40 protein-coding genes (1 of these 40 running past the window's edge) are annotated in these 43,677 nt (G+C 64.3%); 18 read left to right on the forward strand and 22 right to left on the reverse strand.

The genetic code is table 11. From position 1 onward, the window contains the following. Positions 1-442, forward strand: partial view of an aminotransferase gene (locus AC0L2L_RS13325; RefSeq protein WP_473578959.1) — the 3' portion only. Its footprint begins 977 nt before the window's first position; the window shows 442 of its 1,419 coding nt (coding positions 978-1,419); its start codon lies beyond the left edge, outside the window; its stop codon occupies positions 440-442. Positions 443-653: 211 nt separating this feature from the next. Here AC0L2L_RS13325 and AC0L2L_RS13330 read toward each other — a convergent pair whose 3' ends face one another. Further along, complete coding sequence (locus AC0L2L_RS13330; protein ID WP_473578961.1) at positions 654-1,910, reverse strand: aromatic ring-hydroxylating oxygenase subunit alpha; 1,257 nt, start codon at positions 1,908-1,910, stop codon at positions 654-656. 475 nt (positions 1,911-2,385) lie between these two features. On the opposite strand from AC0L2L_RS13330, the gene AC0L2L_RS13335 reads away from it, so the two are divergent. Beyond that, on the forward strand, positions 2,386-2,796 hold the full coding sequence (locus AC0L2L_RS13335; protein ID WP_473578963.1) for a hypothetical protein: 411 nt from the start codon (positions 2,386-2,388) through the stop codon (positions 2,794-2,796). A 365-nt stretch (positions 2,797-3,161) separates the two neighbouring features. Here the strand turns inward: AC0L2L_RS13335 and AC0L2L_RS13340 are convergent, their stop codons facing one another. After that, complete coding sequence (locus AC0L2L_RS13340; RefSeq protein WP_473578965.1) at positions 3,162-5,264, reverse strand: GAF domain-containing sensor histidine kinase; 2,103 nt, start codon at positions 5,262-5,264, stop codon at positions 3,162-3,164. Positions 5,265-5,396: 132 nt separating this feature from the next. Then, a complete protein-coding gene (locus AC0L2L_RS13345; RefSeq protein ID WP_473578967.1) occupies positions 5,397-6,125 on the reverse strand; it encodes a response regulator in 729 nt (242 codons plus the stop codon). A 93-nt stretch (positions 6,126-6,218) separates the two neighbouring features. Here AC0L2L_RS13345 and AC0L2L_RS13350 point away from each other — a divergent pair, with 93 nt between their 5' ends. Then, the gene (locus tag AC0L2L_RS13350) at positions 6,219-6,905 is read left to right on the forward strand and encodes a winged helix-turn-helix domain-containing protein (RefSeq protein WP_473578969.1); all 687 of its coding nucleotides are present in this window, start codon (positions 6,219-6,221) and stop codon (positions 6,903-6,905) included. 71 nt (positions 6,906-6,976) lie between these two features. Here AC0L2L_RS13350 and AC0L2L_RS13355 read toward each other — a convergent pair whose 3' ends face one another. Further along, positions 6,977-7,141, reverse strand: a complete 165-nt coding sequence (locus AC0L2L_RS13355) for a hypothetical protein (RefSeq protein ID WP_198021659.1) — start codon at positions 7,139-7,141, stop codon at positions 6,977-6,979. Between the two features lie 36 nt (positions 7,142-7,177). Continuing rightward, entirely contained in the window at positions 7,178-7,453 is a 276-nt protein-coding gene (locus AC0L2L_RS13360) for a hypothetical protein (RefSeq protein ID WP_473578971.1), read from the reverse strand. A gap of 386 nt (positions 7,454-7,839) precedes the next feature. Here AC0L2L_RS13360 and AC0L2L_RS13365 point away from each other — a divergent pair, with 386 nt between their 5' ends. Then, complete coding sequence (locus tag AC0L2L_RS13365; protein WP_473578973.1) at positions 7,840-8,289, forward strand: L,D-transpeptidase; 450 nt, start codon at positions 7,840-7,842, stop codon at positions 8,287-8,289. A gap of 145 nt (positions 8,290-8,434) precedes the next feature. Here the strand turns inward: AC0L2L_RS13365 and AC0L2L_RS13370 are convergent, their stop codons facing one another. Beyond that, on the reverse strand, positions 8,435-11,518 hold the full coding sequence (locus tag AC0L2L_RS13370; protein WP_473578975.1) for an efflux RND transporter permease subunit: 3,084 nt from the start codon (positions 11,516-11,518) through the stop codon (positions 8,435-8,437). Then, a complete protein-coding gene (locus tag AC0L2L_RS13375; protein WP_473578977.1) occupies positions 11,515-12,807 on the reverse strand; it encodes an efflux RND transporter periplasmic adaptor subunit in 1,293 nt (430 codons plus the stop codon). The genes AC0L2L_RS13370 and AC0L2L_RS13375 overlap by 4 nt, the downstream gene beginning before the upstream one ends. Positions 12,808-12,955: 148 nt before the next feature. Here AC0L2L_RS13375 and AC0L2L_RS13380 point away from each other — a divergent pair, with 148 nt between their 5' ends. Together AC0L2L_RS13380 and AC0L2L_RS13385 are read left to right on the forward strand one after the other, a co-directional pair. After that, on the forward strand, positions 12,956-13,504 hold the full coding sequence (locus AC0L2L_RS13380; RefSeq protein WP_473578979.1) for a TetR/AcrR family transcriptional regulator: 549 nt from the start codon (positions 12,956-12,958) through the stop codon (positions 13,502-13,504). A gap of 77 nt (positions 13,505-13,581) precedes the next feature. Beyond that, positions 13,582-15,183, forward strand: coding sequence for an inorganic phosphate transporter (locus AC0L2L_RS13385; protein WP_473578981.1), 1,602 nt, complete (start codon positions 13,582-13,584; stop codon positions 15,181-15,183). A gap of 451 nt (positions 15,184-15,634) precedes the next feature. Here the strand turns inward: AC0L2L_RS13385 and AC0L2L_RS13390 are convergent, their stop codons facing one another. Together AC0L2L_RS13390 and AC0L2L_RS13395 are read right to left on the reverse strand one after the other, a co-directional pair. Beyond that, the gene (locus tag AC0L2L_RS13390; protein WP_473578982.1) at positions 15,635-16,795 is read right to left on the reverse strand and encodes a patatin-like phospholipase family protein; all 1,161 of its coding nucleotides are present in this window, start codon (positions 16,793-16,795) and stop codon (positions 15,635-15,637) included. Then, positions 16,788-17,576, reverse strand: a complete 789-nt coding sequence (locus AC0L2L_RS13395; RefSeq protein WP_473578984.1) for an acetoacetate decarboxylase — start codon at positions 17,574-17,576, stop codon at positions 16,788-16,790. The genes AC0L2L_RS13390 and AC0L2L_RS13395 overlap by 8 nt, the downstream gene beginning before the upstream one ends. A 226-nt stretch (positions 17,577-17,802) precedes the next feature. Between AC0L2L_RS13395 and AC0L2L_RS13400 the strand changes: the two genes are divergently transcribed. The 6 genes from AC0L2L_RS13400 (at position 17,803) to AC0L2L_RS13425 (ending at position 22,917) form a co-directional block, all read left to right on the forward strand. Further along, a complete protein-coding gene (locus AC0L2L_RS13400; RefSeq protein ID WP_473578986.1) occupies positions 17,803-18,591 on the forward strand; it encodes a 3-hydroxybutyrate dehydrogenase in 789 nt (262 codons plus the stop codon). 180 nt (positions 18,592-18,771) lie between these two features. After that, positions 18,772-19,590, forward strand: coding sequence for a chromate resistance protein ChrB domain-containing protein (locus AC0L2L_RS13405; RefSeq protein ID WP_473578987.1), 819 nt, complete (start codon positions 18,772-18,774; stop codon positions 19,588-19,590). Then, positions 19,587-20,975: a chromate efflux transporter gene (gene chrA / locus AC0L2L_RS13410; protein ID WP_473578989.1), complete on the forward strand. Its 1,389-nt coding sequence runs from the start codon at positions 19,587-19,589 to the stop codon at positions 20,973-20,975. The genes AC0L2L_RS13405 and chrA overlap by 4 nt, the downstream gene beginning before the upstream one ends. Positions 20,976-21,226: 251 nt before the next feature. Continuing rightward, on the forward strand, positions 21,227-21,436 hold the full coding sequence (locus AC0L2L_RS13415) for a hypothetical protein (protein ID WP_473578990.1): 210 nt from the start codon (positions 21,227-21,229) through the stop codon (positions 21,434-21,436). A gap of 16 nt (positions 21,437-21,452) precedes the next feature. After that, positions 21,453-22,025: a sigma-70 family RNA polymerase sigma factor gene (locus AC0L2L_RS13420; RefSeq protein ID WP_473578992.1), complete on the forward strand. Its 573-nt coding sequence runs from the start codon at positions 21,453-21,455 to the stop codon at positions 22,023-22,025. Then, on the forward strand, positions 22,012-22,917 hold the full coding sequence (locus AC0L2L_RS13425; protein ID WP_473578994.1) for an anti-sigma factor family protein: 906 nt from the start codon (positions 22,012-22,014) through the stop codon (positions 22,915-22,917). Before AC0L2L_RS13420 ends, AC0L2L_RS13425 begins: the two co-directional genes overlap by 14 nt. A 1-nt stretch (position 22,918) precedes the next feature. Here AC0L2L_RS13425 and AC0L2L_RS13430 read toward each other — a convergent pair whose 3' ends face one another. Together AC0L2L_RS13430 and AC0L2L_RS13435 are read right to left on the reverse strand one after the other, a co-directional pair. Continuing rightward, entirely contained in the window at positions 22,919-24,022 is a 1,104-nt protein-coding gene (locus AC0L2L_RS13430) for an ROK family transcriptional regulator (protein WP_245273491.1), read from the reverse strand. A gap of 41 nt (positions 24,023-24,063) precedes the next feature. Beyond that, positions 24,064-24,714 (reverse strand): SGNH/GDSL hydrolase family protein, encoded by a 651-nt coding sequence (locus tag AC0L2L_RS13435; protein WP_473578997.1) that lies wholly within the window; start codon positions 24,712-24,714, stop codon positions 24,064-24,066. 444 nt (positions 24,715-25,158) lie between these two features. On the opposite strand from AC0L2L_RS13435, the gene AC0L2L_RS13440 reads away from it, so the two are divergent. The 5 genes from AC0L2L_RS13440 (at position 25,159) to AC0L2L_RS13460 (ending at position 30,424) form a co-directional block, all read left to right on the forward strand. Continuing rightward, positions 25,159-26,184: a substrate-binding domain-containing protein gene (locus AC0L2L_RS13440; protein ID WP_473579210.1), complete on the forward strand. Its 1,026-nt coding sequence runs from the start codon at positions 25,159-25,161 to the stop codon at positions 26,182-26,184. Between the two features lie 72 nt (positions 26,185-26,256). After that, positions 26,257-27,783 carry a sugar ABC transporter ATP-binding protein gene (locus tag AC0L2L_RS13445; protein ID WP_473578998.1) on the forward strand — a complete coding sequence of 509 codons (1,527 nt, stop codon included), beginning with the start codon at positions 26,257-26,259 and terminating at the stop codon, positions 27,781-27,783. After that, the gene (locus tag AC0L2L_RS13450; protein ID WP_473578999.1) at positions 27,770-28,732 is read left to right on the forward strand and encodes an ABC transporter permease; all 963 of its coding nucleotides are present in this window, start codon (positions 27,770-27,772) and stop codon (positions 28,730-28,732) included. Before AC0L2L_RS13445 ends, AC0L2L_RS13450 begins: the two co-directional genes overlap by 14 nt. 27 nt (positions 28,733-28,759) lie before the next feature. Then, positions 28,760-29,686: an ABC transporter permease gene (locus AC0L2L_RS13455; protein WP_473579211.1), complete on the forward strand. Its 927-nt coding sequence runs from the start codon at positions 28,760-28,762 to the stop codon at positions 29,684-29,686. Positions 29,687-29,743: 57 nt separating this feature from the next. After that, positions 29,744-30,424 carry an SGNH/GDSL hydrolase family protein gene (locus tag AC0L2L_RS13460; protein ID WP_473579001.1) on the forward strand — a complete coding sequence of 227 codons (681 nt, stop codon included), beginning with the start codon at positions 29,744-29,746 and terminating at the stop codon, positions 30,422-30,424. Positions 30,425-30,579: 155 nt separating this feature from the next. Here the strand turns inward: AC0L2L_RS13460 and dhaL are convergent, their stop codons facing one another. From dhaL to oiaX, 6 genes are all read right to left on the reverse strand, one after another. After that, a complete protein-coding gene (gene dhaL / locus AC0L2L_RS13465; protein ID WP_473579003.1) occupies positions 30,580-31,191 on the reverse strand; it encodes a dihydroxyacetone kinase subunit DhaL in 612 nt (203 codons plus the stop codon). A gap of 5 nt (positions 31,192-31,196) precedes the next feature. Then, complete coding sequence (locus AC0L2L_RS13470; RefSeq protein ID WP_473579004.1) at positions 31,197-32,204, reverse strand: dihydroxyacetone kinase subunit DhaK; 1,008 nt, start codon at positions 32,202-32,204, stop codon at positions 31,197-31,199. Positions 32,205-32,316: 112 nt separating this feature from the next. Further along, entirely contained in the window at positions 32,317-32,772 is a 456-nt protein-coding gene (derI, locus tag AC0L2L_RS13475; protein WP_473579006.1) for a D-erythrulose-4-phosphate isomerase, read from the reverse strand. Between the two features lie 10 nt (positions 32,773-32,782). Next, on the reverse strand, positions 32,783-33,550 hold the full coding sequence (locus tag AC0L2L_RS13480) for a triose-phosphate isomerase (RefSeq protein ID WP_473579008.1): 768 nt from the start codon (positions 33,548-33,550) through the stop codon (positions 32,783-32,785). Positions 33,551-33,599: 49 nt separating this feature from the next. After that, on the reverse strand, positions 33,600-34,931 hold the full coding sequence (locus AC0L2L_RS13485) for a four-carbon acid sugar kinase family protein (protein ID WP_473579010.1): 1,332 nt from the start codon (positions 34,929-34,931) through the stop codon (positions 33,600-33,602). Positions 34,932-34,933: 2 nt separating this feature from the next. Further along, the gene (gene oiaX, locus AC0L2L_RS13490) at positions 34,934-36,184 is read right to left on the reverse strand and encodes a 3-oxo-isoapionate-4-phosphate decarboxylase OiaX (protein WP_473579012.1); all 1,251 of its coding nucleotides are present in this window, start codon (positions 36,182-36,184) and stop codon (positions 34,934-34,936) included. 185 nt (positions 36,185-36,369) lie between these two features. Between oiaX and AC0L2L_RS13495 the strand changes: the two genes are divergently transcribed. Next, the gene (locus tag AC0L2L_RS13495; RefSeq protein ID WP_473579014.1) at positions 36,370-37,083 is read left to right on the forward strand and encodes a transcriptional regulator NanR; all 714 of its coding nucleotides are present in this window, start codon (positions 36,370-36,372) and stop codon (positions 37,081-37,083) included. A 209-nt stretch (positions 37,084-37,292) separates the two neighbouring features. Here the strand turns inward: AC0L2L_RS13495 and apnL are convergent, their stop codons facing one another. Genes apnL through AC0L2L_RS13520 form a run of 5 tightly spaced genes read right to left on the reverse strand, consistent with a single transcriptional unit; the run spans position 37,293 to position 43,498 of the window. Further along, positions 37,293-39,197 carry a D-apionate lactonase gene (apnL, locus tag AC0L2L_RS13500; protein WP_473579015.1) on the reverse strand — a complete coding sequence of 635 codons (1,905 nt, stop codon included), beginning with the start codon at positions 39,195-39,197 and terminating at the stop codon, positions 37,293-37,295. Continuing rightward, on the reverse strand, positions 39,194-40,228 hold the full coding sequence (locus AC0L2L_RS13505; RefSeq protein WP_473579017.1) for a Gfo/Idh/MocA family protein: 1,035 nt from the start codon (positions 40,226-40,228) through the stop codon (positions 39,194-39,196). Before AC0L2L_RS13505 ends, apnL begins: the two co-directional genes overlap by 4 nt. A 2-nt stretch (positions 40,229-40,230) precedes the next feature. Continuing rightward, positions 40,231-41,295 (reverse strand): ABC transporter permease, encoded by a 1,065-nt coding sequence (locus tag AC0L2L_RS13510; RefSeq protein WP_473579019.1) that lies wholly within the window; start codon positions 41,293-41,295, stop codon positions 40,231-40,233. Beyond that, positions 41,292-42,839, reverse strand: coding sequence for a sugar ABC transporter ATP-binding protein (locus AC0L2L_RS13515; RefSeq protein WP_473579021.1), 1,548 nt, complete (start codon positions 42,837-42,839; stop codon positions 41,292-41,294). Before AC0L2L_RS13515 ends, AC0L2L_RS13510 begins: the two co-directional genes overlap by 4 nt. After that, positions 42,836-43,498, reverse strand: coding sequence for a DUF2291 family protein (locus tag AC0L2L_RS13520; RefSeq protein ID WP_473579212.1), 663 nt, complete (start codon positions 43,496-43,498; stop codon positions 42,836-42,838). The genes AC0L2L_RS13515 and AC0L2L_RS13520 overlap by 4 nt, the downstream gene beginning before the upstream one ends. Positions 43,499-43,677: the final 179 nt, after the last annotated feature.

Genomic DNA, 43,677 nt, shown 5'->3' on the forward strand with positions numbered 1-43,677 from the left:
CGACGCCTTGTTCGGTCATGGCCTCACCTACACCAGCCATCCGATCGGCTGCGCGGTGGCGCTGAAGAACCTCGACCTCTTGGAAGAGGGCGTGCTCCAGCACACGCGCGAGATCGCGCCCTATTTCCAGGCGCGGCTGAAGACGTTGGAAGAGCTGCCGCTGGTCGGCGAGGTGCGCGGCGCCGGCCTGATGGCTTGCGTCGAATGCGTCGCCGACCGCGACAGCAAGGATCCACTGCAGCTCGACAAGGATGTCGGAAAACGCATCGACGCGCATTGCCACGAGCTTGGCCTTTTGGTGCGGCCGCTGATCAACATGTGCGTGATGTCGCCGCCGCTGATCATCTCACGCGAGCAGGTCGACGATATGGTGGCGATCCTGCGCGAGGGGATTTCGCGGACCATGGATGATTTGAGGAAAGAAGGGGTCTGGCGCGGGTGACGGCCTTTCCTTCTCCCCGTTTCACGGGGAGAAGGTGCCCAACGGGCGGATGAGGGGCGGCGCTGACATTGGCTGTTGGCCGTGCATGAGGGAACTCATCCGTTTAGGCGATAACCTCACCGGTCTGCGCTACGCCGGCTACAACATTCCATTCAGAAGATAGTCTTCTGAGGTTGACGGCAAGCCAATCGCGAGGCGCTGGCGCCGCCCCTCATCCGCCCTTCGGGCACCTTCTCCCCGTAGAACGGGGAGAAGGAAAGAAGGCTTGCCCCCTCGACCTCAGCGCGTCGTTCAGCCCCCACATGTCCTTTTCCTCCGGCGCCGTTTCGAGGTTCAGCACCGGAACCTGCTTGCGCAGGTGGTCGTGGTGGGTGCGCACGCCATATTCGAGGTCGGAGAGGTAGAAACCCTCGAAGGCTTCCGACAGCATGGACTCGTTTGACCACACCGAAAGCTGCACGTCCTCGTTCATTGTGTCGCGGTCGATGCGGTAGGCGAGGTAGCGCGCCGCCGCCTGTTCACGTGTCTCGTCCTTGTAGCGGTAGATGGCGCCGCGCAGCAGCGTCTCGCCGGTCGACAGCGGGAACTCCTGATAGAACTGCACGGATTCCGGCATGATCGACAGCGCGTTGTTGGGGAAGATGCCGTAGTAGATCCAGGCCTTGCGCAGATGCTCCGGCAGGTGTGAGGCATCGGGAGCCAGCTTGAGGTATTCGCGCACGCTCCAGCGCCGGCCCGCGTGCGGATTGTAGGTGGCGAAGGACCGCGACACGCCCTTGATGAAGGGTTCGTCGAAATAGGTCGCGCCATAGAGGTCCTGCAGCGCCGGATGCGCCATGGCGACGTGGTAGCCTTCATTGTCGACGTCGCGCACCGACTTCCAGTTGACCGGCGACTTTTGCGTCCAGATGCCCCAGGACGGCACCATGTCGGCTACATTGTAATGCGCCATTTCGGCCTCGATCGGCTTCAGGAGCTCAGCCACCGAAGGCTGCGGGCCTCCCTTGCGGAAGCGGATGAAGATGAAGCCCATCCAGATTTCGAGGTCGAGCGGCATCAGGCCGAATTCGGTCTTGTCGAGCTCGGGGAAGGAGCGCGGACGGGCCGCACCGCGCAGCGTGCCGTCTAGATTGTAGACCCAGCCATGGAACGGGCAGACCAGCGCGTTCTTGCAATTGCCCTGGCTATCGGCGACGACGCGGCTGCCGCGGTGGCGGCACATGTTGTTGAAGGCGCGCACGACGCGGTCCTTGCCGCGCACGATCAGCGCGCGTTCGCCGATCACGTCCATGGTCAGATAGTCGCCAGGGTCAGGCACGTCGGAGACGTGGCCGGCGATCTGCCAATGATTGCGGAAGACGTATTCCTTCTCGATCTCGAGAAGGGCGTTGGAATGATAACTCCACCCCGGCAAACCCCGCCGGTCCCAATCGTTGGGGATCGCCACGTCACGGAGGTGCGGGTTCATGGGGCAGGCTCTTCTTTTTGTTGAATACTCATTCAATATAAGCATATTTTTCATTGAAATGCAATGGCTTGCGGAAATATGAAAATTTCATGGCTGCAAGCCGAAGCCAGCCCGAGCCGGAAAAATCCCGGAAAATCCGAGCCTTAATCGAGGAAGCGGAACAGCAATTCCGAGCGCCGATAGCTATCGAGGACGGCATGTTTCGGTGGCACGCGGCGTGCGGCAGACAGAGGCGACGCGCTGGATTCAAGCGTTGCTGTGTGAGGCTGTTTACAGTCAGCCGGCCGCGACGGGTGCATATGTCCGCCGACCGGCTTCGGCGGAAGTCGAATGTTGCGGCAGGGTGAGCATGCCGGGTAGCCGGTGCCTGTTTCAAATCCTGTTACACAGGCAGTCGCCGCCAATCATCCGGCTGTTACCTGGTGCGATTAAGTTCGTTTCATACCAAAAAGAAAGATAACGAAGGGGACAACCGATGTTTGCGAAAGTTCGCGCTGCCGATACCAACCGCCGCCTGGACGGACCGGAGCGTAATGACCGCCGGCCGAAGCTTGCGCTGCGCCAGCGCGCCAGCGATCATCCGATGGCGATGTTCATGCTGATCGGCGCTTGCGCCTTCGTCGGCATGCTGGCTGCGCCCGCCTCCGGCCCGGCTTTCGCATCGATCAATCCGCCGGCCAATGTCATCGAGGGTGCGCAGACCACGCTCAAGACCGCCCGCCTGCCGGAACCCTTGATCGACTTTGCCTGCAAGGGCCAGAACTGGGGCGCCGAGAGCGTCGACTGCCTGCGCGCAATCGCCGAGCAGTCCGGCCAGCACAGGGAGCGTGCGGTGCGCATGATCGCCAACGCGGCGCCTCCCACCAACACGCCGAACGTTTTTTAAGAGATTATCACGACCTCCCCTGAGCGCACCCTCCAGCGCTCGAGTCAGGCTCCCGCCGCATGGTCGGTCGGGAGCCTCTTTTTTCGGGGTCTATCCATATTCAGGTAAGGCCGGCCTGCAAATGCGGGCTTCCTGCGCTTCCGGCCTTCGCCGGCCGAAGCACTCATGGTGGCGTGGCGGTTAAATCAGGGCTACGGCCCGCGTAGGCCGGTGCTCGCGTACTTCAAGTACGCTCCGCTCCGGTTCTCGGAACCCGCCATTTTCGACTCGGCCTGACCTGAATCTGAATGGACCCTGTGCTGGCGCCAGTTCAAAGCTCGCCGGCGCCTTTTTGCGATCTCGTTCTGGCCCCAGACCAGTCGCGCTCAGATGTGGGCGCCGTTGTCGGCGGCGGCTTCGTCGGCAATCGTTGCGAGGACGCCGCGGACATCGAGCGTCGAGAACGGCTTTTCCAGGATCTGCGGCCGCTGTTGCGGCGGCAGCGCCTCGATCTCCGCCTTGGCGCCGATCAGATCGCCGGTGACCAGCACGAAGCGCTGCGCCAGTCCCGGCCGTTCCGCCAGCAGTTCGCGGTAGATCGCCATGCCGCTGATGCCCGGCATGCGCAGGTCGGAAAAGACGATGTCGGGCGGCATATAGCCGTTCAACACGTCGCCAGCCGATGTCCAGCCTGCCACGACGCGCGACTTCAGACCCATCAGTTCCAGAATGTCGGACAACGAGGCGGCGACGTCCGGCTCGTCGTCGATCACCAGCGCGTGGCGCAGCCCGCTCGACCGCGCCGGACCTTCGCCGGGCGTGGCGCCCTTGCCCTCGATCGCCGGCAGTTGCACGACGAAGCGCGCGCCGTGCGGCTCTGCCTCCTCGAACCATATGTTGCCCTTGTGGCGCTCGACGATCGATTTCGAGATCGACAGGCCGATGCCGGTGCCGACGCCGACCGGCTTGGTGGTGAAATAGGATTCGAAGATGCGCGAGCGGATCGTCTCGGGAATGCCCGGGCCGTTGTCCTCGACGGAGAAGCCCGGATCGCCGCGTTCGCCGCGGAACGTCCGTACCTTGATGCACCGCTCGCCGGCGATGCCGGCCAGCGCGTGCTGGCTGTTGATGAGGAAGTTCGCCGCGACCTGCGTGACGTGGTCGGCGTCGGCCATGGCAAGCAGCGGTCCGGTGGCGAAATCGGTGTCGATGATGATGCCGCTGGAACGCGCGCCATAGGCGGTGACTTCGAGCGCCGCCCGCACCACCTGGTTGAGGTCCGTCTCGGCCTGCTCGGTCGGGTGCAGCCGCACCATCGACAGGAAGCTCTTGACGATGCGGCCGCAGCGCTCGGCGGCGGCGCGCACCTTCTCGGCGCGCACCTTGGTCTGCGGGTCGCTGGCGAATTCGTGCAGCAGCGTCGACTGCGCCACCACCACCGCCAGCGGGTTGTTGAGCTCGTGCGAGACGCCGGCCAGCAGCGAGCCCATCGCAGCCATCTTCTCGTTCTGGTGCAGCTTCTCGCGCTGGCGGTTGATTTCTTCCTCGGCCTGCAGCTTTTCGCGCAGGTCGCGGATCGAGCCGAAGATCAGGCGGCGGTCGGCAACGCGCATCTCCGTTGCGGTCAGTTCGATCGGGAAAATCTCGCCGGCAGCGTTCTGGGTAACGGTCTCCAGCCGCTGGCCGACCATCGGCGCGCCGCGGCCGGCCATGTAGTCGGCGCCTGACGCATAGCCCTTGCGGTAGTAGACCGGAACGATGGTATCGAGCAGGTCCTTGCCAAGGATGGCGCTGCGCTGGAAGCCGAACATCTTCTCGGCGGCTGGATTGAATTCGATGATCGAGCCCGACTCGTCGATGACGATGATGGCGTCGAGCGAGGCCTGCAGCATGGTGCGGCGGATCACTTCGCTGGCATGCGCCTCGGACGGCGAGCGCTCGATGGCGTCGCCGATGGCCAAAGCGATGATGTGCAGCGTCGCTTCTTCCTCATCCGTCCATTCGCGTTCGGCGACGCAGTCATTGACGGCGAGCGTGCCCCAAAGGTGGCCATGCGCGAAAACCGAGACCGACAGAAACGACTTGATGTTCTGTTTCTCGAAATCGGCTCTCAGGAAGCCGTCGAGGTTACGTGTGTGGCCGGAGAAGATCTTGCCCTGCCGCTCGTCCTCCTGCAGCCGCTCCAGCAGCGAGTCCGAGTTGATGATCGACTGCATGATCACGGTGGGGGAGGCGAGTTCGCCGCCGAAATCCGGATTGATCCAGTAGGCGGCGACGGATTGGGCAAAGCCTTCGCCCGGCAGTTCGCGCAAGCGGAAGAGAATGCCGCGCTGGCATTCCATTTTGCGGCACATCGTTTCCAGTATGCCGTCCATCTCGCGCTGCCAGTCGCCCGCCTCGCGCAGGCGGCGCACGACATGGACGGCCGCCATCGCGGCGCCACCCGGACGCGAGCCATGCATATCGGGACGTGCTGCATCAGCAGTCATGGTCGGCTGTCTCTCGAAACCCGCTTAGGCGCGTCGCGTCGAAAAGGATCGAGCGGCACGCTTAAGCCTGTGTTTGTGATGCATGTTGCCCAAAACCGCTGCGCACTTTTGCGCAACATGCACTGGGCGGGTTCAATTGCTGTCGCCGCCCGGCAGCGAGAAGATATAGCCTTCGCCACGCACTGTGCGCAGGAATTTTGGATTGGCGGGGTCGGCCTCGATCTTCTTGCGCAATCGCATGATGCGAATGTCGACCGCGCGCGATGATTCCGGATCCTCGACGAAGCCGATGGCTTCCGAAATCGCCGACCGTGTCAGAAGCCGGTTGGCGCGGGTGAGGAAAACCTCGAGCACGTCGAACTCGCTCTTGGCCATCTCGATGACCGCGCCATTGGCGCCGATGACCAGACGGCCGTCGAAATCGGCCTGGAAGCCGCCGAAATTCATGAAGCGGCGGTTGCCGGTTTCGGCCTTCGCCGTTTGCGGCTCGGCCAGCTGCGGCACGCGACGCAGCACGCTGCGCACCCGTGCCAGCACCTCGCGCAATTCGTATGGCTTGACGATGTAGTCGTCGGCGCCGAGCTCCAGCCCGACGATGCGGTCGAGCGCGGTGCCGGCGGCCGTGGCATAGATGACGCCGATCGGCGTTTTCGAGCGCAGCCAGCGGCCCAGCGACAGTCCGTCCTCGCCGGGCATGGCGATGTCGAGGATGGCGAGGTGGAAGGACTGAGCCTCGAACAGCGCGCGCGCTGCCGCGGCGTTCTCGGCCGTGACGACGTCATAGCCGTTGGCGCCAAGATACTCGGCAACGGCTTCCCTCAGATCCGGTTCGTCCTCAACGACGATGATTCGTGCCTTCACGACGCGCTCGCTCCCGCTTTCAGTGGAAAGTAGATTGGGTATAAACATGATGTCCAGCACTCATCTCGAGTTGTCTGTGGCGGGGTGGAAAAAATGGCCGCACGATCCGTCATTGCGCTTGTGTCCGTCGCCGAGGCGGTGGCGGGCGATCTCGCCAATCATCTCGACCGGCGCGGGCACGACGTGCGCCAGGCGCGCCAGCCATGGGAAGCGGAGACGCTGCTTTCGTCCGGAGATATCGATGTCGTGATCATCGGCGACGACGTCAGCCAAGCGGAAGGTCGGGAGTTGCTCAGGCGTTACGGCGGCGAGGGCGGTCCCGATTTCATCCTGATCTGCCGGCCGCGCGATCTCGTCGACAAGGTTCTGGCGCTCGAGCTTGGCGCCGCCGATGTGATCGAAAGCCCGCTCAACGTGCGCGAGCTTGCCGCGCGCATCGGTGGCCTGCTGACCAGGCGCGGCAGGGTCGGCGGGGAATTGATCGTGCTCGAGAACGCCACCGTCGACCTGCGGTCGGCCATGGTCATGCATCGCTCCGGCGCGGAAGACCAGCTTTCCCCGGGTCAGGTGGCGCTGCTCAAGCTTTTTCTGGCGAGCCCGCGCAAGGTGCTGACGCGCGACGACATCATCGCTGCCGCACCGGCCGAGAATGCCGACGCTTTCGACCGTTCGATCGACTCGCGCATCGTGCGGCTGCGCCGCAAGCTCGACACCGAGACCATCATCACCATCAGGGGCGCCGGCTACCGGTTCGATCCGCCGGTCTCGCGCAACGAATGAGCTCGAGTCAGCGAGCCGTTTGAGCATCGGGCTCCCCAAAGCGGCGGTCATTTGGCTCCGACGCCTGGCGCTCAGCGCACCACGATGACCGAGGGGCCGGATGACAGGTCGGCGCTGGCGGTTATCTCCGCCTGGGCGTGCTCCCTGAGCAGTACCGTCGCAAGCGCGGCAAAGCCCAGCAAGCCTTGCGCGTAAAGAAGTGCGGAAAGCACAGAGGCAGCAAATTTCGTCTTCATCTCTTTAAATCCCCAAATCTCGAAATCGTTGGTGCTTCAGGAAACTCCCGAAGCGCCCGCGCCGCCGACGGAGCCCCCCGCTGCGGCGCGGGCCTTCGGTCCTCTCGGCAGCAAGCAGCCGGAGGGGCCGCGTGTCCTCATCAGCCGAAGGCCAACCCGCCAGAGGGCCTTCAGCCGGTGGACGCGCAGGCTGGAAACGATCCAGACCGTGGCGATGAACAGAGCCATGTGCAGCGTCGAAACCTCGCCGGAACTCATCGTCGCCTGTGCCGTCACCGAGGTGCCGGCCACTGAGCCGGCGCCGCCGAGCACGATCGCCGCGACACTGATCCTGGGAAACCTGGGAGCGGAGTTTCGATTTTCGTTTGCAGATGTCTGTTCCCGTTACGTCAACCTGACGCCGGCCTGTATCCAGATCATGCCGCCGGAGAGGCGGTTTGTTGCAGATCGGTTTCGAAATTGGCTGTCAGACCGTCATATAAGGGTCAAATACACTTTCGTTTGCGCTGCAGCATGCCCCGCTAGTTGCAAATTGAGTGGCTGTCTCTGCCAGTTTTGGGACCTCCGGCGTTAACTTTTGGAAACAGATTCGAAACAGAAACGAGCATTAAGCGAAATTCAACTGAAACAGGCGCCCTCGATAAGGCGATCCATCGAATGAAGCCGGCTCGACCGGCAAAAAACAGAGAGGGATCGTCATGCATATTTCCGCCAAGCTCATCCATGTCGCCGCCGCGGCGTTCACCGGTGCAGCGCTGCTCTTCGGCGCCGGCAGCGCCGCTCACGCCAATCAGATCGTCGCCAAGGTTTCGCTGTCGCAGCAGATCATGGAGGTCACGGTCGACGGCCGCCCGACCTACACGTGGAAGGTGTCGACCGGTGACAGGATGCACATCACGCCGACCGGCTCGTTCAAGCCGACCCGCATGCATGAGATGTGGTATTCGAAGAAATACGACAATGCGCCGATGCCGCATTCGGTGTTCTTCAGCGGCGGCTACGCCGTTCACGCCACCTATGCCATCGGCCGTCTCGGCCGTCCCGCCTCGCATGGCTGCGTGCGGCTGCATCCGGATGCAGCGGCCGATTTCTATCAGCTGGTCGAGGTCTTCGGCCCCGCCAACACCAGCATCGTCATTGTCAAGTAACAGGCTGGGTCAAGTAACAGAACGGGTCAAGTAGCAGGCGGATTGCCGCCTTCGGAATAGCTCTGGCGCCGAAGCTGTGGGGCGACCGCCAAAAAAAGAGGCCGGGATTTTCCGGCCTCTTTTGTCTTTTTGCTTCGTCGCCTTGTCAGCTCGGCAGCGCCGGCATCAGGTTCGGATCGGGCTTTTCGGCAAGATGCGGCAGGTCCTTGCTGGCGATGAAGGTGTAGAACATCGGCACGACGAAGAGCGTGAACATGGTGCCGACCAGGATGCCGGTGAAGATGACCAGGCCCATCGAGTAGCGCGCGGCAGCGCCCGCGCCGCTGGAGACGATCAGCGGCAAGACGCCGAGCGCCATGGCCGCCGTGGTCATCAGGATCGGCCGCAGGCGCACCTTGGCCGAAGCGATGATGGCGTCGCGCCGCCGCATGCCATGTATTTCACGCTGCTGGTTGGCAAATTCGACCAGCAGGATGCCGTGCTTGGTGATGAGGCCGATCAGCGTGATCAGACCGACCTGGGTGTAGATGTTGAGCGTTCCCAGGCCGATGTTGAGCGGCACGATCGCGCCGAAGATCGACAGCGGCACCGCCATCATGATGATCAGCGGGTCGCGGAAGCTCTCGAACTGGGCTGCCAGCACCAGATAGATGACGATGACGGCTGCCGCGAAGGCAATCAGGATGGTATTGCCCTGCTCCTTTTCCTGCCGCGACTGGCCGGAATAGTCGATGAAGAAGGTGTCGGGCAGCGTCTCCTTGGCAATATTCTCCAGCGCCTGAAGCCCGTCGCCGGTGGTGACACCCGGCAGCGGCAAGGCTGAGATGGTGGCGGAATTCAGCTGGTTGAACTGTTCGATCGCGGCCGGCGAGGCGTTGGTCGAAATCTTCACCACGGCCGACAGCGGCACCATCTTGCCGTCGACGCTGCGAACGAAATATTCGCCGAGCTTCTCGGGATTGTCGCGGAATTGCTGCGGTACCTGCGGGATGATGTCGTAGCTGTTGGAATCGCGGTCGAACTGCGCCACTTCGGCGCCACCGACAAGCAGCGTCAGCGTATTGCCGATATCGGCAATCGGCAGGTTCAGCGCCGCCGCGCGCTCGCGGTCGATGGTGACGGTCACCTGCGGCGCGTCATAGGACATCGAGTTCTGGACGACGATGAAGCGACCCGAGGCTTGCGCCTTGTTCTTGATCTTTTCCGCCTGCTCGAAGACCTCCGAGGAGCCGCCGGTGGAGCGCACGACCATGGCAATCGGCAGGCCGCCGCCGGAACCGGGCAGCGTCGGCGGCGCGAAGACGAACGCCTCGACGCCCGCCACCTTGGCGAGGCGGCCCTGGATGTCGGCCTGAAGCTGCTTCGAATTGCGCTTGCGCTCGGCCCAGTCCTTGAAGGCGAAGCCGACGAAGGCGCTGTTGGTCGTGCCGCCGAAGGCGACGGCCGAGAACTGCGCCCTGGTTTCGGGAATGTCCCTCACCAGGCCCAGGATCTGGTTGACATAGGACTCGGTGTAGTCCGATGTCGCGTAGCGCGGCCCTGTCACGATCGAGAGCAGGAAGCCCTGGTCTTCTTCCGGCGCCAGTTCGCCCGAAGTCTTGGTGAACATGAAGCCGGTGAGCGCGACCAGCGCGACGACGATGATCAGCGTCACCGGCCGGTTTCTCAAGGAGGCGGTGACGGCCCGCTCGTAGACGCGCTCGACGCGGCCGAAGACGCCGTCGACGATGCGCTGGAATCGGCTGTGCGCGCCTGCCTTCAGGAGGCGGGCCGACATCATCGGCGTGATGGTGACGGCGATCACGCCGGACAGCACAACGGAGCCGGCCAGCGTGACAGCGAATTCGCGAAACAACGCACCGGTCAGGCCACCGGTGAAGGCCAGCGGCGCAAACACGGCGGCTAGCGTGATGGTCATGGCGACGATAGCCGAGAAGATTTCGCGCATGCCGTTGAAGGCCGCCTGCATCGGCGACATGCCCTCTTCTTCCATGTGGCGGTGGATGTTCTCCACCACCACGATGGCGTCGTCGACGACCAGGCCGATTGCCAGCACCATGGCGAGCAGCGACAGGAGGTTGATCGAGTAACCGACCGTAAACAGTATGAAACAAACGCCGATCAGCGACAGCGGGATGGTCACGATCGGCATCATCACCGAACGGAACGAGCCGAGGAACAACAGGATAACCAGGATGACGATGGCAACCGCCTCGCCGATGGTCTTGAACACCTCCTCGATCGAGGCGCTGATCTGGCCGGTCGCATCGTAAACGACCTCGATCGTCATGCCTTTCGGCAGCGTCTCCTGGATCTGCGGCACGAGCTTGGTGACCGCCGCAGCGGTCGTCAACGGATTGGCCGCCGGCGTCGGGAAGATGGCCAGGAAGGTCCCGGGCTTGCCGTTGAAGCTCACCCTGGTGTCGGTGCTCTCCGCACCGAGCTCGACACGCGCGACATCGCGCAGGCGCACCACCTGGCCATCCGTCGAGCGTATCGGGAGCTGGGCGAACGCCTCGGGCGTTTGCAGGGTGGAATGCACGGTGATCGAGGAGACCACATACTCGTTCTGGGTGTTGCCGGGCGCCGACAGGAAGTTCGAGTTGTTGATCGCGGTCAGCACGTCCACGGCCGTGGCGCCGCGGGCGGCGAGCCGGATCGGGTCGATCCAGACGCGCATGGAATATTCCTGAGCGCCGAAGATCTGGACGTCGGCGACACCTTCCACGGTCGAAATGCGAGGCCGTATGACGCGCTCGATATACTCGGTGAGCTGCTCCTTCGTCATGTTCGGATTCTGCATCGAGATGTACATCATCGCGAACTGCTGCCCGGTGCCCTTGACGATCACCGGGTCCTTGGCGGCGTCCGGCAGGGTGCCGCGCACGCCCTGGACCTTGGACAGCACCTCGGTGAGCGCGACGTCCGGATTGGAGCCGAGCTTCATCTGCACCGTCACGGTGCTGGAAGACGGGCGGCTGGACGAGGTCACGTAGTCGATGTTCTCCGTCGAGGCGACGGCGCGCGCGATCGGGGCGGAGATGAAGCCCTGGATCAGGTCGGCGCTGGCGCCAGGATAGGCGGTGGTGATGGTGATCGCGGTCTCGTCAACCTTCGGGTACTGGCGGATCGACAAGTTGAAGATGCCCTGGAAACCCAGGAGCAGGATCATGCAGGCCAGCACCGTCGACAGGACTGGCCGGCGAATGAAGAGGTCGGAAAAGCTCATTGCTGAACCTGCTTGTTCGCCGATTTGCTGGGGTCGATGGTGTTGTCGACGGCAACCGACATGCCGTTGAAGAGCCGGTTCTGGCCGGCCGTTACGACCTGGTCGCCATCCTTGAGGCCTTCGGTGATCTCGATCATGCCGTTGTTGCGGCGGCCGAGCTTGACGAACACCTGCGAGATGACGAGGGCCGGCTGCTGCGCTGCGTCAGCCGGCTTGGCGCCCTCGGCAGCCGCCTTGTCGGCCGGCTTTGCAGCGTTGTCGGCGGGTTTGGAGGCGTCCGCCTGCGGCTTGGCGACATCGCCAGCCGCCTTATCGGCGGCAGCCTTCTGCTCGTCCGGTTTTGCCGGCGCAGCCGCCGCACCCCCAGCAGATTTTGCCGGCTCGACGACGAAAACAAAATCGCCGTAAAGGCTCGTCGTCACCGCCGTCTGCGGCACGGAGATGACATTGTTCTCCTGCGGCAGCTCGACGCGGATCTGGACGAACTGGCCCGGGGTCAGCTTGCCTTCCGGATTGGCGACCTCACCGCGGATCGAAACCAGCCGGCTTGCCGGGTCGATCTTGGGATCGATGCCGCGAATGGAGCCGGTAAAGGACATGTCGGCGAGATTGCCACCAAGCTTGATGGCCTGGCCGATCTTGAGCAGCGGCAGCTGCTGTTCGGGAACGGTGAAGTCGACCCGCATCGTGTCGAGATCCTGGATGGTCACGACCGCATTGCCGGGTGCCAGATACTGGCCGATGTCGATCTTCGGAATACCGACCGTGCCGCCGAAGGGCGCGGACAATTGCTTCTGGTCGAGCACCGCCTGCAACTTGATCACCTGCGCGGCCGAGGCGTCCGCCGCGGCGCGCGCGGCATCAAGCGTGGCGTCGGTTCCGACGCCGCGCCGCTGCAGTTCGATCGCTCGGGCGAGCGCGGCCTGATCCGAAGCGGCCTGCGCCTTCTGCGCCACCAGATCGGCTTTTTCCACGGCATCGTCGAGCTGCACCAACACCGCGTCTGCGGCAACCTTCTGGTTGGCGTGGAAGAGGATGTCCTTGACGATGCCGCTCGTCTCGAGGGTCAGGTCGACGCCGCGCACGGCATTGACGGTGCCGATCGCCTCGATGCCGGGGGTCCACTCCGAAGGCTTGACGGTCACTGTCGAAACCGTCGCGGCCGGCGGCTTCATGGTGGCGAAAAACTGCTTGATGCCGGCATCGCGCATGAAGTTGAAGCCAACGATGCCGACGCACACCAGGGCGAGCAAAAGCAAAAATCCGGCGATGATGAAAAAGCGCTTCACGGAGAGACCCCTCGAGCCGGCAACCGGCAAAACAATCGATGCCGGGACACATATCGACGATAAGTCCCGATTTCAAATGGCGGGCGCCTTACTGTACCGGCTGGACGGTCTTGTCAATTCCGCATAGGCTAATGTACGGGGAGGCGCGATGAGAGTACCCAGGGCAAACTCACGCGAAAAGATACTTGCCGCAGCCGCCGACGTGGCGCGCGAGGCAGGCCCGGGAAGCCTGTCGCTTGAAGCGGTCGCCAGCCGCGCCGGAGTGTCGAAAGGCGGCCTGCTCTACAACTTCCCGACCAAGGCCAAGCTCATGCAGGGGCTTGTCGAAAGCTATCTCCGCGACTTCCACAAGGCATTGGAAACACGCGCGGCCGAGGCCGACCATGAGAGCGTGCTCTCGGCCTACATCAAACTGTCGGCCGACGATTGCGAGCGGCCGAAACCCTCGGCCTCCTGGATGTTCTCGGCGATCGCCGAAGATCCCGACTTCCTGACGCCGATAAAGGCGTTCAAACGCCAGCTGTTCGAACGGCTGAAGGAGGAGACGGACGATCTCGGCTCGCTGCTGGTCTGTTTTCTCGCCATCGAGGGCATGCGCAGCATGAATCTCTTCGATTCAAACGTGCTGTCGCAGGACGAGCGCGAGCTTCTGGTTTCCTCGCTGCTGAAGATAGCCGGTAGATCACCGAACGGTTAAGAGCGTCACACCAGCTTCATCCTAGCGACATAGCGTCCTCCCCGGTTCTTTGCTGCGAATGCAAAAGGAGTGGGACAATGGTGGACGTAGTTTCCAGTGAGGCGGGGATCCCGAGACCGGATCATCCTCTAGCACAATCGGGCGGTGCCAAATGGTTCCTGCCGGCTTTCGGCGTGCTGGTGCTCGTCGGCATCATCTATGTCGGCTATGCGCTCAGCCAGGACCTGGCCATCGCCAAGACGGTGCCCTGGATCCTGCTCGGCATCGCCCTTCTGATTGCGCTGGGCTTCGAGTTCGTCAACGGCTTCCACGACACCGCCAACGCCGTTGCCACCGTCATCTATACACGCTCGCTGCCGGCCGAATTCGCCGTCATGTGGTCGGGCGTCTTCAACTTCCTCGGCGTGCTGACCTCGAGCGGGGCGGTGGCGTTCGGCATCCTGTCGCTGCTGCCGGTCGAGCTCATCCTGCAGGTCGGCTCGTCCTCTGGCTTTGCCATGGTGTTCGCCTTGCTGGTCGCCGCCATCCTGTGGAACCTCGGCACCTGGTTCCTCGGCCTGCCGGCTTCGAGCTCGCACACGATGGTCGGTTCGATCATCGGCGTCGGCCTCGCCAACCAGTTCATGGCTCCGGCCGGAAGCGCCACCAGCGGCGTCGATTGGGGGCAGGCGACCAATGTCGGCACGACCTTGCTGGTCTCGCCGATCGTCGGCTTCTTCGCCGCCGCCGTGCTGCTCTATGCAATGAAGCTCCTGGTGCGCAACCCGGCGCTCTACGAAGCGCCGAAGGGCAACACGCCGCCGCCGTGGTGGATCCGCGCGCTGCTGATCTTCACCTGCACCGGCGTCAGCTTCGCGCACGGCTCCAATGACGGCCAGAAGGGCATGGGCCTGATAATGCTGATCCTGATCGGCGTGGTGCCAACCGCCTACGCGCTCAATCGCACGCCCGACATCAACTATCTCGAGGCCTACAAAACGGCTTCGGTCGGCGTCGAGACGGCACTAGGCAAGTACGTCAAGCCGGGCGTTACCGTTACGGACGCCAAGGCCGCCGTCCAGGAGGCCGTTCGCACCAAGGCCTGGAACGACCAGACGACGGTCGCGCTGCAGACCTATATCCACAACACCACGGCCGAGTTGCAGCCCTACGCCTCCGTCGACACCGTTCCGACCGATCTGGTCAGCAACGCGCGCAACGACATCTACCTGATCGGCGAAGCGCTGAAGCTGATCGACAAGAAGAAGCTGCTGCCGATGCAGGCGGATGACCTCAAGGCGGTGACCGACTATCACAAGGCGGTCGACAACGCGACGAAGTTCATCCCGCTATGGGTGAAGATCGCCGTGGCGCTGGCGCTCGGCCTCGGCACCATGGTCGGCTGGAAGCGCATCGTCGTCACCGTCGGCGAAAAGATCGGCAAGAGCCACCTGACTTATGGCCAGGGTGCGGCCGCCGAATTGGTCGCGATGATCACCATCGGCATGGCTGACCGCCTCGGCCTGCCGGTGTCGACCACCCATGTGCTGTCGTCGGGCGTCGCCGGGACGATGGCGGCCAACGGCTCCGGCCTGCAGTGGTCGACCGTGCGCAACCTGCTGCTTGCCTGGGTGCTGACGCTGCCTTGCTCGATCGCGCTCGCCTTCGTGCTGTTCGTGGTCTTCCGCCAGGTGTTCTGAGCGGCGGAACGTGCTTCCAAAAGAAGGCAGCGCCGGTGATCGGCGCTGCCTTTTTCTTTGGGCAAAGCCAATTGTTCGGGACACAAGTCTCAAGGGATGTATTTGTGTTGACGGAGGCGCATCGGAGATAGCCGAAGCACCTATCGCGTCGTCATCCTATGGCGGAGCAAGGAGCGAAGCGACGCAGCGCAGACCATAGGATCCATTCCGTTACCTACAGGCGTCACGGCGGTTCAGAACGACCTCTATTCTGCGCCGCCTTTACCCTTCGCGCGAGGTCACGGAATGGATCCTCGGGTCTCCGCGACGCCGCTTTGCGGCTGCTCCGCCCGTGGATGACGACGCGAGGGAGGGTCTCGACAATCTCGGACGTCGATCCGCGCGATCGAACGACAGGATTATCGCTCCCAACAAATATGATACCGGTGAAGAGACCGCGTCGCAGGGCCGGTTACGTCGGGTCTTCGCGATGCAGGTCGTGAATGGCGACGCCCTCGACATTGGTCGGCAGCATCAGCCACTTCTTGTGGCGCAATGTGCGCTCGGTGTCCTCCAGGCCCATTTCCCAATGCTCGCGCATCGAGGTGCCCGAGAACTCATAGTCCTTGGCGTGGCCTTCATAGCCTTTGTGCTGATAGATCAGGTGGACGATGTTGACGACGCCGGCGTCGGAATAGTCGGCGATCAGCTCGCTCTCGCCGTCCTTGAGCTGTTCCGGCGGCACGCGTTTCAGCGCGTCGAGCAGTTTCATCTTCAGCGCATGGATGCGCTCGAAATTGTCGGTGTTCTGGCGCGTGCGGCTCGAATACATGATGTCCTTGTGGCGCGACAGCACGTCGGCCATGCCGCGCGGCAGCACGCCGCGGGCGCTGAACAGGTCGACCTGGAACACCAGCGAGGAGCGGTCCTCTTCCTGGTCGAGCAGATATTGCAGTGGCGTGTTGGAGACGATGCCGCCGTCCCAGTAATACTCGCCCTCGATGCGGATCGAGGGGAAGGCCGGCGGCAGCGCGCCGCTCGCCATGATGTGCTCGGGCCCGATGCGCACCTTGTCGGTGTCGAAATAGACGAAGTTGCCGGTCCTGACATTGACCGCGCCGACGCTCAGCCGCTTCCTGCCGTCGTTGAGCACGTCGAAGTCGATCAGGCTCTCCAGCGTGTCCTTGAGCTCGGCGGTGTCGTAGAAGCTGGTGGCGCCTTCCGCTCCCGCCAGCTGGAACCAGGGGTTGGGACTGCGCGGCTTGAAGAAGCCGGGCTGGCCCATCGTCATCGTCATCAATGACGAGGTCTGGTTGCGGATATCGCGGTAGATGTCGCCTTCGGGCGTATAGGCCCAGATCTTGCGGCCCGAGATCGTCTGCCAGAACTGTTCGAGCCGCTGCAGGCGGCGGCTCGGCTCGTTGCCGGCGATGATCGAGGCGTTGATGGCGCCGATTGAGACGCCGGAGAGCCAGGTCGGCTCGCAGCCGGCATCGGCAAGCGCCTGATAGACCCCTGCCTGATAGGCGCCGAGCGCGCCGCCGCCCTGGAAAACCAGAGCGATGCGGTCATATTGCGCCGTGATCTCGGCGATGGTGGCGGCAGCTGCGTTGCTGCGGTTACGCTCAAGCACCGGCTTTCTCCAACTGGGTCGCACCGGCGGCGGATCGGCTGTGGCCGGCGAGGTAATCATGCACGACTTCGCCCAGGCCCAGCGTCAGATCGGCGGTGAAGTGGACGGCCGAGACGATGTCGAGCACAGGCAGCTTCGCCACATCGGCCATGACATGTGGGCGAAGGTCGAGTGCGGCGGGCGCCGTCCAGGCTTCCTTCAGCGTGATGTCGGTGAGGTAGTAGCGAACCAGCTCACAGATGCGCGGCGTGCCATCGACATGCGGGATGATCTTGATGAGGAAATTGGGCGCGGCGAGCGAGGCCAGCACCTGGTTATGATCGGCCTCGCGGTGCTTGTAGCCCATCGTGCCGGTGGCGCACAGAACGCTGCCATAGTGCAGCGTGCCCACCACCACCTCGCCTTCATGCACGATCTTGGGGCTGGCGAGCTTCTTCGGGAACCCCCAGAGCTCGCGGCCGCCGGCGATCGGCGCGTCGTCGTCGAGATACATGGAATGGACATAGCCGCCATGCTGGCCCTTGTAGCGCACCGGGATGACCTGGCCGGTTTCGGTGTAGTCGCCGAAGCCGGTCGAATCCGGCATGCGGATGAACTCGTACTTGACCAGCGGCTCGTCGATCTCGAGCGGCGCCGGCACGACCGCTTCCAGTGCCTCGCGCGTGGTGCGGTAGGTGATGATGACGTATTCGCGGTCGAAGAAACGATATGGACCTGGCGGGAAAGACGGATTGGTGAGCGGCATCGCATAGGCGCGCTTCACGACGTCGGCGATTTCCATGGCTGTTCACCCATAGGTTCAGGAATGACACTCGCGAGACGCGCAGGAAGAGTATGTTGCACGGCACCATGACAGTGCCATGTCATGGTTCTTGAGCGCCAGCTTCGTGAATCGAGAACAGCATCACAACATTGTAATCGCAACGACATACGGCCATGGCATTGTCATGCTGCGGCGCACAAACTATGTGCCCTAGGTCCCCTCCCAACCTCTTGTGAGATCTCCCATGGGTTTCCTGTCTTCGAAGAATGCGCTCGTCACCGGCTCGACCAGCGGCATCGGCCTTGCAATCGTCCGCGCCTTTGCGGCGGAAGGCGCCAACGTCACCATCAACGGCCTGGGCGACGCCGCGGCGATCGAGCAGGAGCGGGCCGGCATCGAGAAGGATTTCGGCGTCAAGTGCCGCTACTCTGGCGCCAACATGATGGACGGCGCCGCCGTCACCGCCATGATCCACGAGGCCGAGGAAGCGTTCGGCAGCCTCGACATCCTGGTCAACAATGCCGGCATCCAGCATGTCGCTCCGATCGAGGAGTTTCCCGACGATAAATGGGAAGCCATCATCCGCATCAACCTTTTGGCCGCCTTCTATGCCATAAAGGCGGTGGTGCCCGGCATGAAGAGCCGCAAATGGGGCCGCATCATCAACACGGCTTCCGCGCATGCCCTGGTCGCCTCGCCGTTCAAGTCGGCCTATGTCTCGGCCAAGCACGGCATTGCCGGCCTGACCAAGACGGTGGCGCTGGAACTGGCGCAGGATGGGATCACCGTGAACGCGATCGCTCCCGGCTATGTCTGGACGCCGCTGGTCGAGAAGCAGATCCCCGACACGATGAAGGCGCGCGGCATGACCGAGGAACAGGTCAAGCACGACGTGCTGCTGGCGGCGCAGCCGACCAAGGAGTTCGTCACCGTGGAGGAGCTTGCCGCACTTGCGCTGTTCCTGTGCTCGGACGCCGCCAGGCAGATGACCGGCACGACCCTGCCGATGGATGGCGGCTGGACCGCGCAGTAAGGGCAAATGTCGTTTCAGGGAAAGGGCGGGGCGGAGTTCCCGTCTCCCCAGGCCATTTGAATTCTTGACAATCGTAGGGGAGCGTTCCAGCATCGTGGCCAAGGGGTTCCCCGCGACGACCCCGTGAGGCGTCAGCCCAACGATCGCGTCCAAACTCTCTTTTTTCAGGAGGTGGACGCCATGCCGTCAACTACCGCAATTACCGTTCCGCAGCTTTCCCGTCTCGTCGGCCTGCCGGATGCGCCGGTCCTCATCGATGTGCGCATCGACGAGGATTATGAAGCCGATCCGCGGCTGCTACCGGCGTCATGCCGGCGCGATTTCAGAACCGTCTCGACCTGGGCGGCCGAGTTCTCCGGGGCAAAAGTCGTGGTCATCTGCCAGAGGGGACAGAAGCTCTCCCAAGGCGTTGCCGCGTGGCTGCGCCATGAAGGCATCCCTGCGGAGTCGCTGGAGGGCGGCTTCGAGGCGTGGGCCGGCGCCAAGGCGCCGTTGGTCGCGGCCGGCGCGATCCCGCCGCGCGACGAGAAGGGCCGCACCGTATGGGTCACGCGTTCCCGGCCGAAGGTCGACCGTATCGCCTGTCCCTGGCTGATCCGCCGCTTCGTCGATCCCGATGCGGTGTTCCTGTTCGTCGATCCGGCCGAGGTGCCTCTGGTGGCTGATCGCTTCGCCGCGGTTCCCTTCGACATCGAAGGCGTGTTCTGGAGCCATCGTGGCGATCGCTGCAGTTTCGACACGATGATCGAGGAATTCGGCCTGCGCGTCGATGCGCTCGATCGCCTGGCGCTGATCGTGCGGGGGGCCGATACGGCACGCCTCGACCTCGTGCCGCAGGCGGCCGGGTTCCTCGCCGCCTCGCTCGGCCTGTCGCGCATGTTCCGCGACGATCTCGAGCAACTCGAAGCCGGCATGCTGCTCTACGACGCCTTCTTCCGCTGGTGCCGCGACGCGGCGGAAGAGACGCACAACTGGCCCGTCGCAGGCAAGGCGCAATGACCGCGCTCGCCAAGGACGGCGCCGCGCCGCCGGTCGAGGCCCCGGCCATGCCGAGCTTCCGCGAGGCGACGCGGCTTTGGGCCAGGATCGGCGTGCTGTCCTTCGGCGGGCCGGCCGGGCAGATCGCGCTGATGCACAAGGAACTGGTCGAGGAGCGCCGCTGGATTGGCGAGGAGCGCTTCCTGCACGCGCTCAACTACTGCATGCTCCTGCCCGGTCCCGAGGCGCAGCAGCTTGCCATCTATGTCGGCTGGCTGCTGCACCGGACGGCGGGCGGCCTCGTCGCCGGCATCCTGTTCGTGCTGCCCGGCGCGTTGGTCATGCTGGGCTTGAGCAGCTTCTACATGCTCTACAATGACGCGCCGGTCGTCGAGGCGCTGTTCTTCGGCGTCAAGGCGGCGGTGCTGGCCGTCGTCGTCGAGGCGGTGATCCGCATCGGCAAGCGGGCGCTGAAGAACCGTGCCATGGTGGCGATCGCGGTGGCGGCCTTCCTGGCTATCTATGTCGCCAGGCTGCCGTTCCCGCTGATCGTGCTTGCGGCAGGTTTCATCGGCTGGATCGGCAACCGTTTTGCACCAGGCCTGTTTTCCGGCTCGGCGAATGGCAAGGGCAGCGCCACCGCCGACAGGATAGGCGTGGTCGACCTGATGTTCGAACGCGGCGAGCTCGGCCACACCGTGCCGAGGCGATGGCATGCGGCCCGTACCATCGCCATCTGGCTGCCGCTCTGGCTCGGGCCGGTGGCGCTGATCGCCGTGCTGGCGGGGCCGGGCAGCGTGTGGGCGCAGATTGGCGGCTTCTTCAGCCTGATGGCCGTCGTCACATTCGGCGGCGCCTATGCGGTTCTGGCCTATGTCGCGCAGGCGGCGGTCACCTCGTTCGGCTGGCTGTCACCGGGCCAGATGGTGGACGGGCTCGGGCTTGCAGAGACGACGCCCGGGCCGCTGATCCTGGTGTTGCAATTCGTCGGCTTCGCTGCCGCCTATCGCCATGCCGGGGCGATCAGCCCGTTGCTTGCGGGGTCGCTCGGGTCGGCGCTGACGCTCTGGGCTACCTTCGCGCCTTGCTTCTTCTGGATATTCCTCGGCGCGCCCTACATCGAGCAATTGCGCCAGAACAAGGCGCTGTCGGCGGCGCTCGGCGCGATCACAGCGGCGGTGGTCGGCGTGATCATGAACCTCGCGCTGTGGTTCGCGCTGCATGTCGTCTTCGGCCAGGTCGGAAAAGTCGGCTGGGGCGTGGAGGTTCCAGTCCTGTCCTCGCTCGACTGGCGCGCCGCGCTGCTGTCGGCGGCGGCGATGGTCGCCATGTTCAGGTTGAAACTCGGCATGCTGCCGACGCTGGCAGGATCGGCGCTGGCGGGGCTCGCATTGCTGGCGCTGTGAGGTCGCCCGACAAGCCCGTTGCATCAGCGTGAGCGAAAAAAGCCGATCGCCGGGAATAAACGGCGGAGTCCGCTGGTCTCCAAGGCATGCGCCACGTGTACGCGCAACAGCAGGAGACCACCATGGAACGGCATGAAGACAAAAGCGCAAGGGCCGACGAGGGCGAAAGGCTCAGCCGCCGTCGTCCTTTGGTGCGTTGCAGCTGGGCGCACCTGTTCTGGGTGATACCGCCCCGTCGCCGATCCTGATCCGTGCCGATCGCAACAATCGAGATCCACGACCATGACGGCGAGCATCTCGTTGCAGCCAGCGATGCGCGGTCCTGTTCCGAGGCGCCGTTCTCTTCCAATGTGCTTGACTCCGGTGACACCAATGCCTTCTCCTCCCTCGAAGCAGGCGCCATCGCCTGCGGTCGCGATCGTCACCCGCACGAGCAGGGACAGATCATCGCCTCCCGCTGAGGGCGGCGGCAGACCCATGGCGGGAGCGCCCGACGGCGGAACGGTGTTGAGCGAAAAAATGCTGGCCGCGCGTTTTGCCGAAGTGGTGCTGCCGCATCTTGGCGATGCGCTGTCGCTCGCCCGCTGGCTGACCGGCAATCAAGCCGACGCCGAGGATGTGGTGCAGGAGGCCTGCCTCAAGGCGCATGCGGGCATTGCCGGGTTCGCTGGGGGAAACCCCCGCGCGTGGCTGCTCACCATCGTGCGCAACGCCTCCTATACGTGGATGGCGCGCAACCGTCCGCGCAGCGTGGTGGCCGTCGGCGACCTCGCCGATCTCGATGACGTGTCGCCGCCGCCCGACAATGACGCTGACAGCCCGGAGGCGGCGCTGATCGCCAAGGCGAATTCGGCGGCGGTGGAAGCGGCGATCGCAAGACTGCCGCAGGCGTTCCGCGAAACGCTTGTGCTGCGCGATATAAATGGTCTCAGCTATCGCGAGATCGCCGCCATGCTCGGTGTGCCGCAAGGCACTGTGATGTCGCGGCTGGCACGGGCCCGCGGCCTCTTGATGACGGAACTTGGAGGGCGCCACCATGAGCCCGCATGAAAATGGATTGCCGGAAGACCCGCAGGATATGAAGCTGATGATCCACGCCCTTGTCGATGGCGAGCTCGATGCCGCGGCCGCCCTGGCGGTCGAGCGCCGCATGGCCGCCGATCCTGATCTTGCCGCCGAGCATGCGCGGCTGGTGGCGCTGCGCGGCGCTGTCGCCAACGTGCCGCGCCCGACCGTCAGCGACGATTTCCTGGCGCGCATCGCGGCCATCGCCGAGGTTAAAGGCGCCGAGGAAGCTGCCCAACCCACGGCCGCCAAGGCAGAGCCGTCCGCGCAGCAACGGCAGCAAGGCAAGGTCGTCGAGATGCGGCCGCGCGCTTCGGCACGCCGGTTCAACTCCTTCGACTGGCGCCAGATGGCGGCCTCGATCGTGCTGACGGCGTTTCTCGCCAGCGGCGCGACGCAATGGCTGACGACAGCGGACAATGGGTCCGACAGCTTCGCGGTCGCCGTCGCCAACGGCCATCGCCGCAGCCTGCTCGCGGCGACGCCGGTCGACATCGTCTCGTCCGACCGCCATACGGTGAAGCCGTGGCTCGACGGCCGCATCGGCGTCTCGCCGGCGGCGCCAGACATGGCCAAGGACGGCTACGCGCTGCTTGGCGGGCGCGTCGAGGTCATCGGCGACAGGCCGGTGCCGGCGCTGGTCTATCGCCATCATGAGCATCTGATCACGCTGGTGGCCGCACCCCGGCAGAACGAGGCCAAATCGGTGCCGGTGGCGGATGATCTGTCGGCGGGCGGCTTCCTTTTGGTCCACTGGACCGACGACGCCTTTTCCTACTGGGCGATCTCGGATGCCGAACGTCCCGCGCTCGACGATTTCGTCGCCCGCTTCCGGGCCGCCGTCATCGCCAATCCGGCGGCCGGCAGCCCGGGGTGAATTACTCCACCATGAACCTCGAGCTGAACGGAAGGCTTGCGGCTCCGACAGCCTTGGGCGAACGCTCGATGTTGCCGGCAATGGCGGTTGTGCCAGGCATGGCCTGCTCCAGCTCCCGGCAAATCGCCTTGCAGACCGCCTGCGGCGCATAAGAGGACAGGACGACCGAAGCCACCGGAACGAATGGCTTCAATGCCGCTATCGACGACTTCATCTGCTCCAGCAGGTCGCGTTGCCATGCGATCTCGGCGTCACCGAACGAAGGCCAGTCCGCGCCCCGCTCCCACAGTTCGGAGGGGGAATTGCCTTTTTTCCGGATCTCCTCCTCCAGGCGCAGGATGCCGACGTCAAAGCTCACCGCGGCAGTGGTGTTGTAGATCTGATGGTTGAGGACCAGGCGGCTGTGCAGGCGCGCGCCGAGATAGAAGAAAAGGTAGTCCGAAAGATGCTTTGCGACGCCGAACATGCTTTCGCCGCCGGCTGCAGCGGTGATGTCGTTCTGGACGTAGACGGGATAGCCGATCTCCCTCTCGACTTCCTCCTGCAGGGCGTCGAACCGCTCGCGGGCCGCTTTCGGCGTCAGCTCGAGTTCCGCTTCGTCGCCGGGCAAGGCAAGACCGATACCGGCAATGCGTGAGTGGAGGTGCTGAGGCAGATTGGCGATGGCCTTGGCGACAGCGCTCATGAACTGCGGATGGTTGGTGTCCTGCGCGGCCGTAGAGAACGGCAGCACCGTGCGAGAGCGGATCGAGCCGACAAAGTCGACGAGCACGACCTCCACCTGCCGGTGGCCGACGCTGATGCCGACGGAATAGGCGCCTTCAGGATTGAGCGAAATGGGCACGGTCGGCGGCCCGACACGGCCACGCTGGGCCTCGCCCTTGGCGATCAGCCCTTCCTGCTCGAGCGAGCGCACGATAACGGACACCGTCTGGGCCGACAGGCCGGTCCGCGCACCGATCTCGAGGCGGGTGATGTCCTTGCTCTGGAGCAGCAGCGACAGCACCAGGCGCTCATTGTAGCCGCGCACGCTGACGGCGTTGAGGCCGCTGGCGCGGTCCGCGATGCGCAGCGGATTGGGAGGCGCAAAGCGCATGTCAGGCATGGTGCGTCCTTCCGCGACCGGTCGCGGGGGTTATGCCGCGGTCACTTCTCATCCGGCCACCCGATCGCTTCGACCTCGCGGGCCAGCGCGCTGCCCAGCAGCGCATGCGCTCGCCCGTTGATGTGGAACCCGTCCAGCGGGTCGCAGGTGACAACCGAACCCGCGTCGAAGAAATGCACTTCGAGCGAATCGGCGATGATCTCGAATTCGAGCGCCAGTTGGCGCGACTTCTCCGGCGCCCCGGCGAAGATCGACCGCCATTCCTTGATGTCGTCCAGCATCGGCGGCGGCGAAACGATCATGATCTCGGGCACGCTGCCGCCCGGACCGGGTTTCAGCTCCTTGATGTCGTAGACAAGGCAGCCCATGGCCATGGCGACTTCCGAGGCCGGCTGGTTGAAGCGAGCCTTGAGATCGTTGGTGCCCAGCATGATGATGACGAGATCGAGAACGGCATGGCTCTGCAGGCAGGGCCTGAGATATGTGCGCCCGTTCTTGTGGGCTCCCTCGATCGGATCATCGCGCACCGTCGTGCGGCCGCTCAGGCCTTCCTCGATGACATGCCAGCCCGCGCCCAGCTCCCTTGCCATGACGCCGGGCCAGCGTTCAGCCGGACCGTAGCGCTCAAGCGGCGTGCCGCCTGGTATTTGCCCATGCGTGTTGGAGTCGCCGTAGCACAAGACCGATCGCATGCTCCTCCCCGATCCAGCCAAGGTTCTGATTTGCAGAGGTTTATCGGACGAGTGTCGCTCGTCCGCCAAATGCGCAACCCTGCCATCTGGCGGAAAGGTAGCGCAAGCCGCAAAGATAATCCATCACTCTGAATAATTATTGACAGCCGGTCGGATCGATGCTTGAAAAGAGCCTGGGAGGAATGCCCCGAACCATTTGCGCCGACCGTCTGCCATGATCCATGGCGGCGACACTGGACCTGTGTCTCCGGCGGCCGTGCGCGCGGGTTGAGCAATAAGCTGAAGCAATGCCGGGATCGTCCGGCAGGTGCGGCGTTTGGCCATGGCCGACCGCCGATGGGGAAGTCGTGACCCTGGCATCCAGGGTCCGTGGAGCTTGAGAAGGAGGATGGCTCAGTGAGACGGATTATCAAATCAATCGCAGCGGCAGTGATCGCGACCACGATGTGGTGCGCTCCCTCGTTCGCCGACGAGGTATCGCTGCTTGACGGGGTTACCGCCCGCGTGGGCGACAACCCGACGGTCGAGGCGGGGAAGTTCAAGAAGGATTCGCCCTGGGTCATCGGCATGAGCCATTTCGGCGTCAACGCGAACACCTGGACGGTGCAGGTCGCGCATGAGGCCGAGGCGGCTGCCGCCAAGGACAAGCGCATCAGCAAGTTCATCCTGCTCGATGCCGGCTTCGACCAGAAGAAGCAGGTCGCCGACATCGAGGACCTGATCGCCCAGAAGGTCGACGCCATCATCGTCCAGCCGGTCACCTCCACTTCGGCGGACGCCAGCATCGCCAAGGCGGTCGCGGCCGGAATCCCGGTCATCGTGCATACCGGGCGTATCGAATCCGACGCCTTCACGACCGAAATCCAGGGCGGCGCCGAGCATTTCGGCAAGGTGATGGGCGACTTCCTGGTCAAGGAACTCGGCGGCAAGGGCAATATCTGGGTGCTGCGCGGGCTTGCCGGCCACCCGGAGGACACCAACCGCTACAATGGCTTGCTGCAGGCGCTGAAGGGCACCGACGTCAAGATCATCGCCGAGGAGCATGGCGACTGGCAGTATGACAAGGCCAAGAAGCTCTGCGAGACGCTTTACCTCAACAACCCCGAGGTCGATGGCATCTGGTCTTCCGGCGCCGATATGACGCGTGCCTGTGTCGACGTCTTCAAGCAGTTCGGCGCCAAGATCCCGCCGATCACCGGCGAGGGCAACAACGGCTTCTTCGGCCAGTGGATCGCCGACGGTTTCAAGTCGATCTCGGCGGAATACAGCCCGGCGCAGGGCGCCGCCGGCATCCGTGCCGCCGTGGCCCTGCTCGAAGGCAAGGAGTTGAAGAAGCACTACGACTACAACCCGCCCGGCTGGGATCTCGAGAAGGTCAAGAAATACTATCGCGACGATCTCTCGGCCAATGTCTGGTGGCCGTCGGATCTGCCCGAAGACAAGCTCAAGGAGTTCTACGCCAAGAAGTAAAGTGGTCGTGGCGCGGGCGGCGGCGATGTTGCCTGCGCCACGGAATTCCCTGAATGCAGCGGTGCTTGTTTCGTGAAAACCCTTGTCGAAATGTCCGATATCCGGAAGGCGTTCGCCGGCACGGCGGCGCTGAAGGGTGTCTCGATCGCGCTCCAATCCGGCTCCGTCCATGCGCTGATGGGCGAGAACGGCGCCGGCAAATCGACGCTGATGAAGATACTCGCCGGCGTCCACCAGCCGGATGGCGGCGCCATCCTGCGCGACGGGCGCAAGGTCGCCTTTCACAGGCCGAAGGATGCGTTGGAGGCCGGCATCTCGACAGTGTTCCAGGAGCTGTCGCTGCTGCCCAACCTGACGATCGCCGAAAACATGTTTCTCGGCCGAGAACCGACCACCGTTCTTGGCGGGGTCGACCATCGGCGGATGCGGCGCGAGGCGAGCAAGGCGCTTGCCGAACTCGGTCTTACGCTCGATCCCGGCACGCTCGTTGCGAGGCTCAGCATCGCCGAACGGCAATTCGTCGAGATCGCGCACGGCATCATGACCGACGCCAGCGTGTTCATCCTCGACGAACCGACAGCGGCGCTGAATGCCGCCGATGTCGAAGTTCTGAACCGCCACATCCGCAGGCTGAAGGACGAGGGCAAGGCGGTGGTCTACATTTCGCACCGCATGGACGAGATCTTCGCCATCTGCGACACCGTCACGGTTCTCAAGGATGGCGAACTCGTCGGCACCAGGCCGGTCGCCGAGATGACGCCGGCGGCGTTGATCGCGATGATGGTCGGCCGCGAGCTCACCGATCTCTTCCCGCAACGCGGCGATGCCCCCGGCCCCGCTATGCTTGCGGTCGAGGATTTCCGCGTCACCGAGCGCTCCAGCCCGTTCTCGCTGTCGCTCGGCCGCGGCGAGATCGTTGCGCTGGCCGGACTGGAAGGGCAGGGCCAGCAACGCTTCGTGCGCTCGCTGGTCGGCCAATACCAGCCCTTCGCCGGCCGTGTGACGATCAAGGGCAAGTCGCTGCCGTTGCCGGTGTCGCCCGGCGGCGGGGTGCGCCGGCTGCAGGCGATGGGTGTCGGCTTCGTGCCGGAGGATCGCAAGGAGGACGGGCTTTTCCTCGGCCTTTCCGTTGCGCACAACATCGCCGCGGCACTCCATTCGAAACGGTCGGAACTGGCGCTGGCAGCTGGTTATCAACAACGGATCGCCGACACGATGTCGAGCCTTGCCGTGAAAGCCAGCGGTCCCGGCGCTGCCGTCGGCACGCTGTCCGGCGGCAACCAGCAGAAGGTGCTGCTCGGCCGCTACCTCGCCGCCGACATCGACATCCTGCTCGTCGAGGAGCCGACTCGCGGCGTCGATATCGGCGCAAAGTCCGAAATCTACCGGCTGTTGCGCGACTTTGCGCGGAAGGGCGGCGCGGTGCTGGTGCTGTCGCGCGAGACGGTCGAGCTGATCGGACTCTGCGACCGCATCTGCGTCGTCCACAACGACACGATCGTGAAGGAAATGCCGGCGGCCGACGCCACGGAGCACAACATTCTCGACGCGGCGCTCAGCGCCAACGGGACGGCGAGGACCATCAATGACAGCCATTAGCAGACGCCTGACAGGCGCGAGAGGATCCAGACAGGGCATGTGGTTGCTGCCCTTGCTGATTGCCCTGGCGATCGCGCTCTGGCTAAGCCTCCAGACGAAGCAGTTCCTCTATGGGGAAAACCTGCTCAACCTGGTGCCGCAGGCGATGCCGCTCGTCATCACGGCGGTCGGCCAGATGTTCGTCATCCTGCTCGGCGGCCTCGATCTTTCGGTTGGCTCGATGATCAGCTTCACGACGGCAGTGCTCGCGCTCGGCGGACCCGCCTGGGTGCTGATCCCGGCCGTGTTCGTGCTAGCCGGGCTGGTCGGTTTCACCAACGGCTTCATCATCACCCGCTTCAACGTGCATCCGATCATCGCGACGCTATCGATGCAGTACATTTTGCTCGGCATCACGCGGGTGCTGCGGCCGGTTTCGGGCGGCACGGTGCCGGATATCGTCATCAGCGCCGTCGCCGGCTCCTTCCTCGGCGTGCCGATGCCGGTGTTCTGGGGGATCTTCACTCTCGCGGTCGCCTGGAAGCTTGTCTACGGCTCGCGCTTCGGGCTGCATCTTTTCGCGATCGGCGGCGGCATGTCGTCCGGCGTGGAGGATGCGGCGCACAATTTCGGCATCGCCGACCGGCGCAACATCGTGCTTGCCTATGTGATCTGCGCCTGCTTCGCCGCCCTTGCCGGCATCTTCCTCGCCGGGCGCATCGTCTCGGGCGACCCGAATGTTGGTCTGCTCTTCGAACTCGACGCGATCACCGCCGTCGCCATCGGCGGCACCCAGCTTTCCGGCGGCATCGGCAGCCTGCACGGGACCGTCATCGGCGCCCTCGTCATGGCACTGCTCGCCAACGGCATGAACCTGACGAACGTGTCGCCGTTCATCCAGACCACCATCAAGGGCGCGATCCTGCTCCTGGTGGTTGCCTTGCAATCGCGCAAGAAAATGGGGTTGTAAGTGGCCGCTGCGCTCGCCAACCCCGTCATGCGCCGCCTGCTGCGCATCCCGCCGGCCTACTACGTTTTTGCCGTGCTGCTGCTGATTCTGTGGGTCGCGCGGCCGAACATGCTCAATCTCAACATCATGGGCATATTCGTGCGGCAGATCGTGCCGCTCGGCATATTGGTGCTCGGCCAGCTTCTGGTGATGCGGGTGCGAAGCATCGACCTGTCGGGCGGCGGGGTCATCCTGCTCATCAATTACACCATCTCGTCCGGTGTCTTTCCCGGTGCCTCGATGATTTTCTTCATTGTCCTGGCGCTGGCCACCGGCCTCGCCGTCGGCCTCTTCAACGGCCTGATGGTCGGGGTCAGGCGGGCCTCGGCCGTCATCGTCACGCTCGCGGTCGGCATCGTGCTGGTCGGGTTCGTGCAATATTTGTCGAGCGGCAAGCCGCCTGGCGATGTGCCCGGCATGTTCGGCGATATCTACAACACGAAGCTCGGCCCGGTGCCCACGCCCGTGATCTTCTGGGTGGTGGTTTCGGCAGCGCTGTCGCTGTTCCTGTCCCGAACGGTCTTCGGCCGCTACGTGACGTCGGTCGGCGAGAACGTGCAGGCGGCGCATTTCTCCGGCGTCCCGGTCGCCCGCACCGTGGTGCTTGCACACACGCTGGCGGGCCTGCTCGCGGGTGTTGCGGCGCTGGTCCAGACGGCCTCGATCGCCGTCGGCAGCGTCAGGGTCGGTCTCGACCTGCCGATCCTGGCGGTCGCAGCAACTATCCTTGGCGGTGTCGTTTTCGGCCGCGGGGAAGGCGGCGTCTGGGGACCGTTCTTCGGCGTGCTCTCGTTCGCACTGCTGTTCGTCGTGATGACGACCTTCGGCGTGGACGAGCCCGGCAAGCTGATTGCGCAGGGGCTCATCATCCTGCTCGCCGCAATCTTCTACGGCGTCAGGAGCAGGTCGAGCTGAGAGTGGGCAAGTTCGGAACGGCCAATAGTCAATCGCGTACGGAAATGGATTGGAGACATGAGCAAAAGATCGATTTTGTGTTTTGGAGATTCGCTGACCTGGGGCTGGATTCCGGTCATCGAGGGATCGCCGACGCATCGCTATGCCTACCAGGACCGCTGGACGGGTGTGATGGCCTCGCATCTTGGCGACGGCTACCATGTGATCGAGGAAGGTTTGAGCGCCCGCACCACCAGCCTCGACGACCCCAACGATCCGCGCCTCAACGGCAGCGCCTACCTGCCCTCGGCCATCGCCAGCCACCTGCCGCTCGACTTGGTCATCGTGATGCTCGGCACCAACGACACCAAGTCGTTCTTCCGCCGCACGCCCTACGAGATCGCCAACGGCATGGCCAAGCTCGTCGGCCAGATACTCACCAGCGCCGGTGGTGTCGGCACTCCCTATCCGGCCCCGCAGGCGTTGGTGATCGCGCCGCCGCCCCTGACCCCGATGCCGCATCCCTTCTTTCAGGGCATGTTCGCTGGCGGCCATGAGAAGACTGCTGCGCTCGCGGCTGAATATCGCGCCATGGCCGACTTCACGAAGGTCGATTTCCTCAATGCCGGGGATTTCATCACCACCGACGGCTGCGACGGCATCCACTTCACCGCGCAGAACAATCGCGACCTCGGCAAGGCGATAGCGGCCAAGGTCCAGGAGATCTTCGCGCGCCAACCCGATCGCAGGGTTGCCTGAGGGTTCGAGTTTTGCCGCGCATCGGCCCCTCCAGACCGATGCGCCGATTGCGGGACCGGCGCGGCACCGTCGGCCCGCAACTTTTTCACCGGCTTGCTGGAAGACGTGGCGATCCCGACAGGAATCGAACCTGTGACCTACAGATTAGGAATTTGTCAGACGGCCTTTCCCATCGCATTGCAGATTTCTTCGACCAGCATTGCGGCCGAAACCGAGCCCGGGTCGGGATGGCCCAACGAACGCTCGCCGAGACGCGCGGCGCGGCCGATGGTTGCGATCATGCCGCGCGTCGCTTCCGCGCCCTGGCGGGCAGCGGCGGCTATGGCGTCGGCATCCTGGCCATCGGCTGCCGCGTCCGCGGCCGGAGCCCAGGCGTCGAGCATCGTCTTCTGGCCGGGTTCCGCCTTGCCGCGCTGGGCGATGCCGTCGCGCATTGCCGCAATAACGGTCCGCAACTCGCTGCGCGGCATCGATCCGCTCGGACCCGCAGCCTTGCCGGCGCGCAGAAGGGCGGTCGCGTAGAGTGGTCCGGAGGAGGCGCCGACTGCGTTGAGAAAGCCTTTGGCGGCGGCATTGAACACATCCTGCAGCGTGCCATCGGCGGTTTGAGCCGCATCGGCCGCGGCCTTCATGCCTTGCTCCATGGCGATACCGTGATCGGCGTCCCCGATCACCCCGTCAAGCGCGCAGAGCCTGTCGCGCTCGGTGGCCATCCGCGCGGAGAAGGCTCGAAAAAGGGCTTTCAAATCCCCGGTCGTGAACTCCATTGCGCTCAGCTCCGGAACATGGCGCAGTCGCACGGATGGTCGATCATACGCTGCAGTTCGTCATCGAGATGCATGATGGTGATCGAGGCGCCGGCCATGTCGAGCGACGTGCAATAAGGACCGACCAGAGTCATGTGGACGACCAGCTCCGCAGCCTTCAGGCGCTCCGCAATCCGGGCATTCAGGATGTAGAGTTCCATCAGCGGCGTCGCGCCGAGCGAGTTGACCAGCACCGCGACACGATCGCCGGCCGGCGCCTTCATTTCCGCCAGGATCGCGTCCATGATCTCGTCGGCGACATCGTTGGCCGAACGCAATGGCCCGCGCCGCACGCCCGGCTCGCCATGGATGCCCATGCCGATCTCCATCTCGCCGACGGGGAGATCGAAGCTCGGACGCCGCGTCTGCGGCAGGGAACAGGACGAGAGCGCCACCCCCATGGTGAAGGTGCGGTCGTTGGCGTGACGGGCGATCCGCTCCACCTCCCCCAGCGGCATCATCATGTCGGCGGCAGCCCCCGCGGCCTTGAAGATGAACACGTTGCCGGCCACGCCGCGGCGCTTTTGCCGCTGGTCGCGCGGCGCCGACGCGATGTCGTCGGTGGTCAGCACCGTGCGCGCCTCGACGCCTTCCATCTCCAAAAGCTCGGCGGCCATGTCGAAGTTCATCACATCGCCGGCATAGTTGCCGTACATGAACAGAACGCCGGCGCCGCCGCTCGCGGCCATCGCCGCGTCGACCGCCGGCTGCGGCGGGGGCGAGGCGAAGACGTTGCCGATCGCGGCGGCATCCGCCAGGCCCTTGCCGACATAGCCGAGGAACGTCGGCTCATGGCCTGAACCGCCGCCAATTACCAAAGCCACCTTGCCGGTCCGCGGACCATGCCTGGCGACGATCGCACGCGGCGCGTTGTCCGGGCGCCAAAGATGCTCGGGATGCGCGGCCAGGATGCCGGCCAGCATTTCGTCGACCGCCGCATTGCCGTCATTGATCAGCTTCTGCGTCAGGCTCATTCGCATCTCCCCTGCATGGTCTTCGACCGCAAGACTAGAGCGTTTCGCGGCTGCGTGGAATCGCTCTTATTCTGGTCCAGCCAAGGTCGAGAAGCGGGAAGTATCGAAGGCTCTAGCGGGCGTTGTACTTGGCGTCGACTTGATCGATGGCGGCGACGTTGCCCGCAGACCGCCCGTCCGGATCAAATGTCTCCTTGAGGAAGGCATCGGCGATCGCCTTCGCCAGCTCGGGCCCGATCACTCGCGCGCCCATGGTGATGATCTGGGCATTGTTCGACAGCGCGGCGCGCTCGGCGGAGTAGGTGTCGTGCGTGAGCGCCGCGCGGATGCCCGGCACCTTGTTGGCCGAGATGCACACGCCGATCCCCGTGCCGCAGATCAGAATGGCGCGGTCATACTTGCCGGCCAGCACATCGCTGGCGACCCGGTCGGACAGATTGGCGTAGAACGGATCGGGGCCGGCTTCGGTGCGCGACACTTCCGACACCTCGTGCCTGTCCTTCAAATGATCGGCCAGAACCCTGGCCAGGCCTTCGCCGGCACTGTCTCCTGCAACCGCGAGCTTCATGAACGTCTCCTCATAGTTTGGCGACGCATCTGGACAGGATGTCGAGGTAGCCCTCCACCTGCCAGGCGGCGCGTCCGATGAACAACCCGTCGATATGCGGGCATGCGATGAGTTCGGCGCAATTGTCCTGGTTGACCGAACCGCCATAGAGGCAAGGAACGCGAAGACCGAGCACGTCCTGGGCGGCAGCGATGATCTCCGCCTGGCGGGCGTCGGCGTAGTCCGAGGTTGCCGGAATGCCGTTGACGCCGATCGCCCAGACCGGCTCGTAGGCGAGCAGGATCGGCGCGCGCCGCTGCGCGGCGCCAAGTTTGGAAAGCGCGCCGCGCACCTGCCGGTCGAGAACGTCGCGGGCGAGGCCGGCTTCGCGCTCGGCCAGCGTCTCGCCGATGCAGATCAAGGGGACCAGGCCGTGGCGCAAGGCGGCCTCCGTCTTGAGGCCCACGGTTTCGTCGGTTTCGCCGAAATGCTCGCGGCGTTCGGAATGGCCAAGCTCGACGATATCCAGATCGCAATCCTTCAGCATCACCGGCGAAATCTCGCCGGTCCAGGCGCCGTCGTCGGCCCAATGCATGGTCTGGGCTCCGACCTTGACGGATGTATCCTTCAGCATCGCCTTGACCTCTCGCGCCGCCGTGAAGGGCGGGATGACGAAGCGCTGGATGCGCGGGTCGCCTTCCGGGTCAGCGAGCAGCCCGCTGGCGAAGGCGCGCGCCTCCGCCAGCGTCTTGTTCATCTTCCAGCTCGTGCCGATCCAGACTTGAGGTGTCTGTGTCATCGATCAGTCTCCCGGCGAACCGAATGCGGATGAGTTCGGCATGGTGCTATCAACCGCCAAAGCCGTCACGGATGGTCGAGAAATAGCGATCGGTGCCGACCTGCCCGCCCTTCAGCGCCATCTCCAGCCCGTCGATCGCCTCTATGCTCGAATGGGCGACACAAAGCGGCGAGCCGGGCGATGCGGGCAGCGGCATTCTGACCGTCAGCGCGTCGACGCCCAGCTGGCCGAGCGCGTGGCTGGACGTGTCGCCGCCGGCGATGACCACACGCTTCAACTCCTGCTCCACGGTCAGTGCGCGCAGCAGTTCGCCCAAGCCGCGGCCGAGCTTGTGGCGGGCGCCTTCCTGGCGATCGATCTCGGCGCCGCGATCGGCGGCGGGGCCAAGCGCCGTGTAAAGGATCACGCTGCGCCCGGCTTCGAGGCTGGCGTTGCCGGCTGCCGCCGCGCGTGCGATGGCCTCGTCGGAACGCTCAGAGACCAGATCGACGGGATCGACCTCGATGCCGTCGAAGCCGTCGGTCATCGCATGGCGGATCTGCCGCTCCGTTGTCGGCGAGCAACTGCCCGACACCACCGCGATGCGGTCGGCTGCCCCCGGCGGCGGGAAGCTGCCCTCGCTGCCCGGAGCGGTATCGCCTGCCCATTCGGAAAGCAGCGCATATTCGATGCCGGAGGAACCGACGACGAAGTGCCCGCCCGGCTTTCGGGTGCGCCATATTTCCTTGCCGGCAAGCGCCTGCGTCTCGCAGCTGTCGACATCGACAAGCACGATGCTGCTGTCTCCGAGAAGGCGGTCCATGGCGTCCGATCGGGATGGCGATTGCAGCGTTGCCAGGTCGAGCAGTCCCGTGGTCAGTTTCGTTTGGCGTGACAGATGCACGAGCAAGTCGGATTCATCCATCGGCGTCGCCGGGTGGCGGCTCATCACCGGGTGGCGGTCGATGCGGTAGTATCTGTCGCGATAGGCAGCGAAGAGATGGCCGAATGCGGTGTAGCGCTTGAGCTGCGGCGCGCCGACCACCAGCGGCACGCAGTCCTGTGCGAACACCGCGCGGCCGATCTCGATCGCCCGGCCGATGCTGCCGATCGTCGGGCTGGAATCGAAGGTCGAGCAGACCTTGTAGTGGCAAATCTCAGCGCGAAGCGACTTCAACCAAGTGAAAGCCGCTTCGAGATGCTTGTCCATCCATCGCGGGGACTCGCTGCGGCTGGTGCCGGCGAGCCCGACGGCACGGCAATGCGCGAAGCGGCCCATCAATCCGACATCCGGCTTGCGCATGAAAAGCACTGTCGGCACGCCGCCGAGTTCCAGCGCTTCCATGACGTCGGTCGAGCCGGTGAGATCGTCTCCATAATAGCTGAGGAGCAGGTTCTGCATGCTCAGGCCGCCATGCCGTCGGCGAACTTCTCGATCGAGCGCGCCAGCTCGACATGCCCCTTGGCGAAGTCCTCGAGCGGGATACCCTCGACCGCCGCCTGCCAAGCCTGTTGCACGGCGTGCACGCCGGCGCCCGGCCCGTCCGGGTGGCTGACGATGCCGCCGCCGCAGAGATAGAGGAGGTCGACCGTCCGGCCCGTGCGTTCGTATGTCTCGGGCGCCTGTCCGCCCCACTGGCCGGAGCCGGCTACCGGCAGGGCGCAATCGTCAGGCGAAAACAAAGGCGTCGTCACCGCCTCGAAAGAGCGGATGAAGGAGTCGTCCGGTTCCCAGTATTTCGAGGCGATGCCGTTGATCTGGAACTGGTCGACGCCGAGCAGCCGCCAGAACTGCTGCCAGACCCTGAAATCCATGCCGAGACCGGGATGGCGGGTGAGGATGTCCCAGCCGTTGCGATGCGCGTGCAGCACCAGGCCGGAGCGCTTTCTGAGGTAAGCCATGCCACCGAAGCCGATGGAGTTGATGTTGATGACCGCGCAATTGCCGCCGGCTTCAAGCACCAGATCGTGGTTGCGCATCATCTCGTCGGGATCGGCGTGCGAGATACCGAAGGCATACATTACCTTCTTGCCGGTTTTCTGCTCATGGTCGAGGATCAGCGGCATGATCGCCTTCACCCGCTCCGATAGCGGCGAATAGGCCGGGCTCATCAGCTTCTCGTCGTCCTTGATGAAGTCGACGCCGGCCTCGATCAGCTCGCCCACCATCCCGGCCGTCTCATGTGGCCGCAACCCCAGCGCCGGCTTGACGATGGTGCCGATGATCGGGCGACCCTCGACGCCGGTCAGCCTGCGGCTGCCGGCGACGCCGAATTGCGGGCCGGGATGGACGCCCTTGAATTCCTCCGGCAGCTTCATGTCGATGACGCGGATGCCGGACAGCCCCCTGATCGAATAGGTGCCGCCGATCGCAATCGTCATCAGGGCCGCGAGATCGGTGCCGATCGCGTCGAACGGAAAAGCGAGGTCGACATCGGCGCGCTTGAAGGGACCGCCGCCGGCTTCGGGTATCGAAGGTTGCGCCGCGTCCGGCAAAGGCCGGATCGCCAGCACGCGCGCTGCCACCCGTGCCTTCAGCTCCTCGGTCTCGCCGGGCAATGCGACGAAGGTGCCGGTCGACTGGTCGCTGGCGATCTTGGCCGCCAGCGCCTCGATGCTCCCCGGGGTCTCGATGCGATAGGTGAGGGTGATCATGGCCGGCCAGACTCAGTCGAAAGTCAGGAAAAGAATTCCCTGCGCTCGAAATCTGGTATAATGAGTACATAAGCATTGCAAGCAATATCCTGCCCGGCGAGGCGTCATGCGATAGGCGGCGGGCATTCCGGAAATTGCGGCCGCGGTGATAGGTTGGGACTGGGTCAAGGGAGTGATTCGCGACGATGAACCGTTCGGAACCGATCGTCCGGCGCAAGCTTTCCGACGAAGTCTTTGTCAGGCTGAAGCGCCTGATCACCAGCGGCGAATTGCAGCCGGGCGACGACATGCCGTCCGAGCGCGAGCTGATGGAGCGCTTCGAGGTCGGCAGGCCGGCAATCCGCGAGGCGATGCAGGCGTTGAGCAACATGGGTCTCGTCGCCATCTCGCATGGCGAGCGCGCCAAGGTGCTGCAGCTGACCGCCAAGTCGATCATCAAGCAGGTCGACGGTGCCGCCAAGATCATCCTGTCGTCGTCGAAGGACACACTCGAGCACCTGAAGAGCGCGCGCATCTTCTTCGAGCGCGGCATGGTCAAGGAAGCCGCTGAGAAGGCGACGCTCGAGGACGTGCAGCAGCTCAGGGCAACCGTCGCCGAGCAACGAGCGGCGCGTGGCGATGCCGAGGCGTTCATCTCCGCCGACATGCGCTTCCACACCCAGATCGCGGCGATTTCCGGCAATCCGATCTATGTCGCGGTCAGCGAGGCGATGCTTGGCTGGCTGAAGGAATATCACACCGAGATGCTGATCTGGACCGGCAAGGAAAAGTTCACCCTGACCGAGCACGAGGAGATCATCGGCTGCATCGAGAGGAAAGACGCCGAAGGCGCCGAGAAGGCGATGATCAAGCACCTCGAACGCTCGCGCGCCCTCTATGTGATGAACTCCGGAAAGTAGCTTCGTTCAGATCAGGATGACGTTTCGTTGAATCGTCATCCTGATCTAGCTTTTTGTTGGAGCATGATGTTCTCCGAAAACCCGTTCCCACTTTTCGGGATCATACTTTAGTGCGTTTCACCGTTTCACGGAAACGGCGAAACGCCCTATCTCTTTGTTTTTTACGCAATTCCGGGCGGAAAACCGCTCACACTTTTCCTGGAATTGCTCTAGCCGATCCTGGCTATGGCATAGGCGGGCATCGTCAGCCGCCCCGAAGCCGCGCCTGGGTCGAGCCGGCGCACACCCGCTCCGTCCCAGATCGTAACCGAACCTGCCGCACCCCGAACCAGCGCCGAAGCGTCGACGGGCACGTCCTCCGAAGTGGTGTTTGCCAGCCAGGCTGTGACGGCGCCGGCCGGCGGGCGGCCCGCCAGAGCGGCCACGCGATCGTCGCTGATGCGCACGGCGACATGCGCATGGCCGGCCAGCGCGGCGAGGCCTTGCACAGCGTGGAAGATCGGCCGCGGCGTTCCTTCCTCGGCGGGTTCGCCTGCGGCCGCCAGCACGCCGAACGGCCCCGTGAAGCCGGAAAGCGTCAGCATCTCCAGCTCGGCCGGTGCCACGCGCGCGGCATAGCCGATCGTCCAGGCAGCAGCGAACAAGCCGGCATGGCGCGGATCGTGGTTGGCCATGGCAATGCGCTGGCCGGCTGGATTGCCCTTGGTCGCACCGCCATAGGGGTTCTGCCGCATCGCGATGGTCGAGGGCCCGATGCGATAAGGCTTCGTCCCGTAGATCGCCCGTGTCGACTGGGTGATGAAGGGCAGCGCCTCCAGCGATTGCATGACGCTGAGATCGTCGGCAGCGTGCACGATCGGGCAGGTGCAGTGGGTGACGAAATCGAGCAAGCCGGCGGGAACGCGCTTGCGGTTGAGCTCGGTGAAATAGCTGAACATGCCGCCGCCGAGCCGAATGCCGGGGAAGGCGCGGCGTGCGGCGGCGTAGACATCTTCCAACGGCGGACAGGCCGGCCAGGCGCTGCCGGGCGGCGTCGACTGCCGGTCGACCGAAGGCGAGACCGCGATGGCGTCGAGCCGCAGGCCCGCCCGGCGCACCATCTCGGCAACGCCGGAGAGTTCGAGGTCGAGATCGCCGGCGCAGGCGAGAACGCATTCAAGCGTCGTCGCTGCCGGGAAAGCGGCAGCGAGCTTGGCATGAGCACGCAAGGCATCCAGGCCATGCCCGCGTGTCGGGTCGTAGTGAAGCAGAAGCTGTTGCGGGCCAAGCTCAGACAGTAGCGAAGGCCTGCCAAGCGCTGACTCGACATCTTCCGGATAAATGACCACACCAATATCGGGCAGCTTCGCCCCGGCCTCGCCGGGTTCGATGCGGACCGGCTCGGCTCTCGGTGCGGCGGCCGCGAACTTCCCGTCGCCCGCGATGCGCAGGATGATCGTCTGACGATTGGTTTGTCCGGCTGGCAGCACATAGGGCCAGGGCAGCGCGAGCGGCCGCACATAGGTCTTGTAAGAAGCATCGGACCAGTTGCGCTGGTCCTCCATTTCAAACGTGTCGCCTTCCATCCGGCATTCGGCGCTGACGCCTGGACGGACCTGATGAGTGATGGCGCGCATATTCTTGAAGGGCTGCCAGGGGTCGATCAGGAGGGGCAGTTTCGTGTCCATCACGCTGCCATCGGTATGCTCGACCTTGACCGCGCTGCCGGCGAGGCCGGCGATCGGATGCAGGATGCAGAAGCCGCAGCGATTGGTCTCGAAATCGCTTTCGGGGAGTGCGCTGACGTCGAAGACCAACTCGCCACTCGCCGAGCCCTTGATTGCGGCGCGGAAGACGAGCCGGCCTCCATCAGGTCCCGTGCAGCTCGCCGAATAGCCGACCGAGAAGGTATCGAGGCCCTGGTCGATGACAAGGCCGGTCAATTCGGGCTCGTAGGTACCCCAGTCGCGGTCGCGTACGATGTAAGCGATGGCGCGCAGCACCTCGATGCCGCCGTGCCGGATGGTGCGCAGATTGCCGTTGACGAAATCGGCGCTGAGCGGGCCGGCGGCGAGCCGAACCGGTTCGGCGTCGGCCGCGCGCGTGCCGTAAAGGAGGAAGGGATCCTTGGTCATTTGAGCAGGTCGTCGATCAGCACCGGCTGCCGGCTGGCCGCGCCAGCATAAGCTGCTTCGACCAGCGCGAAAGTCTTGAGATTGTCGGCGCCGGAAGTCGCCGGTTCCTTGGCCGTCGCCAGGCAGTCCACCCAATGCTCCTGGATCGCCACGACACTTTCCTGAATGTTGTGCCATGGCCGCGAGGCCCAGGAAAGCAGCGGCGGTGAGACGTCGCTCACCGTGGTGCCGCTCTTGCCGGTGACCGTGAGCTGGTAGCCCTGCGCCAGCCGGATGGTGCCGTCGCTGCCGTCGAGCTCGATCAGCGTCTCCGGGAACGGTTCGGTGGCAAGCTTCGTCGCATAGCTGCAATCGACCAACGAGGTAGCGCCGCCTTCGTGATCCATCAGCATAGTCGCCACGTCCTCGCCGGCGATGTCCGGATTGACGCGCGCCGTGCGCGCGGTGAGGCTCGACACGTCGCCCAGCAGGAAGCGGGCGATGTCGAGGATATGGATGCCGAGATCCTCGATGATGAAGCGTTTTCCGCTCGCCAGATAAGGCTGGCCGGAAAACACGTCATAGGCGGAGCGGAAGGAGATGCGCCCAAAGAACGGCTTGCCGATCTCGCCGCTGCCGAGCACGGCGCGCACCGCCTGGATCGGCGACTGCCAGCGAAAATTCTCGTGCACCATCAGCGGCACACCGGCGTCGGCGCAGGCCTTCACCATGGCCTTGGCGTCGGCAAGCGTCGGCGCGAAAGGCTTTTGGCAGATCGTTGGCACGCCGTTGGCGGCAGCCATCTCGACCAGCGGCCGATGGCTGCCGACAGTGGTGGCGATGTCGACGAAGTCGGGTTTCTCGGCCGCAAACATCGCCGCTGCGTCCGTGTAGCGCCGCGCGACGCCGAACTGGTCGCCGACGATCCTGATGCGCTCCGGATCGCGGTCGCAGATTGCGACGATCGAAGCACCATCGATATCGCGCCAGGCATGCATCTGGTTGACGGCAAAGAAGCCACAGCCGATCAGCGCTCCACGCAGTTGCGCCATGGTCAGCCCGCCTTCGCCATCTGCATCAGCGTCACGCGGCTCTGCAGCCGGCGCTGCGCCTGGTCGACGACGACCGCGACGATGATGACGAGGCCCTTGATCACCATCTGCCAGAACGAGCTCACCCCCATCATCACCAGCCCGTCGGAGAGAATGCCGATGACGAAGGCGCCGACGATGGTGCCGCCGATCGTGCCGCGCCCGCCCGACATCGAGGTACCGCCGAGCACCGCCGCGGCAATCGCGTTGAGTTCGAAGCTCTCGCCCGTCGCCGGGTGCGAGGCCATCAGCTCGGAGGAGATGATGAGACCGACGATCGCCGCGCAGAAACCGGAGAACATGTAGACGAACATCTTGACCATGTTGACGCGCACGCCCGAGATGCGCGCCGCACGCTCGTTGCCGCCGACCGCAAAGATGTGGCGGCCAAGCGGCGTGTAGCGGGCGAGATAGGCCGCCCCCAGTGCCACAACGACCAGGATCCAGATCGAGACCGGCAGGCCGAGCAGTCTGCCGGCGCCGAGATAGCCGAAGCCGGTGGTGCCGAGTTCCGGCTTACCGACGAGGTTGGGGAAGGTGCGGCCGTCCGATGACAGCAGCGCCAGGCCGCGCGCGACATAGAGCGTGCCGAGCGTGGCGATAAAAGGCGCGACGTTGAGCCTTGTGATCAGCAAGCCGTTGACGGCGCCGATCAAGATGCCGACCAGAAGCGTGATCAGCGCTATCTCGACGACGTTGAAATAGATCGTATAGCCGATCAGCAGGTCGATGCCGTTGAGCACGAGATAGCCGGCGACCATGCCGCACAGGCCCACGATCGAGCCGACCGACAGGTCGATGCCGCCGGTGATGATGACGAAGGTCATGCCCATGGCCAGAAAGGCGTTGAGCGCCACGTGCTTGGCCATTAGGATCAGATTGGCGGCCGAAAGGAAATTCGGCGCCGCGACCGAGAAGAATACCAGAACGGCAATCAGCGCGATGAAGGTCCGGAGCTTCATAAGCGTCAAAAGCACGGAGCCGCTGGGCGCGGATGGCGCGGCGACCTTGGCTGGAATGTCGGTCATCGGCGTTGCTCTCCATGCACGGGTCCATGGCCAAGCGCCGATGCGGCGACGATCGCCGCCTCCGTCGCCTCGGCGCGATCGAACATGCCCGTCAGTTTTCCGTTGCTCATCACCGCGATCCGGTCGGACAGCGCCATCACCTCGTCGAGGTCCGAGGTGGCGAAGAGGATGCCCAGCCCATCACGCGATAGCTTGCGCATGGTGCGGAAGACGTCGGCCTTGGCGCCGACATCGATGCCGCGGCTGGGCTCGTCCATCAAAAGCACCTTCGGTCCGGTGAGCAACGCCTTGCCGATCACCACCTTCTGCTGGTTGCCACCCGACAGCGAGGACACCTCCTGCGCCGGATCGGCGACCTTGATCGCCAGCTCGCGCACCATCTGCATGACGGCCTGCCGCTCGGCGCCGCCACGGATATGGAACAGGCTGACGAAACGCGACAGGCTGGCCAGCGTCAGGTTGCTGGCGACGGAGAGGATCGACACCAGTCCCTCGCGCTGCCGGTCTTCCGGGATCAGCGCCAGGCCGCGCTGGATGCGTCGCGTGGTGTCGCGCTCCTTGACCTGTTTTCCGTCGATGAAGATACTGCCGCTCGCCTGGCCGTGGCGGCCCATGATGCAGTCGAACAGCTCGCTGCGTCCGGCGCCCATCAATCCGTAGATGCCGAGGATCTCGCCGGCGCGCAAGGAAAGCGAGACGTGATCCACCGCAAGTCCGCCGGTGACACGCGGCAGGCAGATCTCCTCGGCGCGGAACACCTCTGCCCCCGGGACATGGCCGTCGGCCTTGGCGAAATCCTTGGCGTCGGAGCCGATCATCTGCCGCACGATCCACTGCGTGTCGACGTTGCGCATCTGCTCCTGGCCGGTGATGCGGCCGTCGCGCAGCACAGTGATGTAGTCGCCGATGCGGATCAGCTCTTCCAGCCGGTGCGAGATGTAGACGATGGCGACGCCACGCGCCTTGAGCTCGGCGATCACCTTGAACAGGATCTCGACCTCCGACGCGCTCAGCGCCGAGGTCGGCTCGTCCATGATCAGGATGCGCGCATCGAGCGACACCGCCTTGGCGATCTCGACCAGCTGCTGCTGGCCGATGCGCAGGTCCTCGACCAGCATGTCTGGCCTTATGCCGGCTTCGAGCTGTTCGAGGAATTCGGCGGCGCGCCGTTCCTGCCCCCTGTGGTCGATCTTGCGGAAGGCGTTGGTCAGCTCGCGCGTGGCGAAGATGTTCTCGGCGACCGAGAGATTGCCGAACAGGTTCAGCTCCTGGAACACCATGCCGATGCCGCGGCCGACGGCATCTCCGGACGACGAGAAGGAAATCTCGTTGCCGTCGAGCAGGATGCGGCCCGCGGTCGGCCGCTCGACTCCGGCGATGATCTTCATCAGTGTCGACTTGCCGGCGCCGTTTTCGCCGACCAGCACATTGACCGCGCCCTTGCGCACCTCGAAATTCGCATGCTTGACCGCAACGGTGCCGGCATAGACCTTGGAGATGTCTTCCAGCTTCAGGATGACGTCGTGACCGGGCGAGGAACTCATGGCTTTGGCCCTATCTCGGCCTCCGCCGGTGTCACCAGCGGCAGGTCCTGGCCGCCTTCGATCGTGTAGGCGCCGAGCACCTTCGCGGTACGGCCTTCCAGCCCGTCGCGCGGTAGCTTGGACAATACCGTCTTGTCGGCATGGGCATTGAAAGCCTTGCCGAACTGGGCGAAGTCGATCTGGTTGGTGAAGTCGTTGAACTGCACAAAATCCAGGCTGTCGCGAATGGCGGTTCCGCGCATGGCCGGCCCGATCTGCACCCGCGCATCCGCCTTGCCGTCGCCGTCGCCGTCGACATCGATGGTCGCCGCGCGCGACTGCGTGTTGGCGGCGACGATCTTGCCTTCGATGCGTATCGCGAAGGTCCATGGCGAATTCGCCTGCTTCTTCGGATTGCCGTATTTCGCGCCGGCAGCGGCTGGATCGGTTTTGGCGAGCGCATGGACCTCGGCAAACGGCCCGGCCTTCTGCCGCAGGTAGGGGATGACCTTCGGGGCCCAGATATCCTCGACCATCTTGTCGGGATTGAAGGCCGAGCTGTTGCCGCTATCGCCACTTTGCGAGGACGGCGTCGGCAGGATCTTGCAGGCGCTGAGGCTGAGGCCTCCAAGCGCGGCAAGGGTCAGCCCAAGATTCAGCCAGGTCAACTTGTTCGGGATGGCGGTCAATAAAGCACCCGGATGATGAAATGGAGGCGAGGGGGGGACGCGCCGTGGCCCCCCCCCGCGTGGGTCGCGCCCGCGCAGGTGTTTTGCGGGAAGGTTTAGACCGTGGGGGGATTTTAGGCAGGGTTAAGGACGCAAAACAAAAGATGGGTTTAATTATAGGGGGACATATT

The sequence above is a fragment of the Mesorhizobium sp. WSM4832 genome, assembly GCF_055811115.1.

What these genes read in the sequence shown, in the direction of transcription:
- AC0L2L_RS13370 (WP_473578975.1), bottom strand. Translation starts at nt 11,518, where the DNA reads ATGAGCTTTTCCGACCTCTTCATTCGCCGGCCAGTCCTGTCGACGGTG.
- AC0L2L_RS13505 (WP_473579017.1), bottom strand. Translation starts at nt 40,228, where the DNA reads ATGGCGCAACTGCGTGGAGCGCTGATCGGCTGTGGCTTCTTTGCCGTC.
- AC0L2L_RS13455 (WP_473579211.1), top strand. Translation starts at nt 28,760, where the DNA reads ATGCGCCGCCTGCTGCGCATCCCGCCGGCCTACTACGTTTTTGCCGTG.
- derI (WP_473579006.1), bottom strand. Translation starts at nt 32,772, where the DNA reads ATGAAGCTCGCGGTTGCAGGAGACAGTGCCGGCGAAGGCCTGGCCAGG.
- AC0L2L_RS13405 (WP_473578987.1), top strand. Translation starts at nt 18,772, where the DNA reads ATGCCGTCAACTACCGCAATTACCGTTCCGCAGCTTTCCCGTCTCGTC.
- AC0L2L_RS13515 (WP_473579021.1), bottom strand. Translation starts at nt 42,839, where the DNA reads ATGAGTTCCTCGCCCGGTCACGACGTCATCCTGAAGCTGGAAGACATC.
- AC0L2L_RS13470 (WP_473579004.1), bottom strand. Translation starts at nt 32,204, where the DNA reads ATGAGCCTGACGCAGAAGCTGATCAATGACGGCAATGCGGCGGTCGAC.
- AC0L2L_RS13365 (WP_473578973.1), top strand. Translation starts at nt 7,840, where the DNA reads ATGCATATTTCCGCCAAGCTCATCCATGTCGCCGCCGCGGCGTTCACC.
- AC0L2L_RS13485 (WP_473579010.1), bottom strand. Translation starts at nt 34,931, where the DNA reads ATGCAGAACCTGCTCCTCAGCTATTATGGAGACGATCTCACCGGCTCG.
- AC0L2L_RS13460 (WP_473579001.1), top strand. Translation starts at nt 29,744, where the DNA reads ATGAGCAAAAGATCGATTTTGTGTTTTGGAGATTCGCTGACCTGGGGC.
- AC0L2L_RS13495 (WP_473579014.1), top strand. Translation starts at nt 36,370, where the DNA reads ATGAACCGTTCGGAACCGATCGTCCGGCGCAAGCTTTCCGACGAAGTC.
- dhaL (WP_473579003.1), bottom strand. Translation starts at nt 31,191, where the DNA reads ATGGAGTTCACGACCGGGGATTTGAAAGCCCTTTTTCGAGCCTTCTCC.
- AC0L2L_RS13480 (WP_473579008.1), bottom strand. Translation starts at nt 33,550, where the DNA reads ATGACACAGACACCTCAAGTCTGGATCGGCACGAGCTGGAAGATGAAC.
- AC0L2L_RS13385 (WP_473578981.1), top strand. Translation starts at nt 13,582, where the DNA reads ATGGTGGACGTAGTTTCCAGTGAGGCGGGGATCCCGAGACCGGATCAT.
- AC0L2L_RS13440 (WP_473579210.1), top strand. Translation starts at nt 25,159, where the DNA reads ATGTGGTGCGCTCCCTCGTTCGCCGACGAGGTATCGCTGCTTGACGGG.
- AC0L2L_RS13380 (WP_473578979.1), top strand. Translation starts at nt 12,956, where the DNA reads ATGAGAGTACCCAGGGCAAACTCACGCGAAAAGATACTTGCCGCAGCC.
- apnL (WP_473579015.1), bottom strand. Translation starts at nt 39,197, where the DNA reads ATGACCAAGGATCCCTTCCTCCTTTACGGCACGCGCGCGGCCGACGCC.
- AC0L2L_RS13335 (WP_473578963.1), top strand. Translation starts at nt 2,386, where the DNA reads ATGTTTGCGAAAGTTCGCGCTGCCGATACCAACCGCCGCCTGGACGGA.
- chrA (WP_473578989.1), top strand. Translation starts at nt 19,587, where the DNA reads ATGACCGCGCTCGCCAAGGACGGCGCCGCGCCGCCGGTCGAGGCCCCG.
- AC0L2L_RS13430 (WP_245273491.1), bottom strand. Translation starts at nt 24,022, where the DNA reads ATGCCTGACATGCGCTTTGCGCCTCCCAATCCGCTGCGCATCGCGGAC.
- AC0L2L_RS13395 (WP_473578984.1), bottom strand. Translation starts at nt 17,576, where the DNA reads ATGGAAATCGCCGACGTCGTGAAGCGCGCCTATGCGATGCCGCTCACC.
- AC0L2L_RS13510 (WP_473579019.1), bottom strand. Translation starts at nt 41,295, where the DNA reads ATGACCGACATTCCAGCCAAGGTCGCCGCGCCATCCGCGCCCAGCGGC.
- AC0L2L_RS13420 (WP_473578992.1), top strand. Translation starts at nt 21,453, where the DNA reads ATGGCGGGAGCGCCCGACGGCGGAACGGTGTTGAGCGAAAAAATGCTG.
- oiaX (WP_473579012.1), bottom strand. Translation starts at nt 36,184, where the DNA reads ATGATCACCCTCACCTATCGCATCGAGACCCCGGGGAGCATCGAGGCG.
- AC0L2L_RS13435 (WP_473578997.1), bottom strand. Translation starts at nt 24,714, where the DNA reads ATGCGATCGGTCTTGTGCTACGGCGACTCCAACACGCATGGGCAAATA.
- AC0L2L_RS13450 (WP_473578999.1), top strand. Translation starts at nt 27,770, where the DNA reads ATGACAGCCATTAGCAGACGCCTGACAGGCGCGAGAGGATCCAGACAG.
- AC0L2L_RS13330 (WP_473578961.1), bottom strand. Translation starts at nt 1,910, where the DNA reads ATGAACCCGCACCTCCGTGACGTGGCGATCCCCAACGATTGGGACCGG.
- AC0L2L_RS13355 (WP_198021659.1), bottom strand. Translation starts at nt 7,141, where the DNA reads ATGAAGACGAAATTTGCTGCCTCTGTGCTTTCCGCACTTCTTTACGCG.
- AC0L2L_RS13400 (WP_473578986.1), top strand. Translation starts at nt 17,803, where the DNA reads ATGGGTTTCCTGTCTTCGAAGAATGCGCTCGTCACCGGCTCGACCAGC.
- AC0L2L_RS13340 (WP_473578965.1), bottom strand. Translation starts at nt 5,264, where the DNA reads ATGACTGCTGATGCAGCACGTCCCGATATGCATGGCTCGCGTCCGGGT.
- AC0L2L_RS13425 (WP_473578994.1), top strand. Translation starts at nt 22,012, where the DNA reads ATGAGCCCGCATGAAAATGGATTGCCGGAAGACCCGCAGGATATGAAG.
- AC0L2L_RS13350 (WP_473578969.1), top strand. Translation starts at nt 6,219, where the DNA reads ATGGCCGCACGATCCGTCATTGCGCTTGTGTCCGTCGCCGAGGCGGTG.